At 34.2% G+C, this 57671-nt stretch carries 49 protein-coding genes, 1 other RNA gene and 1 pseudogene (2 of these 51 running past the window's edge); 25 read left to right on the top strand and 26 right to left on the bottom strand.

Features of this window, described 5'->3' with window-relative positions:
• From LNP23_RS19320 to tsaD, 7 genes are all read right to left on the bottom strand, one after another.
• Window positions 1-800, bottom strand: the 5' portion of a protein-coding gene (locus LNP23_RS19320; protein WP_230002468.1) for an AI-2E family transporter. It extends 292 nt beyond the left edge of the window; only the first 800 of its 1092 coding nucleotides appear in the window; its start codon is at window positions 798-800; its stop codon lies beyond the left edge, outside the window.
• Window positions 801-913: 113 nt separating this feature from the next.
• A complete protein-coding gene (locus LNP23_RS19315; RefSeq protein WP_230002467.1) occupies window positions 914-1876 on the bottom strand; it encodes a zinc metalloprotease in 963 nt (320 codons plus the stop codon).
• A gap of 411 nt (window positions 1877-2287) precedes the next feature.
• On the bottom strand, window positions 2288-3247 hold the full coding sequence (locus LNP23_RS19310; RefSeq protein ID WP_230002466.1) for a zinc metalloprotease: 960 nt from the start codon (window positions 3245-3247) through the stop codon (window positions 2288-2290).
• A gap of 159 nt (window positions 3248-3406) precedes the next feature.
• Window positions 3407-3901, bottom strand: a complete 495-nt coding sequence (locus LNP23_RS19305) for a TrmH family RNA methyltransferase (RefSeq protein WP_230002465.1) — start codon at window positions 3899-3901, stop codon at window positions 3407-3409.
• 10 nt (window positions 3902-3911) lie between these two features.
• Window positions 3912-4550, bottom strand: a complete 639-nt coding sequence (locus LNP23_RS19300) for a DUF4159 domain-containing protein (protein WP_047773394.1) — start codon at window positions 4548-4550, stop codon at window positions 3912-3914.
• 146 nt (window positions 4551-4696) lie between these two features.
• Window positions 4697-5407, bottom strand: coding sequence for a 16S rRNA (uracil(1498)-N(3))-methyltransferase (locus tag LNP23_RS19295; RefSeq protein WP_047773393.1), 711 nt, complete (start codon window positions 5405-5407; stop codon window positions 4697-4699).
• Window positions 5408-5409: 2 nt separating this feature from the next.
• Entirely contained in the window at window positions 5410-6432 is a 1023-nt protein-coding gene (tsaD, locus tag LNP23_RS19290) for a tRNA (adenosine(37)-N6)-threonylcarbamoyltransferase complex transferase subunit TsaD (RefSeq protein ID WP_230002464.1), read from the bottom strand.
• A gap of 204 nt (window positions 6433-6636) precedes the next feature.
• On the opposite strand from tsaD, the gene LNP23_RS19285 reads away from it, so the two are divergent.
• The 5 genes from LNP23_RS19285 (at window position 6637) to LNP23_RS19265 (ending at window position 15214) form a co-directional block, all read left to right on the top strand.
• On the top strand, window positions 6637-11124 hold the full coding sequence (locus LNP23_RS19285; RefSeq protein WP_230002463.1) for a translocation/assembly module TamB domain-containing protein: 4488 nt from the start codon (window positions 6637-6639) through the stop codon (window positions 11122-11124).
• Between the two features lie 650 nt (window positions 11125-11774).
• Window positions 11775-12761, top strand: coding sequence for a 6-phosphofructokinase (gene pfkA, locus LNP23_RS19280; RefSeq protein WP_047773389.1), 987 nt, complete (start codon window positions 11775-11777; stop codon window positions 12759-12761).
• Between the two features lie 83 nt (window positions 12762-12844).
• Window positions 12845-13849, top strand: coding sequence for a type I glyceraldehyde-3-phosphate dehydrogenase (gap, locus tag LNP23_RS19275; protein WP_047773388.1), 1005 nt, complete (start codon window positions 12845-12847; stop codon window positions 13847-13849).
• Between the two features lie 131 nt (window positions 13850-13980).
• Entirely contained in the window at window positions 13981-14832 is an 852-nt protein-coding gene (locus LNP23_RS19270; RefSeq protein ID WP_230002462.1) for an N-acetylglucosamine kinase, read from the top strand.
• A gap of 10 nt (window positions 14833-14842) precedes the next feature.
• Window positions 14843-15214 carry a methylglyoxal synthase gene (locus tag LNP23_RS19265; RefSeq protein ID WP_047773384.1) on the top strand — a complete coding sequence of 124 codons (372 nt, stop codon included), beginning with the start codon at window positions 14843-14845 and terminating at the stop codon, window positions 15212-15214.
• A 449-nt stretch (window positions 15215-15663) separates the two neighbouring features.
• Here the strand turns inward: LNP23_RS19265 and LNP23_RS19260 are convergent, their stop codons facing one another.
• Together LNP23_RS19260 and LNP23_RS19255 are read right to left on the bottom strand one after the other, a co-directional pair.
• The gene (locus tag LNP23_RS19260; RefSeq protein ID WP_047773382.1) at window positions 15664-16044 is read right to left on the bottom strand and encodes a RidA family protein; all 381 of its coding nucleotides are present in this window, start codon (window positions 16042-16044) and stop codon (window positions 15664-15666) included.
• Window positions 16045-16130: 86 nt separating this feature from the next.
• A complete protein-coding gene (locus tag LNP23_RS19255) occupies window positions 16131-18848 on the bottom strand; it encodes a putative LPS assembly protein LptD (protein ID WP_047773755.1) in 2718 nt (905 codons plus the stop codon).
• An 82-nt stretch (window positions 18849-18930) separates the two neighbouring features.
• On the opposite strand from LNP23_RS19255, the gene LNP23_RS19250 reads away from it, so the two are divergent.
• The 6 genes from LNP23_RS19250 to LNP23_RS19225 all read left to right on the top strand — a co-directional run bounded on the left by LNP23_RS19250 (window position 18931) and on the right by LNP23_RS19225 (window position 24678).
• A complete protein-coding gene (locus tag LNP23_RS19250) occupies window positions 18931-20058 on the top strand; it encodes an N-acetylmuramoyl-L-alanine amidase family protein (RefSeq protein ID WP_230002461.1) in 1128 nt (375 codons plus the stop codon).
• Between the two features lie 50 nt (window positions 20059-20108).
• Window positions 20109-21074, top strand: coding sequence for an MlaD family protein (locus LNP23_RS19245; protein ID WP_230002460.1), 966 nt, complete (start codon window positions 20109-20111; stop codon window positions 21072-21074).
• A 5-nt stretch (window positions 21075-21079) separates the two neighbouring features.
• Window positions 21080-22417 carry a 4Fe-4S dicluster domain-containing protein gene (locus tag LNP23_RS19240; protein WP_230002459.1) on the top strand — a complete coding sequence of 446 codons (1338 nt, stop codon included), beginning with the start codon at window positions 21080-21082 and terminating at the stop codon, window positions 22415-22417.
• Between the two features lie 98 nt (window positions 22418-22515).
• Complete coding sequence (locus LNP23_RS19235; RefSeq protein WP_230002458.1) at window positions 22516-23307, top strand: (Fe-S)-binding protein; 792 nt, start codon at window positions 22516-22518, stop codon at window positions 23305-23307.
• Between the two features lie 206 nt (window positions 23308-23513).
• Window positions 23514-23996 carry an ABC transporter ATPase gene (locus LNP23_RS19230; protein ID WP_230002457.1) on the top strand — a complete coding sequence of 161 codons (483 nt, stop codon included), beginning with the start codon at window positions 23514-23516 and terminating at the stop codon, window positions 23994-23996.
• Between the two features lie 235 nt (window positions 23997-24231).
• On the top strand, window positions 24232-24678 hold the full coding sequence (locus LNP23_RS19225; RefSeq protein ID WP_230002456.1) for a hypothetical protein: 447 nt from the start codon (window positions 24232-24234) through the stop codon (window positions 24676-24678).
• A gap of 71 nt (window positions 24679-24749) precedes the next feature.
• Here the strand turns inward: LNP23_RS19225 and LNP23_RS19220 are convergent, their stop codons facing one another.
• Entirely contained in the window at window positions 24750-27131 is a 2382-nt protein-coding gene (locus LNP23_RS19220) for a TonB-dependent siderophore receptor (RefSeq protein ID WP_230002455.1), read from the bottom strand.
• A gap of 97 nt (window positions 27132-27228) precedes the next feature.
• On the opposite strand from LNP23_RS19220, the gene LNP23_RS19215 reads away from it, so the two are divergent.
• The 3 genes from LNP23_RS19215 to LNP23_RS19205 all read left to right on the top strand — a co-directional run bounded on the left by LNP23_RS19215 (window position 27229) and on the right by LNP23_RS19205 (window position 29919).
• Window positions 27229-28254 (top strand): helix-turn-helix domain-containing protein, encoded by a 1026-nt coding sequence (locus tag LNP23_RS19215; protein ID WP_230002454.1) that lies wholly within the window; start codon window positions 27229-27231, stop codon window positions 28252-28254.
• A gap of 78 nt (window positions 28255-28332) precedes the next feature.
• On the top strand, window positions 28333-29469 hold the full coding sequence (gene bshA / locus LNP23_RS19210; RefSeq protein WP_230002453.1) for an N-acetyl-alpha-D-glucosaminyl L-malate synthase BshA: 1137 nt from the start codon (window positions 28333-28335) through the stop codon (window positions 29467-29469).
• A gap of 27 nt (window positions 29470-29496) precedes the next feature.
• A complete protein-coding gene (locus LNP23_RS19205; protein ID WP_047773369.1) occupies window positions 29497-29919 on the top strand; it encodes a protease complex subunit PrcB family protein in 423 nt (140 codons plus the stop codon).
• A gap of 259 nt (window positions 29920-30178) precedes the next feature.
• On the opposite strand, the gene LNP23_RS19200 is transcribed toward LNP23_RS19205, so the two are convergent.
• Window positions 30179-30676: a hypothetical protein gene (locus tag LNP23_RS19200; RefSeq protein ID WP_047773368.1), complete on the bottom strand. Its 498-nt coding sequence runs from the start codon at window positions 30674-30676 to the stop codon at window positions 30179-30181.
• Window positions 30677-31031: 355 nt separating this feature from the next.
• Complete coding sequence (locus tag LNP23_RS19195) at window positions 31032-31856, bottom strand: UDP-2,3-diacylglucosamine diphosphatase (RefSeq protein WP_047773365.1); 825 nt, start codon at window positions 31854-31856, stop codon at window positions 31032-31034.
• 188 nt (window positions 31857-32044) lie between these two features.
• Between LNP23_RS19195 and aroC the strand changes: the two genes are divergently transcribed.
• On the top strand, window positions 32045-33103 hold the full coding sequence (gene aroC / locus LNP23_RS19190) for a chorismate synthase (protein ID WP_230002452.1): 1059 nt from the start codon (window positions 32045-32047) through the stop codon (window positions 33101-33103).
• A gap of 55 nt (window positions 33104-33158) precedes the next feature.
• Entirely contained in the window at window positions 33159-34439 is a 1281-nt protein-coding gene (locus LNP23_RS19185; protein WP_047773362.1) for a dicarboxylate/amino acid:cation symporter, read from the top strand.
• 129 nt (window positions 34440-34568) lie between these two features.
• Here the strand turns inward: LNP23_RS19185 and LNP23_RS22855 are convergent, their stop codons facing one another.
• Window positions 34569-34691: a hypothetical protein gene (locus LNP23_RS22855; RefSeq protein ID WP_255663336.1), complete on the bottom strand. Its 123-nt coding sequence runs from the start codon at window positions 34689-34691 to the stop codon at window positions 34569-34571.
• Window positions 34692-35078: 387 nt separating this feature from the next.
• Between LNP23_RS22855 and LNP23_RS19180 the strand changes: the two genes are divergently transcribed.
• Entirely contained in the window at window positions 35079-37232 is a 2154-nt protein-coding gene (locus LNP23_RS19180) for a response regulator (RefSeq protein ID WP_230002451.1), read from the top strand.
• On the opposite strand, the gene LNP23_RS19175 is transcribed toward LNP23_RS19180, so the two are convergent.
• Both LNP23_RS19175 and LNP23_RS19170 read right to left on the bottom strand, forming a co-directional pair.
• On the bottom strand, window positions 37229-38479 hold the full coding sequence (locus tag LNP23_RS19175) for a DEAD/DEAH box helicase (RefSeq protein WP_047773358.1): 1251 nt from the start codon (window positions 38477-38479) through the stop codon (window positions 37229-37231). The two genes, LNP23_RS19180 and LNP23_RS19175, sit on opposite strands and share 4 nt — an antisense overlap.
• 133 nt (window positions 38480-38612) lie before the next feature.
• Window positions 38613-39650: a formimidoylglutamase gene (locus tag LNP23_RS19170; protein WP_047773355.1), complete on the bottom strand. Its 1038-nt coding sequence runs from the start codon at window positions 39648-39650 to the stop codon at window positions 38613-38615.
• A 96-nt stretch (window positions 39651-39746) separates the two neighbouring features.
• Here LNP23_RS19170 and LNP23_RS19165 point away from each other — a divergent pair, with 96 nt between their 5' ends.
• On the top strand, window positions 39747-40625 hold the full coding sequence (locus LNP23_RS19165) for a hypothetical protein (protein ID WP_230002450.1): 879 nt from the start codon (window positions 39747-39749) through the stop codon (window positions 40623-40625).
• Between the two features lie 72 nt (window positions 40626-40697).
• Here the strand turns inward: LNP23_RS19165 and hutI are convergent, their stop codons facing one another.
• Window positions 40698-41936: an imidazolonepropionase gene (hutI, locus tag LNP23_RS19160; protein ID WP_230002449.1), complete on the bottom strand. Its 1239-nt coding sequence runs from the start codon at window positions 41934-41936 to the stop codon at window positions 40698-40700.
• Window positions 41937-41942: 6 nt separating this feature from the next.
• Window positions 41943-42992 carry a glutaminyl-peptide cyclotransferase gene (locus LNP23_RS19155; protein ID WP_230002448.1) on the bottom strand — a complete coding sequence of 350 codons (1050 nt, stop codon included), beginning with the start codon at window positions 42990-42992 and terminating at the stop codon, window positions 41943-41945.
• Between the two features lie 88 nt (window positions 42993-43080).
• Here LNP23_RS19155 and ffs point away from each other — a divergent pair.
• Window positions 43081-43178: signal recognition particle sRNA small type (ffs, locus tag LNP23_RS19150), an RNA gene on the top strand.
• Between the two features lie 261 nt (window positions 43179-43439).
• Window positions 43440-44243 (top strand): SDR family oxidoreductase, encoded by an 804-nt coding sequence (locus tag LNP23_RS19145; protein ID WP_230002447.1) that lies wholly within the window; start codon window positions 43440-43442, stop codon window positions 44241-44243.
• A gap of 652 nt (window positions 44244-44895) precedes the next feature.
• Here LNP23_RS19145 and LNP23_RS19140 read toward each other — a convergent pair.
• The 3 genes from LNP23_RS19140 to LNP23_RS19130 form a co-directional block, all read right to left on the bottom strand.
• Window positions 44896-45327, bottom strand: coding sequence for a hypothetical protein (locus tag LNP23_RS19140; protein ID WP_230002446.1), 432 nt, complete (start codon window positions 45325-45327; stop codon window positions 44896-44898).
• Between the two features lie 15 nt (window positions 45328-45342).
• Window positions 45343-46302 (bottom strand): RHS repeat domain-containing protein, encoded by a 960-nt coding sequence (locus tag LNP23_RS19135; protein ID WP_255663879.1) that lies wholly within the window; start codon window positions 46300-46302, stop codon window positions 45343-45345.
• A 62-nt stretch (window positions 46303-46364) separates the two neighbouring features.
• Window positions 46365-46712 (bottom strand): hypothetical protein, encoded by a 348-nt coding sequence (locus LNP23_RS19130; protein WP_230002444.1) that lies wholly within the window; start codon window positions 46710-46712, stop codon window positions 46365-46367.
• Between the two features lie 176 nt (window positions 46713-46888).
• On the opposite strand from LNP23_RS19130, the pseudogene LNP23_RS19125 reads away from it, so the two are divergent.
• A pseudogene (locus LNP23_RS19125) lies at window positions 46889-46978 on the top strand (short-chain dehydrogenase/reductase); the annotation flags it as partial.
• Between the two features lie 142 nt (window positions 46979-47120).
• Here LNP23_RS19125 and LNP23_RS19120 read toward each other — a convergent pair.
• The 3 genes from LNP23_RS19120 to LNP23_RS19110 all read right to left on the bottom strand — a co-directional run bounded on the left by LNP23_RS19120 (window position 47121) and on the right by LNP23_RS19110 (window position 48423).
• Entirely contained in the window at window positions 47121-47558 is a 438-nt protein-coding gene (locus LNP23_RS19120) for a hypothetical protein (protein WP_230002443.1), read from the bottom strand.
• A 31-nt stretch (window positions 47559-47589) separates the two neighbouring features.
• Entirely contained in the window at window positions 47590-48102 is a 513-nt protein-coding gene (locus LNP23_RS19115; RefSeq protein ID WP_230002442.1) for a hypothetical protein, read from the bottom strand.
• Between the two features lie 114 nt (window positions 48103-48216).
• The gene (locus tag LNP23_RS19110) at window positions 48217-48423 is read right to left on the bottom strand and encodes a hypothetical protein (RefSeq protein ID WP_230002441.1); all 207 of its coding nucleotides are present in this window, start codon (window positions 48421-48423) and stop codon (window positions 48217-48219) included.
• A 27-nt stretch (window positions 48424-48450) separates the two neighbouring features.
• Here LNP23_RS19110 and fsa point away from each other — a divergent pair, with 27 nt between their 5' ends.
• Together fsa and LNP23_RS19100 are read left to right on the top strand one after the other, a co-directional pair.
• Complete coding sequence (gene fsa, locus LNP23_RS19105; protein WP_047773337.1) at window positions 48451-49107, top strand: fructose-6-phosphate aldolase; 657 nt, start codon at window positions 48451-48453, stop codon at window positions 49105-49107.
• Between the two features lie 89 nt (window positions 49108-49196).
• Entirely contained in the window at window positions 49197-49691 is a 495-nt protein-coding gene (locus tag LNP23_RS19100; RefSeq protein ID WP_047773335.1) for a hypothetical protein, read from the top strand.
• A 74-nt stretch (window positions 49692-49765) separates the two neighbouring features.
• Here the strand turns inward: LNP23_RS19100 and LNP23_RS19095 are convergent, their stop codons facing one another.
• From LNP23_RS19095 to LNP23_RS19085, 3 genes are all read right to left on the bottom strand, one after another.
• Window positions 49766-51241 carry an MFS transporter gene (locus tag LNP23_RS19095; protein WP_230002440.1) on the bottom strand — a complete coding sequence of 492 codons (1476 nt, stop codon included), beginning with the start codon at window positions 51239-51241 and terminating at the stop codon, window positions 49766-49768.
• Between the two features lie 180 nt (window positions 51242-51421).
• Window positions 51422-52123: a LytR/AlgR family response regulator transcription factor gene (locus LNP23_RS19090; protein WP_047773330.1), complete on the bottom strand. Its 702-nt coding sequence runs from the start codon at window positions 52121-52123 to the stop codon at window positions 51422-51424.
• Complete coding sequence (locus tag LNP23_RS19085; RefSeq protein ID WP_230002439.1) at window positions 52113-53165, bottom strand: sensor histidine kinase; 1053 nt, start codon at window positions 53163-53165, stop codon at window positions 52113-52115. Before LNP23_RS19085 ends, LNP23_RS19090 begins: the two co-directional genes overlap by 11 nt.
• Window positions 53166-54122: 957 nt before the next feature.
• Here LNP23_RS19085 and LNP23_RS19080 point away from each other — a divergent pair.
• Both LNP23_RS19080 and LNP23_RS19075 read left to right on the top strand, forming a co-directional pair.
• A complete protein-coding gene (locus tag LNP23_RS19080) occupies window positions 54123-57173 on the top strand; it encodes a SusC/RagA family TonB-linked outer membrane protein (RefSeq protein ID WP_230002438.1) in 3051 nt (1016 codons plus the stop codon).
• A gap of 10 nt (window positions 57174-57183) precedes the next feature.
• Window positions 57184-57671, top strand: partial view of a RagB/SusD family nutrient uptake outer membrane protein gene (locus LNP23_RS19075; RefSeq protein ID WP_230002437.1) — the beginning only. It continues 1084 nt past the right edge of the window; 488 of the gene's 1572 nt are visible here — the first part of the coding sequence; its start codon is at window positions 57184-57186; its stop codon lies beyond the right edge, outside the window.

The following is a 57671-nucleotide window of genomic DNA, read 5'->3' as shown; positions in this document are numbered from 1 at the left end:
ATCATCGTTAGAATTCCTGCTAAAGTGGTTCCTATAATGGGGCCCACATACGGAATCACGTTTAAAATGGCGCACAAAAATGCGATAACAAATGCATTTTTATTTCCGAAAATGATCAGAACAATTAAATAAAGGATAAATACTACGGTTAACTGTAATAGCAAACCAACAAAATATCGGGTAAGTAAATGGTTTATTTTAGTTATCGAATTTAGAATTTTATCCTCATTGGTATCCGGAAGAACCCTTCTGGCCTGATCTTTAAAAGTATCCTGATCTTTGATAAAAAAGAACGTAATAAAGAATACAGAAACCAGTCCCATTCCCATATCAGCCATGAATCCCATAATGGAGTTTATAAAACGGGTAAAATAGCTAAAATCGAACATGGAAGTTATTTTAGATTCTTTCAGTACTTTGTTTAAATCTACATGTTGAATGTTAAAATAGGTTTCGATACTTTTTTCGGTCTCTACAAATTGCTGCTGCAAATGATTGGTGTCTAATAAAGACAGATTGTTGGCCTGAGAAATGATTAAGGGAACAAAAAGCAGTATAAAGCCAACCATCATTAGGATAAAAAATAAGATCGTGGTTGATGCGGCTAACGAATTGCCGAATTTTAATTTATTTTTTAAAAACTGAACCAAAGGGTTTGCAATCAGGCACAATATCAGGGATATACAGAGGTATACGATTACGGTTTGTATTTCGTATAAAAAGTATAAGAGTGCTCCGGTAATTAATATGGTAGCTAGAGCTCTTAAAATTCCGTTAGATATTGTTTTTGATGTGATCATGTTGGGTCTTTAAAGTTCAAGTAAATATAAGAAAAGCTTTTTAATTTAATAGGAAACATAAAAAAAGCGGGATGAAACCATCCCGCTTTTAAGTATATTTTTCAATTTTTGGTTTAGATACCAAAAGCTGCTCTTGGTCCGCCAGTTACAAAAATAGCAGCCATTCTGTTTTTTTGTCCAGTAGAGAACATGTACATACCAGCATCGTCAGTATAGTCCATGTAGTTCATTGTCATTTCTACAGGAGTTCCAGAACAAGTGCTTAAGTGTGGGTAAGCAGGTACTCCGTAGTTTGCTGTATTGTGTGTTGGTGTATCAGATACTAAATCGCTTCCACAATTTGCATCTCCCCAGATGTGACGTAAATTCATCCAGTGACCTACTTCGTGAGTACCAGTTCTTCCTAAATTGTAAGGAGCACTTCCAGAACCGGATAATCCAAAATATTTTGTATCGATTACAACACCGTCTGTAGCAGAAGATCCTCCAGGAAATTGTGCATATCCAAGGATTCCACCACCAATTTTACAAGCCCATAAGTTAAGTTTTGTTGTTGGAGTTGTTGGATTTAAACCACCTTGAGCTGTTTTTTTCATAGCATCATTAGTTCCCCAAGAAGTTTTTGTTGTAGATTTTCTGTTAATTTTATCTAAAACAAACGAAATTCCTACATTCGCTTTCACACCTGCAAATAGCGCTGGTACACTATTGTAGTCTGAATTTAAAGCATTAAAATCTTTGTTTAAGACATCAATCTGAGATTGAATTTGTGCATCAGAAATGTTTTCTGCAGCAGTTTTGTATAAAACATTTACTACAACAGGAATTTGCACTTTACCGTTTACCAATTTGCCAACACGGCCACTTAGAAGTTGTTCTGTAGTAAAAGCTTCAATTTGATTCATTCTGATCGCTAAAGTTGGATCAGCTTTTAATTGAGCTGTTAATACGTCTTGCGATGCACATCCGCGAAGGGCAATCGCACTAGCTTCCGGGTTAGAAGCTTCAGTTGTTTGGTCATTTTGACATGAAAACAGCAAAAGTGCTGTAAATGCAGATAAAAAAACTTTTTTCATAATAAAAGGGGTTTTTGTTATATTATTGTTGATTAGTTAAACAATATGGCAATTTTATAACTAAATATTTATTGTAACAAAAATTTTACAATAAATATTTTGTGAGAAATTTACAATCCCTTGTATAGTCTAGTTCTTACTAAAAAAAACGTAATTTTTTTAAGGTGTTATTTCTTACAAATTGATATTTTTGATTTCTATAACGTTCATTATGCATTTGTTAGCGAGTCAATTTATAAGAATAATCGGATGGTAAATTTTAACATTTTGAGCTGAATTTTTATCCGTTTGACTTCTTTTGAAAGTGATTTTATTATTTTTAGAAAGTCCCGTGTTTTCATTACAACATACCCGATAAAAAAAAAGCGAGATGTCGTACATCTCGCTTTTTTTTTAAATTCTTTTGTTATTTTATAGGGCATACGCAGCTCTAACACCGCCAGTAGCAAATATAGCAAGCATTCTGCTTTTTTGTCCATTAGAGAACATATACATAGAGTAGTTATTAGTATAATCCATGTAGTTCATCGTCATTTCTACAGGAGTTCCTGCACAAGTGCTGTAGTGTGGATAGGCCGGTGCACCGCTATTTGAAGTATTGTGAGTAGGAGTGTCTGCTACTAAGTCGCTTCCGCAAGTTGTATCTCCCCAGATGTGACGTAAATTTGCCCAGTGACCTACTTCGTGAGTACCAATTCTTCCTAAGTTGTAAGGAGCATTTGCTGCACCCGATAATCCGAAGTTTTTTGGATCAAGCACTACGCCGTCAGTTGCAGCTGAACCTCCCGGAAATTGTGCATAACCAAGAATTCCACCACCAATTGGACAAGACCAGATATTAAGTTTTGTAGTAGGTGAAGTTGGGTTTAAACCACCTTGAGCTGTTTTTTTCATAGCGTCATTAGTCCCCCAAGAAGTTTTTGTAGTAGATTTTCTGATAACCTGATCCAATACAAACGTGATTCCTACATTTGCTGTTACGCCCGCAAAAAGAGCCGGAACACTACCTATGTCAGAGTTTAACGCATTAAAATCTTTGTTTAATACATCGATTTGCGATTGAATTTGCGCATTTGAGATGTTCTCTGCAGCGGTTCTGTATAGTACATTTACGACTACATGAATGGTAATAGGACCTGCCATTGCACGACCAGTTGGGTTTGAAAGCGCTTGCTTAGCCGTGAAGGCTTCGATTTCGTTCATTCTGATAGCCAATGTCGGATCAGCTTTTAGTTGTGCTTCTAATACTTCTTGTGTGGAACATGCCAGACGATCCTGGGCAGCAGTTTCTACTTTTGAAGACTCAGTTTGATCATTTTGACAAGAAAGCATCAAAAGAACTAATAATGATGATAATAATACTTTTTTCATAATAATAGGGGTTTTTTGTTATAATTATTGGTTTTAGTTAAACAATAATGCAACTTTATGACAAAAAAATATTGTAAAAAAATATTTACACCAAAAAAATATGTAAGAATTTTACAATCCCTTATATAGCGTAGTTCCTACAAAAATAAAACGAAATTATTAAGAAGTAAATTCATACAAAGCGATACTCGCCGCTTGTGCAACATTCATACTGCTGTTGTTCCCAAACATGTTGATGTGAACAATTTGATGTGCTATTTTTAATAATTCGTCTGAAATTCCATCAATTTCACTGCCTATTAAAAGAGCAATTTTTTTGTTTTCCGGAATTTGGACTTCTCTAAGAGGTTTACTATTGCTGGCAATTTCCAAAGCAATAATTTCGAAGTCGTTTTCGATTAAATAAGGAATTAAATCGTCTGTTTTTTCAATTATACTATGAGGTACATGAAGATGTGTACTTCTGGAGGTTTTGTTTATTTTTCGGGGTGTCAGGGGGATGTCCTTTCCTAAAAAGATAATGTTTTCCACTCCAAAAGCTTCTGAAATTCTAAAAAGAGAACCAATATTCTGCTGAAAATAGATATGATCGCACACTAAGGTTATCGGAAACGTTTTTCTTTCAAATTGATTTTCTTCGTGAGTTAGCTGCACTTCTTAAGGATTAGTTGGTAAAAATATAATTGATAATGTTTGCTCCCATTTTTAAAGCTTTGTCTCTAACGGCAGCAGGGTCGTTGTGTACTTCGGGGTCTTCCCATCCATCACCCAAATCACATTCATAGGTATATAACAGGACTAATTTGTTGTCGATAAAAATTCCAAAAGCCTGCGCACGTGTTCCGTCATGTTCATGAATTTTTGGAAGTCCATTGGGAAACGGAAAAGGCTTTTGAAAAATAGGATGATTAGCCGGAAGTTCAATCAGATTATTGTTGGGGAATATTTTTTTGATTTCTTTTCGAATGTATTGATCCATTCCAAAATTATCATCAATATGAAGAAAACCGCCACCGGTTAAATAATTTCTTAAATTGCTTACATCGCTGTCGCTGAAAACCACATTTCCGTGTCCCGTCATATGTACAAACGGGTAGGAGAGTAAATCAGGATTGCTCGGTTCAACCGTAGAGGGTTTTGCTTTTATTCGGGTGTTGATGTTTGCATTGCAAAACTGAATTAAATTGGGCAACGAAGTAGGGTTTGCATACCAATCGCCACCACCACTGTATTTTAATAAAGCAATTTCCTGAGAAAAAGAAGAAACAGAAACGAGTAATAATAAGTAGAGTATTTTTTTCATACAAGTATAAATTATTCAGGTATTTTCCCTTTAGCATGCATTACTCTTGTCGTTTCGATGAAGAAGAAATCGCACTGGCTAAACACACAGTTGGTGATAATTTGGATATGATTTCTTCTTCGTCGAAAGGACAGAACTAAATTTATTTATGATTTTTCATTAAAAAAAACAACACTATGGCAGGCAACAATTGCTGCTGTTTCAGTTCGCAAACGGGTATTGCCCAAAGTAACAGGTTTAAAATCGTTTTCTAAAGCCAACGCAATTTCTTTTTCTGAAAAATCTCCTTCAGGCCCGATCAGTAAAGTTACATTCTGGTTGGGTTGCAATACTTCTTTGAGTGATTTTTTATCCGTTTCTTCGCAATGAGCGATCAGTTGTAAACCTTCCTTTTTTTGTTTAATGAATTCCTTAAAAGAAATGGCAGGATTTAACTTTGGTAAAAAAGTTTCATTGGATTGTTTCATTGCCGAAAGAATGATTTTTTCAAATCGTTCCGGATTTATTGCTTTTCGCTCTGAACGATCGCAAAAAACAGGAGTGATTTCCTGAATTCCAATTTCGGTTGCTTTCTCTAAAAACCATTCGTAACGGTCATTCATTTTGGTCGGTGCTACAGCCAAATGCAAATGAAATTTAGGTTCATCCGCTTTTTTAACAGAAAGTACCTGAACCGTACATTTGTTGTCAGAAGCCAGGGTAATTTCTGTTTCAAACAAAAGACCGACACCGTTTGTAACATGTAAAATGTCCGAATCTTGTTTGCGCAAAACTTTTATAATGTGTCGGCTTTCTTCTTTGTCAAAAGAAAAGCTTTCTGTAGTTTCGTCTATATTCGGATTGTAAAATAATTGCATAATTAAAATTGAATTCGCGCTTTTGAAACGACAGCAGAAGTTTCAAAACGATTTGATAAATATTTTTGATAGCCTACAATCCCAATCATTGCGGCATTATCTGTGGTGTATTCAAATTTGGGTACAAAAGTTTTCCAGCCATATTTGCCTTCACTTTCTTTTAATCGGGTTCTGATACCTGAATTTGCCGAAACACCGCCACCAATTGCGATTTGTGTGATTCCGGTTTCTTTAACGGCTAATTTTAATTTGTCCATTAAAATTTCGATAATCGTATATTGTATAGAAGCACAAATGTCATTTAGATTTTCTTCAATGAAATTTGGATTTTCTAATTTTTTCTTCTGAATAAAGTATAGAATGGCCGTTTTTAATCCCGAGAAACTAAAATCCAGTCCCGGAACTTTTGGTTTTGTAAACGCAAAAGCTTTCGGGTTGCCTAATTGGGCATATTTATCGATAAGTGGTCCACCCGGATAAGGAAGGCCAAGGATTTTGGCGCTCTTGTCAAAAGCTTCTCCCACCGCGTCGTCTGTGGTTTCGCCAATGATTTCCATGTCAAAGAAACCGTTTACTTTTACAATTTGTGTATGTCCGCCACTAATCGTTAAAGCCAGGAAGGGAAAATCGGGTTTATCAAAACCTTCTTCGTCTATAAAATGCGCTAAAATATGAGCATGCATGTGATTTACAGCGATTAGCGGAATTTGTAAAGCAAGTGATAACGATTTGCTAAAAGAACTTCCCACCAAAAGAGACCCCATTAGACCAGGTCCCTGGGTAAATGCAATGGCGGTTAACTGTTCTTTTTGTACATTTGCCTTGCGAAGCGCAGCGTCAATTACTGGAACAATATTTTGTTGATGTGCTCTTGAGGCCAGCTCAGGAACAACACCACCATATTGATTGTGAATTAGCTGATTGGCAACAACATTGGAGAGTACTTTATCGTTATGTAAAACTGCAGCAGCAGTATCATCGCAGGAACTTTCGATGGCAAGAATAAAAACCTCTGAATTTTGCATATAAAGGCACGAATTTTGGATTATATTTGACAAATCAAATTTCTAAATTTCTTTGATTGCAGTAAACGCCAAAATTAAAGAAATTTTATCAAAACAGCCGTCCTTTGTCTGTTCAAAATAAAATTAAAAGAAAACTAAAATTATAGAGCTATCAGAAAAGTAAAGAAAATAATATCACGAACCCTAATTGGGTTAATTTTACTTTTGTTGGCTCTTGCTATAACACTGTCTTTGCCTGTCGTTCAGACAAAAATTGCAAAGTATATTACAGAATCGCTCAACGCCGATTTTAAAACTAAAATAAGTGTAGAAAAAGTAGCAATCAATATTTTTGGAGGCGTCAAACTTAAAAAAGTTCTTATTCTGGATCATCACAATAAGACTTTAATCTATTCGGATCTCATTAATACAGATATTGTAAGCATAAAAAGAGTACTCGACGGCGATCTGATTTTTGGCGATCTGCGTTTAACGGGATTAATTTTTAACCTGAAAACGTACAAAGGCGAAGACGAAAATAATATTAATAAGTTTGTTAAATTGTTTGAGACAGGCAAGCCTTCTACATCGACCAAACACTTTTTGTTGACCGCTAAAAATGCCTATATCTCCAGAGGTAATTTTTCTGTAATAGACGAGAATAAAAAAACACCCAAATTTCTTGATTTTAAAAAGCTTAACGCTTACATAAGTGATTTTAAACTGTATGGACCTGATGTAAATACAACGATTCACCGGTTTTCATTTTTGGATCATCGCGGTTTGTATGTTTCTAATTTTGCCGGAAAATTTAGTTACACCAAAAAGCAAATAAAGGTCGAGAATCTGGCTATAAAAACCAAAAGATCTTCTATTTACGGTCAGGCGATATTGAATTATAAGATAGAGGACTTTTTGCATTTTACAGATAAAGTAAAGTTTGATGTCGCACTGGATTCTGCTTCAATTGCGACCAATGATATTCGTTATTTTTATGATGGACTGGGTAAAAACCAACATTTTAAAATTAAAACTAAAATAAAGGGTACCTTAAATAATTTGAATCTAAGACGCTTAAGACTTAGCGATACCAACGGTTCAAGAATTGTTGGAACAATTAATTTCAGAAATCTTGTCGGAAGCGAAAATCAAAAGTTTTCTATGGATGGAAAATTTGATAAGCTGCTTTCGAGTTACAATGATCTGGTTGTTTTACTTCCGGGTGTTTTAGGGACCAAACTTCCGAAAGAAATTCAGAGGTTGGGCAGATTTAATATGGTGGGGAAAGCTAAAGTTTCGACTACGGCTTTGGAAACTGATTTTAAAATGACAACCGATTTAGGAAACGGTCAAATCGATTTGCATATGAATAATATGGATTTTATTGACAAAGCCTCTTATTCGGGAAATATTATACTTGATAATTTTGATGTTGGAACTTTATTACAGCGAAAAGATATTGGCAGAACTACATTAAATTTAGATGTTGACGGAGTTGGTTTTACCGAGAAGTACCTCAATACAATCGTAAAGGGAGATATTGCTAAATTAGATTATAATAAGTACACCTATAATAATATTGTTGTAAACGGTAATTTTAAATTGCCATATTATAAAGGACAGGTCTCTATTAATGATCCGAATGTAAGTCTGACATTTGACGGTTTGGTTGATTTAAGCAAACGAGAAAGCAAATATGATTTTCATATCAATGTTGAAAATGCCGATTTGCGAAAGTTGAAATTTGTAAAAGATTCCATTTCTCATTTTTCCGGTGATGCTATTGTCGAATTGACGGGAAATTCTATTGAGAATCTTCAGGGGAATGTTTATATCAAAGATGCGGTATATAAAAATCCAAAATCGACTTATGTTTTTGATGAAATAACGGTAAATTCTAATTTTGATAAAGACCGATTGCGAACTATTAACATCAACTCGTCGGATGTTGTTAATGGAGAAATCGTGGGTAAATTTCAGTTTAAAGAACTGGATAAACTGGTCATGAATTCTGTGGGAAGTCTTTATACCAATTACAAACCTTATAAAGTCAAAAAAGGACAGTTTTTGCGATTCAATTTGCATGTCTATAATAAGGTAGTCGAAATGTTGTATCCTGAAATTGAAATTGATTCCTCAACTGTTTTACGTGGGAAAATTGATTCCGATTTAAATGAATTCAAATTTAAATTCAATTCTCAAAAGATTACTGCGGCAAAAAATACATTTGATAATATCAGAATCAATGTCGATAACAAAAATCAGCTTTACAATGCCTATGTAGAGTTAGACAGTATTAAGACACCTTATTATAAAGTACGTGATTTTAGTTTGATTAATGTTACGGCAAATGATACGCTGTTTGTTCGTTCCGAGTTTAAAGGGGGAGATAAAGGGGAGGATTATTTTAATATGAATCTCTATCATACCATAGATAAAGACAAGAACAATGTTGTAGGGATTCATAAATCGGAGATGAAATTCAAAGACTATTTGTGGTATTTAAATGAAGATGCGGAAAAAGACAATCAGATTGTTTTTGACAAAGAATTTAAAAACTTTAAGATCGATAATATTGTTTTGTCTCACGAAGATCAGAAAATTGATTTAAATGGGGTTTTAAAAGGGAAAGATTATAAAGATATAGTGCTGAATTTTGAGGATGTTGATATTAATAAAATAACACCTTTCAATTCGAAGTTTGTGTTTAACGGTAACCTGAACGGAAGTGTTAATTACAAGCAGAATAAAGATGTCTATCAGCCCACAGCCTCTATTGTAATTGATCATCTTAATTTAAATAAAATTGATTTAGGAACTTTGAATTTTGATATCGCAGGAGATGAAAGTTTTAAAAAGTTTACGATAAATTCGTCCATACAAAATGGTTTTACAGAATCGTTTAAAGCAGACGGAAATTTTTCTGTAGAGAATAAGGAAACTTTTTTAGACATGAATCTAAAACTCGAAGGTTTTAATCTGGCTACTCTGGGAACAGTCGGCGGCGAAGTTCTGTCGAATGTGAGAGGAACGGTCTCGGGAAATGCAGCGGTTGTCGGAAATCTGAAGAAACCCGAAATCAATGGAAGGTTATATGTTGAAAAAGCCGGTATGACGATTCCGTATCTCAATACAGATTATGAGTTGGGTGATCGTACTGTTATTGATTTAACGGATGAGAAGTTTTTGTTTCGAAATAATCAGCTGACAGATACAAAATACAAAACCAAAGGACTGTTGAATGGTAGCATTGAGCATCATAATTTTGGTGATTGGAAATTAGATTTGAACATTTCGTCCAAGCGATTGCTGGCACTTGATACAAAAGATAGCGAGGATGCGGCCTATTTTGGTACGGCCTTTATTAATGGTACGGCAAGCATTAAAGGTCCGACAGAAAGTTTGTTTATAAAAGTCGCTGCCAAATCAGAAAAAGGAACACAGGTTAAGATTCCGATTAATAATGCGCAGAGTGTTGGCGAAAGCAGTTTTATTCACTTTGTGACCCCGCAAGAAAAATATAATCTGGAGAATGGGATAGCCGAAAAGACAAAAAATTACGGCGGTCTTGAATTAGAGTTTGACTTTGATATCACACCCGACGCCGAAGTCGAGGTAATCCTGGACAGAAATTCAGGGCATGGTATGAAAGGGAAAGGATACGGATCGCTATTGTTTAAGATTAATACATTAGGTAAATTTAATATGTGGGGAGATTTCCAGGCGTATGAAGGAACCTATAATTTTAAATATGGTGGTTTAATCGATAAAAAATTCGCCGTTAAAAAAGGAGGATCCATTATTTGGGAGGGTAACCCGCTAAAAGCCCAATTAAATTTGGAAGCCGTTTATAGAACGTCTGCCAATCCTGCCGTATTACTGGAAAATTCTTCTTTTAATAAAAAAGTACCGGTTGAAGTAGTCATTGGTTTAAGGGGAGATTTAACAAGTCCGGAGCCTAATTTTGATATACAATTCCCATCGGTAAGCAGTGTTTTAAAATCGGAGATACAATACAAATTAGATGATAAAGATGTACGTCAGACACAAGCATTGTATCTGTTGTCGACCGGTTCGTTTATGAGTGCGGATGGATTTAATCAAAGTGATTTGTCGGGAACATTTGCTGAAACTGCTGCCAGTTTGTTGGGTGGAATTATAAAATCAGATAATGATAAATTCAATATCGATTTGAATTTTATTTCTGCCGATAAGAGATTGGGGCAGGAGGCAGATGGTCAGTTTGTGGCTAATATCACGTCTCAGGTCAACGAAAGAATTACAATTAATGGTAAGGTTGGAGTTCCGGTTGGAGGTGTTAATGAATCGGCTATTGTTGGTGATATTGAAATTCTATACCGTGTTAATGAAGATGGAACGATGAACCTGCGATTGTTTAATAAAGAAAATGACATCAATTATATAGGACAAGGAATTGGTTATACCCAGGGAGTCGGTATTTCGTACGAAGTCGATTTTGATACTTTTAGTGAATTGGTCAATAAAATATTCAAAAGCCATAAATTAGAAAGAGCTTTAAAAAACAATACAGATGATTTACAGGATTCGTATTTAAATCCGGATTTCATGAAATTTTCAAACAAAAAAGATGCCGATAAGAATAAAAAGAAATCGGATAAAAAAGAAGAAGAAAAACCACAGCCAACAAATAATAACAATCAGGGACTAATACCTGATAATGATGATTTTTAAGTTTGTGTTAAAAATATCCTATAGAAAACCATTACGTCGCGTAATGGTTTTTTTTATGCTTAAATTTAGGGGTTAAGCAGTTTTTTTAGGATCAGTTTCAAAAGTTGGAAATTAAGTCTAGAAGTTGTGGAGTAATTTGTGTAAATCGCCTCTATTATCAGAATTAGCAGTTTTTGAGGTTTGTTTTATTGTTGATTTTTAAACGGTTATTTCTCGCAAAGACGCAAGGTCGCCAAGTTTCTATTCTGATTTTTTAACTTTGCGACTCTGCGTCTTTGCGAGATTTTTGTACGACTGTCACCCTGAGCGAAGTCGAAGGCTGGTTAAGTTAATAAGGGCTTCGACTTCGCTCAGCCTGACAAATGGAAAACCATCACGTCATTTAATGGTTTTTTTATGCTTAAAATTAGAGATAAAACCTTTTTTGAAGCTATTTCTTAAAATCGACAGTTTTGTAACAGTTCATTATTGTATTGTTAATTTTAGAGATTTAATTAAAAAAAGAGACTTTTATTATTTTTAATGAATTTTTTCATATCAAAAAACTTATTAACGAAAACGTTTGAATTTAACATATTTTATTAATTTATTACAATCATAACCCGAAAAGTGGTGAATGTTTGCTAATTTTACACTTTAATACTTAAATAATGCCAAAAACAATAAAAAAAGTAGGTGTTCTAACCTCAGGAGGTGACTCACCAGGAATGAATGCCGCAATACGATCAGTTGTTCGAACATGTGCTTATCATAATATAGAATGCATAGGAATTTATAGAGGGTATCAAGGAATGATCGAAGGAGATTTCAAAGAAATGGGCCCTCGAAGTGTAAATAATATTGTAAACAAGGGAGGAACGATCTTAAAGTCGGCTCGTTCTGTGGATTTTAGAACGCCGGAAGGCAGAAAAAAAGCACACGAAAATCTTGTAAAATCCGGAGTTGATGCTTTGGTTGTCATAGGTGGCGATGGAAGTTTTACCGGAGCATTACTTTTTAATACAGAATTTGGTTTTCCTGTAATGGGAATTCCGGGTACGATTGATAATGACATTTTTGGAACCAGTTTTACTTTAGGGTACGACACGGCTTTAAATACAGTTGTAGATTGTATTGATAAAATTAGAGATACTGCCAGTTCACATAACCGATTGTTTTTTGTAGAGGTTATGGGTAGAGATGCAGGTCATATTGCTCTTAATGCCGGAATTGGAGCCGGTGCAGAGGAAATTCTTATTCCTGAAGAAGATTTAGGTCTAGAGCGACTACTTGATTCTCTTCAAAAAAGTAAAGCTTCAGGAAAATCATCCAGTATAGTAGTTATTGCGGAAGGCGATAAAATTGGTAAAAACGTATTCGAATTAAAAGATTACGTTGAAGCTAATTTACCTGAATATGATGTAAGAGTATCCGTTTTAGGACATATGCAACGTGGTGGTTCTCCATCTTGTTTCGACAGGGTTTTAGCAAGCCGCTTGGGAGTAAAAGCGGTGGAGTCTTTAATCGAAGGAAAATCAAATTACATGGTTGGATTGCAACATGACAAGGTTACTTTGACGCCTCTGGAACAAGCAATTAAAGGGAAATCTGAAATTGATAGAGAGTTACTGAGAGTGTCTGATATCATGTCGACATAAAAAAATAAGTGAGAAAGAAATGAAGTTTATTGTGAGGAAATTAGACTTTAAATTAGCGTAATAAAAAACAAAAATTAAGTAAAATGTCAAAAGTAAAATTAGGAATAAACGGATTTGGACGTATTGGAAGAATCGTTTTCAGAGAATCTTTCAACAGAGATAATGTAGAAGTAGTTGCAATCAATGACTTATTAGATGTAGATCATTTAGCTTATTTATTGAAATATGATTCAGTTCACGGTCGTTTCAACGGAACTGTAGAAGTAAAAGAAGGAAAACTATACGTAAACGGAAGAAATATCCGTATTACTGCCGAAAGAGAACCAGCAAACCTGAAATGGAATGAGGTTGATGTAGATGTGGTGGCAGAATGTACTGGTTTCTTTACAACTCTTGAAACAGCAAATGCACATATTACAGGTGGTGCTAAAAAAGTAATCATTTCTGCTCCGTCTGCAGATGCTCCAATGTTTGTAATGGGAGTAAATCACGAAACGGCTAAAGCATCTGATACAGTTGTTTCGAATGCATCTTGTACAACGAACTGTTTAGCTCCCTTAGCTAAAGTTATTCACGATAATTTCGAAATTGTTGAAGGTTTAATGACTACGGTTCATGCAACAACTTCAACTCAAATGACTGCAGATGGTCCGTCAAGAAAAGACTGGAGAGGTGGACGTGCAGCTTCAATAAATATCATCCCTTCTTCTACCGGTGCAGCAAAAGCAGTAGGAAAAGTAATTCCTTCTTTGAACGGAAAATTAACTGGTATGTCTTTCCGTGTTCCAACGGCTGACGTTTCTGTAGTTGATTTAACGGTAAAAGTAGCTAAAGAAACTACTTACGAAGAAATTATGGCTGTTTTGAAAAAAGCATCTGAAACTACTATGAAAGGTATTTTAGGTTATACAGAAGATGCAGTTGTGTCTCAGGATTTTATTTCTGATTCAAGAACATCTATCGTTGATGCTACTGCCGGAATTGGTTTGAATTCAAGCTTCTTCAAATTGGTATCTTGGTACGATAATGAGTACGGATATTCTAGTAAATTAATTGATTTATCTGTGCATATTGCAGGTTTAAAATAATAAATCCTATTTTTGCAAAATCCCGTTATGTCAAAGTAACGGGATTTTGTTATATTGTTATTTCTTTAATTAATGTAGAAAGCACACTTTTTTAATTGTTTGAAGAAAAACTAATCCAAAAACTAAATAAAATGAAATTAATAGTTGATAGTGGATCTACTAAAGCCGATTGGATTGCAATTGATGATAATGGAAAAGTATTATTCACAACACAAACCCTGGGGTTAAACCCTGAAATTCTTGACGGTCCGGAAGTTATTGCCAGAATAAGCGATCGTTTTGATATTTTGCAAAACAAAAAAAATGCTACACATTTGTTCTTCTATGGAGCAGGTTGTGGAACGGAAAGAATGCAATCAGAATTATCGCGAATTTTTCGTGAGTTTTTTGAAAATGCAATTGTTGAAGTTCACGAAGATACCTATGCAGCGGTTTATGCAACTACTCCAAAAGGAGAATCTGCTATTGTAAGTATTCTGGGAACAGGTTCTAACTGCAGCTATTTTGATGGAAAAGTATTGCATCAGAAAGTACAATCTCTAGGGTATATTGCTATGGATGATTGTAGTGGAAATGTTTTCGGAAAAGAACTGATCAGGAAATATTATTTTAATAAAATGCCTAAAGATTTGGCGATTGAATTTGAAAAAGAATATAATTTGGAACCTGATTTTATCAAAAATAAATTATACAAAGAACCTAATCCAAACGCGTATTTAGCGACTTTTGCTAAGTTCTTAATCAAACATAAAGACACTGAGTTTTGCAGAAAAATCATTTTTAAAGGAATGAAATCGTTTGTTAAAAACTATATTAAACAATTCGATAACTGTAAAGAAGTGCCGGTACACTTTGTTGGTTCAATAGCTTTTTACTTAAAAGACGAATTGCAGGAAACATTTAATAAATATGAACTTCAGCTAGGTAACGTATTAAGAAGACCAATCGACGGATTGATTGCGTATCACGTTGCTAACCAATAGTTCTGTATTTATGGAGATCGCAATAATTGCACACGATGGAAAAAAAGCAGACATGGTTCAGTTTTTAAATAAAAATAAGAATCTTTTGCTTCGGGAAAATATAAAACTAATTGCAACCGGAACAACGGGAGGCAAAGCAGAAAAGGCTGGATTTAAAGTCCGAAAAATGCTTTCAGGTCCAATGGGAGGTGATGCCCAGATTGCAGCGAGAGTTGCCGAGGGTAAAACGCAGCTGGTTTTCTTTTTTAAAGACCCGTTAGCAAGTCATGCACATGAAGTGGATATTAATATGTTGATTCGGGTTTGTGATGTACATAACGTGCCATTGGCTACAAATGAAGCTACAGCGCAATTGTTGTTAAATGCGGTTACATTGCTATAGTTTCTCTAACATAAAAGAATAGTGCAAAATTTATTTGCCATAGGAACCGTTTCATTTGTGAGGCGGTTTTTTTATGCTTTGACTTGTAATGAATCAAGTCCAAAAGATGCGGGGATGTAAATTTCGCAGAGTCGCAAAATCGCAAATTTTTAAGGAAAAAGCAGCAAAAAAGGCTTTGATACTGCGTTCCATTTAGAGTAACCCAAAGTAATAAAGCAGAAAAGACAAGGATAAAGCTTAAAAGTAACAAGAAAAAACTTTGCGGCTTGGCGTCTTTGCGAGATTATCAAAGCGAGAAGTTAGGAAATAGGAACTTAAAAAGCCGTGATAAAAAAGTATAAGACCTGTTACTTCTGAAAAAAAAGAATAGAAAAAATAACTATTTCTGGTTGGAGTATACAATGTGCCGCTGGTTATAAATAAAGCAACGGCACAATTGTTATTGATTGTTATTGCACAGCAATTATAGAAATTTCTACATTAACATTTTTTGGCAAACAAGCTACCTGAACTGTTTCACGAGCCGGAGCGGTTTTTTCGTTGAAATAAGAACCGTAAACCGTATTTATTGCAGCAAAATTATTCATGTCCATAATAAAGATAGTGGCTTTCACTACGTTCTCGAAAGTCATGTCAGCTGCTTCTAAAATAGCGGCAATGTTTTGCATAACCTGCTCAGTCTCGTCATTGATATTCGCAGTAATCAGTTCTCCTGAAGCAGGATTGATTGCGATCTGACCAGAAGCATAAAGAGTGTTTCCTGATAATACGGCCTGATTGTAAGGACCGATTGGAGCTGGTGCTTTTTCAGTAAAAATTATTTTTTTCATAATAGTTGATTTTAAATGCTGAAAAGAGATTTTTTGAGCAACCTATTCCTGAGTAATAGTATTGCTGCATCTCTTTAAATATGATTTTATCGGGTCGAAACGCTTCGTTTGTTCCATTTGATATCACTAAGAACACCTGATTTAATTCCGATGAAGAAATTCCAGTTTGCATTATCTCCAAGTGGGTTCCAGTTGAATGCCATTCTCCAGCTTAATAAATCTCTTTCAAAACGGAATTGAGTAAACGTAACTCCTTTTTGTACAAAATCGTAACCCGTAGAAACTCCACCCTTCCATTTAGGGGTAATGTCCATATTGGCAGAAATCATGATAGAATTTCCACTAATTTTGTTTTCACGATTGGCATTTGTATAGGTTAAGGAGTACGCTAATGTCATGTCCCACGGAATTTTAGATTTGAAAAATTCGGTAATTACATTTTCTCCATCATCTTTTTCGTTTGCAAATTGGCTATTTCTACTATCATTTAGATCCGTATTGGTACCAAATAAATCATCTTTACGACCACCATTCCGTTCACTTTGCTGGTTTTCTTCTTTTCCACCCTTGTTACTGAACGAATAATTCATCGTTACATTTGCACTGGTCATTCTGAATAAGCTTCCGCCATTGTCAATGTTAAAAGTGTTTATTTTGGTTCCTGAATTATCTATAGCGTATGGGTCAAGAGTCGCTCCAAAATTGACATTCATTTTATTATCAAAAAATTGCGTTCCACCACTTACAAGTACCGGTTGCCAGGCTAAAACCTGTTTCCCGTCGGCATTAAAGTTGTAACTGGTGCTAAAGTTTAAGTTGTTTAACAGCATGATTTTTTTAGCCTCTGTTTTCGTACTGTCTTTGTCCCTTACTTTGGCTTCAAAAGTATTGCTTAAAGAGAATCCTACTATATTAGAATTGTCTTTAGATGGCGCACCGTAAACACCGTTGTCAAATCGGCTGTATTGAGTGGTAATAAGACCGGAAGCGTCAACAGCATAACTGTCATAGTATTTTTCGAAACTTGGGGTGTAAGCGTAAGTTATCGAAGGACGCATGACGTGACGTATCGATTGAATTTTTTTATCTGCACCAAAGTTAAATGTTCCGTAAATGGTTGTTCCTAAGTTTGTACTGAAATTATAAGTTCTGAATGAATCAAAACCATTAACGGTTTTATCTACAACTTTACTTTGGCTTGTATCGTAACTTTTATCAATTGTTTTGGTCACCCAGGTTTCCTGATAATTGGTAGAGGCACCGGCACTAAAATATTTAAATAACTTAAAGTTAGTGCTTAAAGGGATGCTATGTTGCATACCGATCTTGGCATCTCTGAACATTTGCGGTTTAAAAAACAGAGAATCCGTTGTTACGATTTCATTTTTACCACTTAAGTTGTATTGTAAATTGATGTTTTTAATGAATCCTTTTTTCACGCCATCTTTTCCAACAAAAGGATATACACGATCCACACTTGCCTGTAAAGTAGGTAATGTCATGTTGATTTGTTCCGTTTGAGTGTTCTGAGAGTGTGTGGCTGTTAACGAAAGACGAGCTTGCGGAATCGTATTAAAGGTTTTGTTGTAAGAGATCGATGAACTTAAGGTATTGTTCAGATTCGACCCAACGTTGGCCTGATTTATCGATTGTTTAAAGTATTTACTACTTCCCATATTTACAGAAGCAGAAAATGTTGAATTTGGGTTTGATTTAGTATCTTTTGAATGGGACCACTGAATGTTGTAAATGTTTTGTTTCGAATAATCAGGGTAACCTCTTTCGCTGTTTATTAAATTTTCAAAACGTACATTTATATTTCCTCTGTACTTGTATCTTGTGGCATATGCCGATTCGAAACGCATGGCATAACTCCCGTTGGTGTAATAATCTCCTAAAACCGTTAAGTCGTAATTATCGCTTAAAGCAAAATAATACCCCATGTTTTGCAGTGAAAATCCACGAGTATTGGAGTCATTGTAACTTGGTATAATAATCCCCGAAACACTTTTTTCCTGACTCATCGGGAAATAAGCAAAAGGTAAGGCCAATGGAGTAGGTACGTCAGCAATAACCATATTGGTTAATCCTGTAATTACTTTTTTTCCCGGAATAAACTTTACTTTACTGGTTTGGAAATAATACTCTGGGTTATCTATATCTTTAGAAGTTGTAAAACGAGCTTTTTTCAAGAAATAAACAGAATCATTTTCTTTTTTGGTAATCGCCGCTTTTACTTTAAATTCCCCTTGTTCTGTTCTGGAATTGAAGATTAAAGCCTTTTTAGTTTTAAAATTAAATCGGATAGAATCGGGCTGTACTTCACTTGCGCCTTGTTTGAAGTTCGGATATTGCGTCAAAACTCCCGCAGAATCTTTTATTCTTCCGGCGTATACTTCATCTTTATCGTAATTCAGTACAATTATACCGGCTTTCAATTCAACATCTTTGTAGTATAATTCGGCTTCGTTAAAAAGTGTGATAGTTTTCTTTTTCTGGTCAATCTTGGCATAATCCTTAGCAACATACCTTACTTTGCCATCTAAAAAAGCCTTTTTAGGTTTTACAGTATCTAATTTAATAGTGTCTGTAACGACTGCATTAGGTTTCTCTGTTTTTTTCTCGGTTTTAGTTGCTTGTTTTACAGCTGGTAACGAGTTTTTTTTTGATTTTATCTCTTGGGAATATAGATTACCACATCCTAATGTTAGGAAAAATGATATTAAAACGATATTAAATAAGTTTGTATGCAAAGGTTTAAATGCTATTTTTGTAAAAGTATGGCTTGTTTTTTGACGTGTCAAACTTACATATAATTTTTTGTCAAAAATAATCAATTATAAAAATTATAGCAGTTGCATTTTATTAAAATTAACTTTTAGATTTATGAATATATTTAACAAAACTAGACTAATATTTAGTTTTTTTCTAACGATAATTACTTTTTGTTCTTACAGTCAGTCGAATGTGTTTAAAGTAACACTGGATGCCGGACATGGAGATCACGATTTTGGGGCGGTTTATAGCGGGAGAATAGAAAAAAATATTGCTTTGGCGATTGTGTTAAAAGTTGGAAAAATATTAGAACTTAATCCAAATGTTAATGTTATCTACACCCGTAAAACCGATGTTTTCATAGATCTTGTCGAAAGAGCCAATATCGCGAACCGTGCAAATTCCAATATTTTTGTTTCTATACATTGTAATGCAAACAAAAATACGGCAGCAGACGGAACAGAAACGTATGTAATGGGTTTGAGTAAAGTAGCATCAAATCTGGAAGCGGCGAAGAAAGAGAACTCGGTAATTACGTTGGAGAAAGATTATAAACGTAAATACGAAGGTTTTGATCCGAATTCTCCGGAATCAATGATCGGAATGACATTAATGCAGGAAGAATACTTGGACAACAGTATCTCATTGGCCAGTAAAATTGAAGATAATTTTGATAAACTTGGAAAAAAACTGCGTCAGGGAGGTGTAAAACAAGCGCCTTTTATGGTACTTCATAAAGCATATATGCCAAGAGTATTAGTAGAAACCGGTTTCGTGTCTAATCCGACAGAGGGTAATATTTTAAATTCGGAGGAAGGACAAAATGATATCGCCAGAGCTATTGCTGAAGCTATTTTAAGTTATAAAAGAGAATATTTTGGTTCAGGAGTACCTGAAATGTCAGATGTAAGACCTGCAAAAGATACGTCCAGCGCGACAAAACAAAAGGCAGTTGAAACTCCGGTTGCGAAAAAAAATGCACCTAAAGGGACTTTCTTTAAGGTACAACTTATAGCAAGTATCAAAAATACACCGTTGGAGCCTAAAAACTTTAAAGGACTGAAAAATGTAACAATGTTATTTGAAAACAATATATATAAGTACTACTATCAAGAGACTTTAAGTTATGACGCAGCGCAAAAATATCTGCAAGAAGCTAAAGATAAAGGATATGGAGCTGCTTTTTTGATTGCATATAAGGACGGAGAAAAAATCAGTATCCAGGACGCAATTAAATAATAGTCGCAAGTTCGAATATTTATATTAATTTTGTACAAACACTTAGAATTTTGAAACTAACAAGAGAAATTAAAACGGCTATTTTAGTCATCGCGTCAATTTTATTATTTATTTGGGGCTACAGTTTTTTAAAAGGTAAAGATCTTTTTACGAATTATAAAACACTATACGCAGAATACGATAATGTTGAAGATTTATCAGCTTCGGCACCTGTTACTTTAAACGGGCTTGTAATTGGTAAAGTAAGTAAGATTACAATTAATGAAACCACAGGTAAATTATTAGTTGAACTTCAGTTAAAAACAGATTTTCCTATTTCTAAAACCAGTAAGATATTTTTATATTCTCCAAGTTTAATTGGAGGAAAACAGATTAAAATTGTACCCAATTTTGCTGATAAAGAACTTGCTGAAGACGGTCAGACCTTATCTTCATCTGTTGAATTAGGATTAACAGATTCTTTAGGAGGTAAAATAGAACCAATTCAGCAAAAGCTGGAAAAAATGTTGGTCAATATTGATGTTTTAGTTTCAGGACTAAACAATGTATTGGACAAAAAAGGTCAGGAAGACATCAAGAAAACGCTGGCAGAATTAAGCCAAACTATGGAGCAGTTTCATAAAGCGGCCGGAAGTATGAATTCTATTTTAGATACTAATAAAGGACAGATTAACGGAGTTGTAACTAACTTTAATAAAATGTCAAGCAACTTTGTTAAGATATCAGATTCTTTAAATAAAGCAGATTTAGGAAAAACGGTTAAAAATCTGAACCAGACTTTAGCTAAAGTTGATGGTTTAATGAGTAATCTGAATTCCGGTAAAGGGACAGCAGGTAAATTATTAAATGACGATGCGTTGTACAATAATCTGGCTAAAACTTCAAAGGAATTAGAACTATTACTTCAGGATGTACGTCTTTATCCAACTCGTTATGTAAATGTTTCTCTTTTTGGAAAGAAAAACAAACCCTATGTAGCGCCTACAGAGGAGACTAATTCAACCACTAAAAAATAATTAGAATGAGTTATTTAGATAATATTTTATTCGCCATACTTCTTATAGTTGGTTTCGGTTTTTTTGCAAGGAGTGTAAAAAAGATCATCCGAAATATTAATTTGGGAGTAGATGTAGATCGAAAAGATAATTCTAAAGCACGCTGGAAAAACATGGCTATGATTGCTCTTGGGCAATCAAAAATGGTGAGACGCCCTGTTGCCGGAATACTTCATATTTTTGTATATGTAGGTTTTATAATTATTAATATCGAGTTACTCGAAATCATTATAGACGGATTATTTGGAACACATCGAATTTTTGCTCCTTATTTAGGAGTGGTTTATGATGTTTTGATTGCCTCTTTTGAAATACTGGCACTTTTGGTTTTAGTAGCCGTAATTGTATTCTGGATCAGAAGAAATATAGTAAGACTGAAACGTTTTATTAATCCGGATTTAAAAGGATTTCCTAAAAGTGATGCCAATTACATCTTGTATTTTGAGATGGTATTAATGACCTTATTTTTATTGATGAATGCGACTGATTTGCATTTGCAAAATGTTCCGGGAGGATTTTCGCACTTTCATAAAGCAGGAAGTTTTCCGGTAAGTCAGTTTATCGCGCCGATTTTCAACGGTATGTCGAATGAATTGGTGATGCTATTGTGTGAAGCTTTTTGGTGGTTGCACATTGTAGGGATTTTGATTTTTATGAACTATTTGTATTTCTCAAAACACTTACACATTCTTTTAGCATTCCCAAATACGTATTTTGCGAACCTGAACCCTGAAGGGCAATTTGATAATTTAGAGTCGGTTACCAAAGAAGTAAAGTTAATGATGGATCCTAATGCAGATCCGTTTGCTGCTGCTCCTGTTGATGAAAATGCTGCTCCGGCTAAGTTTGGTGCAAGTGATGTTCAGGACTTAAACTGGGTACAATTGTTAAACGCCTACACTTGTACAGAATGTGGTCGTTGTACTTCTTCATGTCCGGCAAATCAAACCGGTAAAAAATTGTCTCCTCGTAAAATTATGATGGATACAAGAGACCGTTTGCAGGAAGTAGGAAACAATATTGATGCGAATAAAGGTGTTTTTGTACCGGATAATAAAACATTATTAAACGATTATATTACAGCAGAGGAATTATGGGCCTGTACTTCTTGTAATGCCTGTGTAGAAGAATGTCCTGTAAATATTAGTCCGTTATCTATTATTATGGACATGCGTCGTTATTTGGTGATGGAACAAAGTGCTGCTCCAATGTCGTTAAACGCGATGATGACCAATATTGAAAATAACGGAGCACCTTGGCAATACAGCCAACAAGACAGATTGAATTGGAAAAATGAGAATTAATTTAGGAAACTAAAAAGACTCAGGAATAAATTAAGAATTCAGATTTCAGAGTAATAAATGAAACTTTGAACTTTAAACTTTAAACAAAAGAGAGAGAAATGTCAGAAAGTTTAGTAGTGCCAACAATGGCAGAAATGCTAGCCGAAGGAAAACAGCCGGAAGTGTTGTTTTGGGTAGGTTGTGCAGGAAGTTTTGATGATAGAGCAAAGAAAATAACAAAAGCATTTGTACGTATTTTAAACCGTACCAATGTGTCTTTTGCAGTACTGGGTACAGAAGAGAGTTGTACCGGAGATCCTGCGAAGCGTGCCGGTAATGAATTTTTGTTTCAGATGCAGGCCATGATGAATATTGAGGTTTTAAATGCCTATGAAGCTAAGAAAATAGTTACCGCTTGTCCGCATTGTTTTAATACATTGAAAAATGAATATCCTGAATTGGGTGGTCAATACGATGTAATTCATCATACGGAATTCTTAAAAGGGTTAATTGACGATGGAAGATTGACCGTTGAAGGAGGGCAATTTAAAGGAAAACGTATTACTTTTCACGATCCTTGTTATTTAGGAAGAGCCAATAAAGTATACGAAGCGCCAAGAGACTTAATTCAGAAGTTAGACGTTGAATTGGTCGAAATGAAACGTTCTAAAGCCAATGGATTATGTTGTGGAGCAGGTGGAGCACAAATGTTTAAAGATGCCGAACCGGGAGACAAAGAAATCAACGTAGAAAGAACAGAAGATGCTTTGGAAGTTAAGCCTGATATCATTGCAGCCGGTTGTCCGTTTTGTAATACGATGTTGACTGACGGTATTAAACATCAGGAAAAAGAAGCTTCTGTAAAAGTAATGGATATTGCAGAGTTAATCGCTAATGCACAGGATCTGTAGACTAAGAGGCTAAGTTTCTGAGGTACTGAGGGGCTAAGTTTTTTGAACTTGGAACCTTTTTTCTTAAGGAACAAAGGTTTAAAGTTACAGAGGTTCAAAGGTTTTGGAAACGGGGATTGAAAGTTGAAATTTTAGAAAATCTAAAATCAGCAATCTAAAATCAGCAATCTAAAATCTACAGTCTAAAATCTAAAATAATAATAAAAATGTATATCCCTTTTGAAAATTTACCTGGTGAGTCCAGAATTTGGATTTATCAATCAAACAGAAAATTTTCTGATGAGGAATTTTCTGAAATAGAGTCTGATCTGAAAACGTTTGTTGAAGGTTGGGCCGCACACGGAACAAGCTTGGAAGCTTCGTATGAGATGAAATACAACCGATTTTTAATCTTGGCTGTAAATCAGGACGTGCAAGCGGCAACTGGATGTTCTATTGATAGCTCAGTTGAGTTTATCCAAAGTTTAGAAAAAAAGTACAATGTTGATTTGTTAGATAAAATGAACGTTACTTTTAAATTGGGTGAGCATATTGCGCACAAACCATTAATTGATTTTAAGAAGATGGTTAAAGATAAATCGGTATCAGAGAATACGATTGTGTTTAATAATCTTGTAAATAATATAGAAGAATACAACGAGTCCTGGGAGGTTCCGGCAGCAGACAGCTGGCACAGTCGTTTTTTCTAAAAAAGTATTTTTAAATTATAAAAAGGCATAAAATGTATATTTTGTGCCTTTTTTTGTGGTAATAAATAAAAGTGTTAGCTTAGATTTGAGTTTAAAGGGATCAAGTTCAGAAGTTGTGGAGAAACAAAAATTTAGCGGAACTAAGAAGAAAAAACAGTGTGAAAACAGGGTCTTTAAAAGAATTAGTTAGTGAGATTTTTTTGTTTCTCTTAATTTTAAATAAATGATATTATAAATGAAAAACGATCTTGAAGGCTTCCGTTGGATGAAATATAAGAATGGAAAATCTTATTTTGCTATTGTTAATTTGGATATTAAAAAGAACGGCATTAAAAACGAAATAGTAGAGAATTATTCAGGAACAGGCTTTAGCAATCAAGGAATAGATGTGGGGGCTGAAGGAATGGGTACCTGGAAAAAAGGATTACGAAATGGTTTGGAATTTATTGTCTCGAAAAGTTCATGTTTTTGGACAATTACCATAAACGGATTGTATGGAAAACCTGTTACGGACACAAATCCTGCAATTATTGGATATACAGGTATTTTGGCCTTTTTAGAAGAAGCAAAAGTTGTAATCGATGAAGTAGATCTGGAAGAATTAGAGCGTTTTGTATATCATAGTTGGGATAACGGGAATGCAGAGAAGATTCCAAATTTTGAAGAGAAGCTTTTTTTATAATTTTAAATAAAAAACAAACCTGACAGGTTTTTAAAACCTGTCGGGTTTATTTTTTTTAAATGATTTAATTCTTATAAATTGTAAACAAGATTCAATCTAAACCCTTGAGGATTTACAACTCTCCATCCATAATGTTTGTACCCCCAAGCTCCTGGGTAGTAACCAACATAATTGTATCTGTTTGTCACGTTGTTTACCAATAAAGATATTTGGTATTTACTTCTCTTATAAGATATTCCGGAGTCTAGTGAAAACAAATTATCCGGTAAGTACTTTTCTTTGGTTACCGGCCACGCAGCTCTCTTGGCTTGGTATTCGTACCCTAAAGTAAAACCTAAACCTTCTAACGATCCTTTTGTAATCGTGTATTTAATCCAAGCATTGCTGATGTGTTTAGCTGTACCGTACAACATCATTCCTACTTTACTACGATCATTGTCTTCAGTTACTTTTGCATCAGTAAAAGCATAGTTAAACATCACGTTCCAGTTGTTTCCGATTGTTCCATTCAAATCAAACTCAATACCTTTAGATAAACTCTCACCTGTTTGTTCAGACATTCCCGGATTTTCAGGACCGGCAGAAGTCAACATATTGGTTTTTGTTAAATGATAGAATGTTAACCCTGTCATTAATTTGCTGTTGAACCATGTTTTTTTGGTTCCGATTTCAGTGTTTTTTCCATAAGAAGGATCAGCGCTTCCACCACCTACTAGCATTCCGGTTTGTTCCTGAAAACTTTCGTCGTATAAGGCATAAGCTGTCCAGCTCGGAGATAGTACCCCTGTTACACTGAAACGAGGTGTAATCGCATCATTTTTTACGCGTTTACCATTGTCAGCGCCACTTGTTTTGACCGTATTGGTGTATCTTAAACCACCCGCAATTCGTAATTTATCATCCAGAAAACGTGCTTCGTCCTGAATGTGAAGTGACGTATAGCTGTAATTGGTAAGGTAGTTTGCGCCACGCTCACGTAACGATCTTGATCGGTCATAAGAAGGCAAGTCAGATTTTCTTAGTTTGCCATAAACAGGATTATAAATATTAAATACCGGACCAACGGGTTGATTTATAACAGTCCAATCGGCAACGTAGAATTTCTCTCCCATATCCAATCCTCCTAAAACAGCATGATTGACACTTCCGGTAGTGAATTTACCTCTGGTAAAAACCTGTCCTACTGTTGAAGTATTTAAGGCATCGTTTATACTGATTCCTCTTTGTACATCCCCTTTTTTCTTGTTGTTGGCAAGATCATCCACCAAAACAATGTTATTGTACATTCCGTACAAAGATTCCCCTTCCATTTCCGATTTTACATAACCAAATTGTCCAACAAGTAACCAATCTTCGTTGAAGTTATGGTTGATTGTTCCGAAAATATTCGTTTCTGCAGACTTTGTAGGATCCACAATAGGATCAGCAAAGTTAAATTCTTTTGGAACATCTTTAAATCCGTCTATTCCGTAAGAATATTTAGCAAACCCACCAACAAATGAATTTTGTGATAAAATATACTCTAAAGTAACATTTGTGTTTTCAGAGAGATCGTATTTTAAACTAGGATTAAAAACATATTGTTCATGCTCAACATATTGTTGAAAAGATTGTTTTTTGGTTCCCATTACGTTTAGCCTTCCGGTTAATTTCCCGTCTTTGCTTAGTATCTCATCAATATCTGCCGAAGCTCTGTACAAATTGTAACTTCCTAAAGTCATTTGGAATACTTTTTTCTGAGTACCCATTGGTTTTTTTGTGACAATATTGTAAAAACCTCCGGGTTGTGTATTTCCCATCATGAATCCCGCAGGGCCTTTTACAAACTCGATGCGTTCAACAAAAGAAATGTCTTCGCGGAGTGGTCCGAAGCTTCCGCTTACGTCCATTCCGTTTCTTAAATTCGATGCTGCAAATCCGCGAACAGCAAGTCCAACGCTACCTTCTTCCTGGTGTGTAATGGTTCTTACACCACTAATATTCCGGCTAATACCGTCGGCTGTGGTTAGAATTTGTTGGTCGCTTAAAACTTGTCGGTCAATTACCTGAATGTTTTGCGGTGTAAGCAATAAATTTTCACCGATTCGCAAAGTAGAGGATGGAATGGTCCTGCGATTTGCCGACACATTCACAGTTTCTAATTCATATAAATAGGAGGACTGTGATAGGTTATAGACTAAATGTTGGTCGGTTTCTATAGTAACCGTATATGTTTTTACAAAAACCGGATTTTCTACTTGTATTTCGTATTTCCCCTTTGGTAAATTGTCAAAAATGTAGATTCCTTGTGGGTTAGTGTATGTGGTTTGTTGGCCCTGATTCAGAATTACTTTTAAGGCGTCTAGTGGTTTTTCGTCAAAATCTGTGATTTTACCTTTTATTTGTCCGGAATTTTGTGCCCAAGTCATCATTGGAAAGATGATTAGGCTAAATAAAAATATTTTAACACGCATGTTTTCTTATTTAGAATTAGTATAATTAAATTTGTTCGGCAAAAGTAGCCTTTGACTTCATTAATTAATTTTGCAATTGGCACAAAAACTATTGAATTTGGGAGTAAATAAAACAGTAGAAGTATTAGAAAAAGAAATAGTAGCTTTCTTTAAAAAAGAATCTGATGTCACCAAAAAAGACTTTTTAGAGAATGCTTTGGGGCGTTTCAAAATCAATAATATTTATGATAGCAAGGAATTTATTATCAAGGAATATTCCTGTACTTATTTTAGAGACTACGATTTAAAATTCAAAACAGAAGCGTCTAATTTTATCCAGATTGCATTTTTTCTCAATGACAAAGTGTTGAAAGACAGGATTAATAATCAGGTTAATGAATATTTGCCGTATCATAACTATATCTATTATACGGAGGAGGATGCAGATGTGGACATTTATTTTAAAAAAGATGTAGAATATCGCAACCTTGATATCTATGTAGCCGAAGATTATTTTCATCACCTCGTTAATACTTCAAACGAGTTTGTTAAAAAGTTTATTCTTTTAATCAATCAGAAAAAATCCAGTAGTTTATTTGAAAATGGTATTCCGGTAAATTCGCAAATGATGAGTGCTTTAGCAGAAATAAAAAGATATCCCAAAAAAGGTATTGCAAAAGATTATTATGTAAAAAGCCGTATCATGACACTTTTGCAACTAATTTTTGAGGAAGAAGAAAACAGAAAAAGCATTATTGGAGACAAAAAACACCATACAGTAAAGGAGCAGGAAATTGAAAAAATACATGATATCAAGGATTTTATAAATAAAAATCTGCATGAGTTTTATACCATTGAAAACCTGTCAGCTCTTTTTGAAATTAACGATTTTAAGATTAAAAAGGGATTTAAAGAACTTTTTAATATGGGCGTTTTTGAGTACAGTACTAAAATGAGGATGAAGTATGCTCAGAATATATTAAAGACCACTAAGTTGTCTATTAAAGAAATAGCTTATAAAATTGGGTACGGATCTCCTTCTTCGTTTTCGGTAGCCTTTAAAAAAGAGTGCTTTGTAAGTCCAAATGTTTATCGGGAAAAAAGGAAGTTAGCTTCTACAGACATAGTGAGTGCGCCAGTTTAAGTTTAGTTGCTTTTTAACTTAATTTTCACTTCTACTAAAGGCTATTTTTGAGTACTTTCGTAATACTAAATTTAATACATGAAAATAGCTATAGTTTGTTATCCGACCTTTGGCGGTAGTGGTGTAGTAGCCACTGAGTTAGGTCTTGAATTAGCCAGACGCGGACACGAAATACATTTTATCACTTATAGTCAGCCCGTTAGACTGGCACTTTTGAACCCAAATGTACATTATCACGAAGTGAACGTTCCGGAGTATCCTCTTTTTCACTATCAGCCTTATGAATTGGCTTTATCAAGCAAATTGGTTGATATGGTGAAATTATACAAGATTGAAGTGCTGCACGTGCATTACGCCATCCCACATGCTTATGCGGGCTATATGGCGAAGCAAATGCTGAAAAACGAAGGGATTAATTTGCCTATGATTACGACACTTCACGGTACCGATATTACCTTAGTTGGAAATCATCCGTTTTATAAGCCGGCGGTGACTTTTAGTATCGATAAATCCGATTATGTGACTTCGGTTTCTCAAAGCTTGAAAGACGATACCTTAAAATTATTCAAAATCAAGAATAAAATAAAGGTGATTCCGAATTTTATTGAGTTGGATAAAATGGTAAAAGATCCGCAAGCGCCTTGTCATCGTTATGTTATGGCTAAGGAAGACGAACGAATCATTACCCATATCAGTAACTTCAGAAAGGTAAAACGTATTCCGGATATCATTAAGATTTTCTATAACATTCAGAAAGAAATCCCTGCGAAACTAATGATGGTTGGCGATGGACCGGAAAAAGAAAAAGCCGAGATTTTGTGTCAGGAATTAGGGATTTTGGACAAAGTAATCTTCTTTGGAAACAGTAATGAAATTGATAAGATTTTGTGCATGACCGATTTGTTTTTGCTTCCATCTGAAACAGAAAGTTTCGGTTTGGCAGCGCTAGAAGCAATGTCTTGCGGAGTTCCTGTAATTTCAAGTAATTCAGGAGGTTTGCCGGAGGTGAATTTTGATGGCGTTTCGGGTTATTTGAGCAATGTAGGTAATGTAGAAGAAATGGCTGCCAATGCGCTGAAAATTCTAAAAGATGATGCAACTTTGAATCAGTTTAAAGCAAATGCTTTAGAGGTGGCGAAAAAGTTTGATATCAAAAATATATTACCAGTATATGAAGCGTTGTATCAAAAAGCGATAAACGATTATAAAAATTAGAGACACTAATCTTAAAAGTAACCTTAGATGAAAAAAGTAATTTCAATTGTAACCGTTTTTGTTCTGATTTCGTGCGGAACAACAAAAACAACAGATTCGAAAGCGCTATTTGAAATTTTGACAGCGCAATCTGACGGTGGTGGAAATATTAAATTCTTTGAAATTTTGACGGAGCCCAACGAAATCAAAATGCTTGAAAATGATCCACTTTTGAAAGATAAAATGAAACAGGATGATATTAATACTTCTAATTATATTATTCTGAATATGGGTGAAAAAAATACAGGAGGTTACTCTATTGGAGTTGAAAAAGTAGAAGAAACCGATAAAAACATTATTATAACCGTAAAGGAAAATAGCCCGGCTCCCGATGCTATGACTGCGCAGGTTATTACATATCCATATACAGTGGTTAAAATTCATTCGAAGAAAGAAATTATCATCAAATAAATTTCTTTTTTGATTGCCATAAAAAAACCTGTCCTTTTGAAGAGACAGGTTTTGTTTTTTACAATTTTTTTTAGGGGCTCAAATAAAAGTTTGAGCGATGTTTTTAGGGGATTTTGTTATAGCCTCTAAAAATATTTTTGCCACAGATTAAAGGATTAAAAGGATTGGATAATCTGTGAAAATCAATTTAATCTGTGGCGTTTTTTTTTTTTTAAATTTCGGCCTTACAGCCCTTTTAGGCTATAAAAATTTCGTTTTATCAGAACTTAAATTTAACAGCTAAACCTACGTCAAAACCAAAGTTATCATCGTCATAGTATCCTGAACCAATTTCCGGTCTTACATCTAAAGACAGTAAAATAGGCACTTTATCAAAACCATATTCTATACCAACATCTCCGGCTGCAAAAACATAAGTACCACTATCGTTGTATCTTGAATTGTAATAACGGTAATCATATTCCCAGGCAGCTAAACCACCACCAACACCAGCGTACCAGTTAAAACCACCCTCAATGTTCCAAACCCATTGATAAAGAGCTACGGCCTTAACAGCATCTACGTTGTCGCTGTTTCTCCAACCTAAATCAAATTCTAATCTGTTGTTTTTAAATAAACCGCGTTGGTAGGATACTTCTCCTCCAAATCCGTTGTTATCTCCTAAACGAACACCAATTGCATTTTTGGCGATTTCCTGAGATTGAGCCGTAAATGCTAAGCCTAATAGCATAATGGCTGATAAAATAATTTTTTTCATAAAAAGGTTATTAATTTTTTCAAACTTACAAGTATTGTTTAGGCTAAGAAGTATAAGATTATTGCGAATTGTTATATAATTCACATTTGGACTTTTTTTTTGAGGTTCAGAGGTTCAGGGGGGTAGAGAGGCAAAGGTTTGAGAAGCTTGAAAAAAAGTTTTGCAACTTTTTTCTAGTTAAATAGGACTTTGGCAAGTGTTCGTGCTGTCTTTATAGATTTTCTATTTTGTACTATTGTCATCCTGAGCGAAGTCGAAGGCTAGTTGGGTAAAAAAGGGCTTCGACTTCGCTCAGCCTGACATTATGGTGGGGCTTTGCACCTTATAGTAGGAAAAAATATTTCCGGAGGGCTGTTTATTTGGTTTTTAGAATTGAAGTAATCAAATGATTACTTAAGTTATCTTCCATTTCAAAAAGGTTTTCCTCTTCTGCAAAATTGCTTTCGGAGTAGGAGAATAATTTCCAGCGTTTTTTATGGTATTCTAAAGCCGTTAAATTTTCGACCCAGTCCCCGGAATTCAGGTATAAAGTAGAGCCGTGTTTGTTTTCTTTTTCAATTATTTTAGGTTCGTGAATATGCCCGCAGATGACATAATCGTATTTTTTTTCGATGGCCAAATCGGTGGCTGTTGTTTCGAAATCCGAAATAAATTTTACTGCTTTTTTGACACTGGCTTTTATTTTTTTAGAAAAAGAATAAGGTTCTTTTCCGAGTTTAGATAAAAACCAATTGACAAAACGGTTCATGAGAATGAGATAATCATATCCTAAACCACCTAGTTTTGCGATCCATTTAGAGTGTTGTACGGAAGCATCAAAAACGTCTCCATGGAAAATCCAGGCCTTTTTACCGTCAAGTTCTAAAATTAATTTATCGACCAAGGCAAAATTCCCCATGTTCATGTCGCTGAATTTTCTGAGAATTTCATCGTGGTTTCCGGTAATGTAATACACCTTAGTACCTTTAGAAGCCATTCCGATTATTCTTTGGATAACCCTTAAATGATTTTTTGGAAAATAAGATTTTCTAAATTGCCAGGCGTCTATAATGTCACCATTTAAGACTAATATTTTGGGCTTTATGCTTGATAAATAGTTGTTTAGTTCTTTGGCGTGGCTACCGTATGTTCCTAAGTGGACATCTGAAATAATGACCAATTCAACATTTCTTTTTTTCAATTTTTCTTGATTTGAAGTTTTACAAATGAAGCAAACTCAAACCGATTTTGTTTTATGGAAAGGTTATCAATTCGACCTCAATTTTAACAAATTGTGATTTTTAAACAACTTAGTCTTTATTTAATATTACCAATTTTAAATTTTTTAATTTAATTCTTAAAACTTACATTTGCTCAAAACTAATTACAATGGCAGGAAATAGCTACGGCACCTTATATAAAGTTACCACTTTTGGGGAATCCCATGGTGAAGCTTTAGGTGGAATTATCGACGGTTGCCCATCTGGAATAGAACTTGATCTGGAAGCAATTGAAGTTGAAATGTCCCGCAGAAAACCAGGACAGTCCGCAATCGTAACACAAAGAAAAGAACCGGATAGCGTTCAGTTTTTATCCGGAATATTTGAAGGTAAAACAACCGGTACTCCGATTGGTTTTATTATTCCGAACACCAACCAAAAATCAGACGATTACTCTCATATAAAAGACAACTACAGACCGAGCCATGCTGATTACGTATACGATCAGAAGTATGGTTTTCGCGATTATCGCGGAGGAGGAAGAAGTTCAGCTCGTGAGACAGCTAGCAGGGTAGTAGCCGGAGCAATTGCAAAACAAATGTTGCCGGAAATTAAAATTAATGCTTACGTTTCTTCTGTAGGGCCAATTCACTTAGATACTCCTTATCAGGAATTGGATTTTTCGAAAACAGAAAGCAATCCCGTACGTTGTCCTGATGAAAAAGCAGCGGCAATTATGGAAGAATACATTCGTGATATTCGCAAGCAAGGAGATACCGTAGGAGGTATTGTTTCCTGCGTAATTCAGAATGTACCAGTTGGTCTGGGAGAACCTGTTTTTGATAAACTACATGCAGAATTAGGAAAAGCAATGCTTTCTATCAATGCAGTAAAAGGTTTTGAATACGGAAGTGGTTTTTCAGGATCAGAAATGAAAGGTAGTGCGCATAACGATTTATACAATCCCGACGGAACTACCCAGACAAATCGTTCAGGTGGTATTCAAGGTGGAATCAGTAACGGAATGGATATTTACTTCAGAGTAGCTTTCAAACCTGTTGCGACTATCATGCAGACTCAGGACTCATTAGATAATAAAGGAAACATTACACCAATGACCGGAAAAGGACGTCATGATCCGTGTGTAGTACCTCGCGCAGTGCCAATTGTGGAAGCAATGGCGGCGATTGTTTTGGCTGATTTTTATTTAATCAACAAAACATATTAATAAATTGTAAGGCAGTGAGGGCCTTATGTTTTAATTATAAACAAAAAATAAATTAATGCAAAGTACAGAAACCAAAAAAAAATCATTTCTTTCAGGATTAACAGGGCAGATTTTAATTGCAATGATTCTTGGAGCAGTTTTAGGGATTATTTTACACAATTATATTTCGCCTGAGGCCGCGAAATCATTTAGTGTGAAAATAAATATGCTTGCAACCATTTTTATCCGTTTGGTGCAAATGATTATTTCTCCTTTAGTTTTTACAACACTTGTGGTTGGAATTGCTAAATTGGGTGATATAAAGGCAGTTGGAAGAATTGGAGGAAAAGCTTTAGGCTGGTTTTTTACAGCTTCTTTTATTTCTCTGTTAATTGGATTGTTTTATGTGAATCTTTTAGAGCCTGGATTGGGTTTGAATTTGGGACATGTTGATTTAGCAACTGCTCACGAAGTAACAGATAAAACGCAATCGATTACTTTTGAGAATTTTATCGTACATATCGTTCCTAAAAGTGTTGTGGAAGCAATGGCAACCAATGAAATTTTACAGATTGTAATCTTTTCTATTTTCTTCGGTTTGGCTGCTGCATCATTAGGAGATACGGTAAAGCCGGTTGTAAACGCTTTGGATAAGATTTCTCATATTGTTTTAAAAATGGTTAACTATGTAATGAACTTTGCACCAATAGGAGTTTTTGGAGCTATTGCAGGAGTTTTTGCTGTGAAAGATTTTCAGGAATTAGCCGTTTTCTATTTTAAATTCTTCGGATCATTTCTAATTGGAATCAGCACCTTATGGGTTGTATTGATTGTTGTGGGTTATATTTTCTTAAAAGGAAGAATGAACGAGTTGTTAAAACGTATTATTGGCCCGCTAGTAATCGCTTTTGGAACAACTAGTAGTGAAGCAGTTTTTCCTAAATTAACAGAAGAATTAGAGAATTTTGGAGTAAAAGATAAAGTAGTATCGTTTATGTTGCCACTTGGTTATTCATTCAACCTTGACGGAAGTATGATGTATATGACATTTGCGAGTATTTTTATCGCACAAGCTTATGGTATACCTTTAGATTTAGGGACTCAGATGGTAATGCTTTTGGTTTTAATGTTAACCAGTAAAGGTATTGCAGGTGTTCCAAGAGCAAGTTTGGTTGTTGTGGCAGCTACTTGTGGAATGTTTGATATTCCTGCTGCAGGGATCGCTTTAATATTGCCAATTGATCACTTCTGTGATATGTTTAGAAGTGCGACTAATGTTTTAGGGAATGCTTTGGCAACATCAGTGGTTGGAAAATGGGAAAATGATAAAGAAGCTGAAACTCCGTTAGAGAATTAAAAAATAAACGAAAATAGTTATAATTTAAAAAGCCGTAATAATCACTTATTACGGCTTTTTTGTATGTTTTAGTTTTCTCCGGTTTTCTTTGAAGTTGGTATATCGTAAAGTAAACCTTAGAAGAACTTATTATGCAGCAACTTTTCCTTTTCTGCCTTCTTCGGGATCTGGGACATCTCCGCCTAGAATTGTTTTTTGTTCTGCTTTACTTAGTTTTTCAATCTCGCTCAATTTTAAAAAATTTTCTATCATGTTTTTTTGGTTTTAAATGCCCCAATCTTATAAAAACACTTGGGGCTTGTGTTTATAAGGTTTGTTAAAGATAAAATTATTTTTCATTAATTATCTTAAATTACTGATTATTTTTTAATGAAATGTGTTTTTGTTAGGTTAAATATCGTAAAGCCTTGGTTTTGTTCGTGTGACCTTTATTTGTTTTTGATTTTACAAAGATGGAAAAAAAAGAGGCCTTAAACTGAAAAAGACTAGTGTGGATAGTTTAAAAAGTGGAAGAAATAAGATCATTCCGGATCAAATTAATGTTGTAAAAATCAAGATATTATTTTCTGTTTTAATAATGTATATTTGAATAAATATTTTCAAATTATGTTTCGATTTCGAATCTTTTTATCATGTTTTTTGGTATTTAATTTTTTTTCATTCAATGCATTGGGACAAAGTGATTTGTCATCAGTTCAGATCGATAAACTTATACTGGAAGCACTGTCTGATTTAAGAGAATCTAATTTTGAAAAATCATTAATTCATTCAAGAGTTGCGCTGGATCATTCCACGAAAACCAAAAACGATTATTTTATTGCCCGTTCTTATAATATTATAGCGGCCAATTACAATGAATTGGGAGAACTCGATAAAGCGATTTTCTTTTATAAAAAAAGCCTGTTATATGCGTACAAAGCTAAAAATGATAGCTTTAAGAATATGTTGTATAATAACCTGGGTAATATCTATTGTTTTGAAAAGAAAGAATATAGCCGTGGTGTTGAATTTTACAAAAAATCAATTGAACTAAGTTTAAAAATTAAGGATTCAACGCAGATTTATTTTACTTATGTGAATATTGCGTGGTCATATTTTGATGTGGGTCAGTTTAAGAATGGATATCCTTATTTGCAGTTTATCAATGCGAATCAGAAGAAGTTTCAGTTTGATGATACCATTGTTATTACAAATATGTTAAACGGAATGTACTGCAGTCATCAGGGAGACATTCAAAAAGCAGATGACTATTTTAATAATGCGATACGGTTAGGAAGAAATTATATAGAAAAAACAGATTTGTCAAATGCACATCTGGAATACTCGAAATTTTTGAGTGCAAACGGCAGGTATAAAGAAGCCTATGTTAATTTAGATGCATACAATAAAATAACAGAACAGATTTACAATGATGAAAAGATTAAAAGCGCTTCTATAGCAGGTTTTAACTTGGAATTAGACGAGTATAAGAGGCAAATAGATAAAATTGAGATTGAAAAAGATTCCCAATATCAAAGTCTAAAAAAATCAAGAATTATTGTGGTTTTGTTTGTGATGACTTCCTTTGTTCTTTTGTTGTTAATCATTACACTGGTTAAAAATATCAGATTTAAAAAGAAACACAATTTAGAGCTCTTAGAAGCAAAAGAAATAGCCGAGGAGGCCTCGCTACTTAAGACGCAATTTATTTCGACTATAAGCCACGAATTGCGTACTCCGCTCTATGGTGTTGTGGGGATAACCAATATGTTACTTGAGGAACATAAAGAATTGTCAAATAGTCAGCATTTGAGTTCATTAAAATTTTCTGCCAGATATCTGTTGTCATTGGTAAATGATATTCTTCAGATTAATAAAATTGAAGAAAATAAAGTGGTATTGGAAAGTTTAACATTCAATATCTCTGATGAAATTGCGATGATCAAAAATTCGCTTTCTTTTTTATCACAAAAGAACAACAATAAAATTTCTACAATTATTGATGATGCTATTCCGGAATATTTGATTGGTGATAAATTAAGGCTGGCACAAATCCTGATGAATCTGGTGAGTAACGCATTGAAGTTTACCAAAGAAGGGGAGGTTGAAATTATAATCAATCTGGTAAAAGTAGAAGGGAAGATGCACTTCTTAGAATTCCGAATAAAGGATAACGGAGTAGGAATTGCAGCAATAGATCAGACGAAAATTTTCGAAAAGTTTGTTCAGGTCGGAAGAAAGGATGAAGATTATCAAGGCACTGGACTTGGTTTGAGTATTGTGAAAAGACTGTTAGGGCTCTTTAATACTACGATCGATTTGAAAAGCAAGATAGGCGAAGGGACCTTATTTACCTTTACAATCCCTTTTGAATACGATCCCGAGAAAACGAAACGTATTATAGATGAAATCCAGGTTGACCTGACCTCTAATGAAGTTTTTAAAATTTTAGTTGTCGAGGATAATGCGATAAATCAACTTGTCACAAAGAAAATTATTGAGAAGAATAATTACATCTGTAAAGTAGTTGATGATGGTTTTGGGGCTCTTCAAATACTGGACAACGAATATTTTGACCTTATTTTGATGGATATTAACATGCCGTTAATGAACGGTTTTGAAACCACGAAAAGAATTCGTCAGTTGGGGATCAAAACACCTATTGTGGCGCTGACTGCTTTTGATAAAGACGAAATAACAGACGAAGCAATTTCTTCGGGAATGAATGATATTATTATTAAGCCGTTTGAACCCGTTAAATTGTTCAAAATAATCAATTACTTAGTAAGTGAAACAAAAAGCGTTGGTTGTTAATACCAACGCTTTTTATTTTGTTTAGAAGCATTTGACTTTCTTGATTTATGAGCACCACCGCTTCGGTTTGAATTTTTAGGTTTCTCTGCCGTTGCGTCCGGAGTTCCTGAATGCCAAGGGTAAGGATGATCGGTAACAATGTTTACATCTACTTTTATCAGTTTTTTGATGTCTTTCCAATAAGGCTCTTCATCTTTACTGCAAAAAGAGATGGCAATACCGCCGTTTCCTGCACGTCCTGTACGCCCAATTCGGTGTACGTAGGTTTCCGGAATGTTTGGTAAATCAAAGTTAATTACGAATGGTAATTGATCAATGTCAATTCCTCTTGCGGCAATATCAGTAGCAACAAGAACACCTACTTCTTTGTTTTTAAAAGCATCCAAAACACGTTGTCTGGCATTCTGCGATTTATCTCCATGAATGGCTTCTGCAGGGATTTCTTTTTTGCGTAATGCTTTTACGACATTATCAGCACCGTGTTTGGTTCTTGAAAAAACCAATACGTTTGATAAATTTTCGTTTTTTATTAAATGATAAAGTAAATTTCTTTTCTCTGTTTTCTCCACAAAATAAATACGTTGTTCTACATTTTCAGCAGTAGATGAAACTGGTGAAACTTCAACCTTTGCAGGATCTTGTAAAAACATTTCGGCCAATTCGCGAATGGCAATCGGCATCGTGGCAGAAAACAATAAGGTTTGACGGTTTTTAGGCGTAAGTTTTACGATCTTTTTTACATCGTTAATAAAACCCATATCCAACATCTGATCCGCTTCATCCAAAACCAAAGTGTGCAAATGGTCTAAGTCAAGAAAACCTTGTTTTTGTAAATCCAATAATCTTCCCGGAGTAGCAACCAATATATCGATTCCTTTTTTTAAGGCATCCACTTGTGGATTTTGTGAAACTCCACCAAAAATCGTTAATTGTGTCAGATTGGTATATTTTGCATAAGTGTCAAAACTTTGTCCAATCTGAACCGCAAGTTCACGTGTAGGAGTAACTATAAGTGCACGGATTTGTTTGGCTTTTTTAGAAGAACCAACAATTCGGTGTAACTGATGTATGATAGGAATAGCAAATGCAGCTGTTTTTCCGGTACCGGTTTGGGCACAACCAATCAAATCTCTTCCGGCCAAAACAATCGGAATAGATTGTTCCTGGATAGGAGTAGGATTTAGGTAGCCTTCTTCAAATACGGCTTTTTGTATACTTTTTGAAAGTGATAAATCTTCGAATAACATATCTTAGGTATTAAGATTTTAGTTTTAAGTACTAAAATTCTGTGCAAAGATAGCTTTATTCAGTCAATCGTTTATTTGAATCGGGTTTTATTTGGTAAATGGTTTAATTTTCAGCTGCTCGGGTCTTTTTAAATTAAATATTCTCGTTGTTGGCTTTGATGAAATCGGTGATCAGGTACCCGATTAATTTTCCAATTAAATGATTGTTTGGAGATTGATCTAAGTCCGGTGCTCCTTCGCATATATGCAAATAAGTAGCGTTTTTATGTTCTCCGAAAAAGGAAATAAACTGACGCAATTCTTCTATCGAAAATCCGCTGATAGTCATAGCGCTGCTGGCAATGTTAGGGATGGCGTCGAGATCAATTTCAATTCCAAAAGGATCCGATTTGACAAAATCCAAAGCGTAAATCATCTCTTTGTAGAACTCTTTTTCTTTTCGGATGTTAACACTGTCATAGGTGTTATAACGCACACGGTCTTCTATCTTTTTGATAATATCCAAGACACTTTTGGAAGTGTAATTCTCGTGTAATCCAAAAATAAAATACTTTTTCAGGAAACCTTCTTCATAAGCATAAGAGAATCCGTTTCCGCTGTGACGCCCTTCCAGGATTCTAAAATCTGAGTGCGCATCAAAATTAATCGCGTTTACCGGTTTTCCTTTGGCTAGAGCAGAACCCTTTATATTTCCGTAGGCATTATTGTGGCCTCCGCCAATGATAATAGGGATTTTTCCGGCTTTAACAATATTAAAGATGATGTGAGAAACTTCTTTGTCAATTTTTTCTACCAACTGGCTTAATTTCGAACGATCGTCAATATCATTAAAATCCAGATGTTCTACGTCACGCATTTCCTCCGTAACATTGATTTGGCCCAAAACAATAATCTGACTGCCTTTTGCGAAACGATTGTGCTGAATGTTGGCGATGCTTTTTATCGCACTTTCCCAAGCCGATGCTGCACCGGGTCTGCCATAATTAGCACGGATGCCGATATCTTCGGGGATTCCCAGAAGGACATACTTAGCCTCGCTCTCTTTTAGGAAATTAATTTTATCAGCTCCCTTAGGAATGATAATCATTTTTTCTCCAAATTTGATTTCGCCACTTCTATGATTGGTGACTTTAGCTAAATCGTTTATTGTAAATGGTATTAATTTCTCCATAAAAAAAAATATTGTTCAAAAATAATATAATTGTATTAACTTACGTTATTACGATATATTAATTCTTAAATTTGTTTTTAAAGAAAATTATTAAATATGGAAAACCCAAAGAACAACAACTCAAGTCTAAAGGCGGTAATCGCAGTTTTAGCAGTCCTACTGATAGGTAGCTTAGTGTATATTTTTAAATTATCTTCTGATACAGAGGTGGTTAAAACGGAGCTTACAAGCACTTTAACAGAGAAAGAATCTGTTATGAAAGATTTACAGGAATTGAAAGCAACCTATGATGCTGCAATTGCAGAAAATACTTCAATGTCTGATGAATTAATTCAGGAAAGAGATAAAGTAGTAGCTTTGATGGATGATTTAAATAAATCTAAAGGGGATGTATCTAAATACAGAAATCAAGTACAGGGGATGCAGACTAAAATGAAGACTTTAGTTGCTGAAAACGACGAATTGAAAAAACAAAATGGTGTTTTGACAGTTCAGAGAGACAGTACTATTGTAGTTTTAGGTGAATCAAAAAAATTCAATGAAGTATTAGTTGGTCAGAACGAAGAACTGTCTAAAACAGTTGAAAAAGGTTCTAAATTATCAGTTCTGAATACAAAAACGGCAGCTTACAAATTGAGAAGCTCAGGTAAACAAATTGAAACTGATAAAGCAAGTCGTGCAGATGTTTTGAAAGTAAGTTTTACTATTGCTGAGAATCAAATTGCTAAATCTGGAGATAAAACGTATTATGTACAGGTTATTGACAGTAAAAACAATGTTTTAGGAGATAAAAAAACAGAAAGTTTTGGTGATAAATCATTGACTTACAGTTTTAAAACAACAGTTCAATACGAAAACAAATCGGTAAATGTTGTTGAAGATTTGCCAGGTAAGAATTTTGAAAAAGGAACTTACTTTATCAATGTTTTTGATAATGACGAATTGGTTTCTAAAACAAGTTTTAGCTTGAGATAAGACAATTCAGTTTATTGAATAAAAAAAAGGTCTGTGAAATTTCACAGACCTTTTTTTATGGATAAGATTTTTTTAAACTAAAATTTTACCATCCAAAAATACACTTTCGATCAAATTGCTTCCAAAAGCATAAGGAATCTGGTAGTAAGATGAAATAGGTTTTGTGAGGATTAAATTGGCTTTCTTGCCTTTTGTGATACTTCCGTGGCTTTCTGAAAGTCCCATCGCATAAGCACCGTTTATTGTAGCAGCATTGATGGCTTCTTCAGGAGTCATTTTCATTTTGATGCAGGCTGTGGCTACAACAAAATTCATGTTTCCGGATGGAGTAGAGCCCGGGTTGAAGTCGGTAGCTAAAGCTAACGGTAAACCTGCTTTTATCATTTCACGTGCCGGCGTGTAGGGGATGCTAAGGAAATAAGAACACGATGGCAAAGCTACAGGCATTGTTTCGGTGTCTTTTAAAGCTTCAATGTCTTCCGGGTTCATAATTTCAAGATGATCAACTGAAAGGGCTTTAAATTTGATTCCGGCCTGAATTCCGCCTATCGAATTAAATTGATTCACATGGATCTTCGGAATTAAACCATGTTGTATTCCTGCTTCCATGATTTTTTCGGTTTCTTCAACAGAAAAATATCCCGTTTCGCAAAAAACATCGACATAATCGGCCAGTTTGTTTTGTGCAATTTGGGGTAGCATCTTTGTTATGATCTCCTCAATGTAGCCCGCTTTGTTTTCTTTGTAATGTAATGGAAATGCATGAGCACCTAAAAAAGTCGATTTTATCGTGATAGGATAATTTTCTGCCAGTTTTTTAATAACGCGAAGCGTTTTTAATTCGCCTTCAATAGTTAGCCCGTAACCCGATTTGATTTCTATGGCTCCGGTTCCCAAATGCATTACTTCTTCTAAGCGAACTTTAGATTGATTGTAGATCTCGTCTTCAGAAGTTTCGTTGAGTTTTTTAGCTGAATTTAAAATTCCGCCACCACGATTTGCGATTTCTTCGTAAGAAAACCCATTGATACGATCTACGAACTCTTGTTCGCGGTTACCTGCATATACAATATGGGTGTGACTGTCGCACCAGGAAGGTAAAACGATGCGTCCCGTTGCGTCAATAATTTTGTCAGCTTTGATTTTAGGAAGTAATTCCATTTCTCCAAAATCGGTGATTAAACCGTATTCTAAAATCAAAAAGGCATTTTTGATTGTGGGAAGTACGGCCATCTCCGCTCCGGATACTTTAGTAATTGAAGTTTCACGAACCTGAAGCAGCTCTTTTATGTTGGTAATTAATGTTATCATCTGTTTTTATTCAGTAACGGTTATTTCGAACATTTTGTTCCAATTTTTACCCGTTACAAAAATAGTTTTTGTTGCAGGGTTGTAGGCAATACCGTTTAAAACATCATCTGTTTTAACGTTCACTAATTTACGAAGACCAGACATGTTCAGGATTCCTTCAACTGCACCAGTTGCGGGGTCTACAACAGCAATAGCATCTTTTAGGAAGATATTTGCATATAATTTCCCATTGATTAATTCCAATTCATTAATAGCTTTGATTTTTGAAGTCCCGGAGTATACATTAATATAGTCGATCATTTTTTGAGTAGTAGGATCCATCTTCCAGATTTTCTCCGTTCCATCCGATTGATAAATGTATTTTCCGTCATTTGTCATTCCCCAGCCTTCAATTTCTTTGTCGAATTCAAAAGTTTTCTCCAGTTTTAAAGTTTTAGCATCATAAATGAAACCGGTTTTTTCCTGCCAGGTCAATTGAAACAATTTCCCGTTAATGAAAGTAATTCCTTCTCCAAAATACTCACTAGGAAGAGTAATTTGTTTGATTACTTTTCCGGTTTTATAATCCAGCGCTCTAAAATAAGAGTCTCCTTTTTGTCCGGTGCTTTCGTATAAAGTACCATCATGAAACTCTAGGCCTTCAGTAAAGGCAGCAGTATCGTGCGGATAGGTGTTTATGATTTTATAGTTTAGTGCTTTTGGTTCAACATTAGAAACTATTTCAATTCTTTTAGTAGCATCTGAAGAATCTCCGCCAAAATAAATGGTAGCTTTTAAGTATTGGTACCCTAATTTTTGATCTTTTAATTCAAATTTGAATTTTTCAGCACTTTTAGTGTTGCCCACTTTTTTGTCGTTTACAAAGTAAACAATGCTATCGATTTTTTTTAAATTTGGGTTTAAAATAGCAATCGAAACCGCTTCTTTTGAGGTAAAATGGGCTGGAAAAGCAGCATCATCAATAGTAAATAAAGAATTTTCATCTTTTTTTATGCCGTTACATCCAATTAATGTGATTCCTAATAAAATGACAGCTAGGAAGTTATGTTTTTTCATAGTTTAAAATTTGAATAAGCCAATATACGACGATAATTTTATAGCAACAAAGCTCTTGCAAAAATATAAAAAGATTGTATATTTGCACCGGCAAGTCCTACACGACCAGCTCCTGCAGACTCCCCCAGGATGGGAACATAGCAAGGGTACGTGGTTGAGCGGTGCGATGTAGGTCGCTTGCCATTTTTTATTTTATCGCATTTCTTTTTTTAGAATTAATACAAAAGTAGTCTTCCTTATGGAGGATTTTTTTATTTTTGGACCTTAAGGAAATGTGATAAGTGAAATGTGCTCACAAGATGCAGAAGTATTAATGAATATCATTTGACTTAGAAAGCCTACAATATTTTACGATTAACATATTACAATTAAGATTTTACATCTCGCAGTTAACATTTCACAACCAACATCTCACATTTTACAAATAAACATTTCACAAAAAAAGCAATGAGTAAAGTCGTTTTAATTACCGGAGGATCATCAGGAATTGGAAAATCTATTGGTGAATTTTTACACCACAAAGGTTTTATAGTGTACGGTACAAGCCGAAATCCTGAAAAAGTAGTAAATTCTGTTTTTCCACTTGTAGCTTTAGATGTTCGGGATGTGATGTCGATAAAGAATGCGGTAAGCAGTATTATTGCAACAACCGGCCGTTTGGATGTGGTGATTAATAATGCAGGAGTTGGAATTACGGGACCTTTAGAAGAAATTCCGATGGAAGAAATTAAGAACAATTTCGAAACTAATTTTTTTGGACCCATTGAGGTCATGAAAACTGTTTTACCCCAAATGAGGGAACAGAAGTCAGGTTTGATAATTAATATTACTTCGATTGCCGGTTATATGGGTTTGCCTTACAGAAGCGTTTATTCGGCCTCAAAAGGGGCGTTGGAGCTTATCACGGAGGCCTTGCGTATGGAAGTGAAATCGTTTGGTATCAACATCACGAATGTGGCACCGGGTGATTTTGCCACTAATATTGCTGCCGGTCGTTATCATGCACCTGTAATTAAGGGATCAGCATATGAAAAAGTCTATGGTGAAACGCTTTCAACGATGAATGAACATGTTGATGCAGGAAGTAATCCTAACGAAATGGCGGAAGCTATTTACAAAATCATACTGACCAAAAAGCCTAATGTTCACTACAAAGTGGGGGTTTTTATGCAGAAATTTTCAATTGTACTAAAACGAATTCTTCCTGATACGGTTTATGAGAAGATGTTGATGAATCATTATAAGTTGTAGGGATGTAAAAATCTCGTGAATTAAAGCTGACAGGGTTTTAAAACCTGTCAGCTTTGGTTTTTTAAGGTATTTAATTCTTGCAGGTGCCTTAGTTTTTGGATTTAATATTTTAAGTATCAGCCTGGTATTCTTTTGATCTTCATAGATAGTAATCTTGTTGTTTTTGCCTTCGAAGACTTTTAGTATACTTTAAGGAGTGGGGGCTTATTTTATTATAAGATAAGAAAGCCCAAGTAGATCTATTTGGGCTTTCTTGTTTTTATTTCTGTGGGTGCGAAGTCAGGAGACATTACGCAACATCCCGATTTTAATAACATTTGTTTCTTAAAGAAGACTTCGCAGAGCAGAGTTAAAGGGTGCAAATTGCGCCCTTATTTTATCACTACTTTTTATTTACAGATTTATTCCACCAATATATCTGTAAAACGAGGTCTCAATTAAATTTATTTTTTTCTATTTATAACTAAATATTAAAAACGATCCGAAGGTTATTTTTTAATTGACTAGGATAATACTATAAATCATTGATTATCTATAAATGTATTTTAGAATAATTGTGCATCAACGTATCATATGCATTGTCACTTTGTCTCCATTTTTGTTAGAACATCAAAGCTTCGAAACAATACTCACTACCGATAATGATTTAAATTCACCTTTTTGTTTTCCACTCCCTAAGAACACCTTCAAAAAAGTCTCTAATTTCTTTCTTATCACCATCAACACTAACTTTAAAAGTATTTCCATTAGTTTTAGTTACAAGAATGTACGGAGTATAACCTGCTCCTGCATTAAATACAGTATCTATTCTCTTTATTTCTTTGTAATAGGCATAATTTATCTCGTTTTTTTTTGAATTTCTCCTGTCTATCCAATATGTAGCAATTCTTCGGTCAGTATAAAAATTACCTGCTACATCTTTTTTATACTCACTGTAAAATTTATAGACATTCTCGCCGTCTGTTAAAAGATTTAAATTTTTAATATATTCTATATCTTTTTTATCAAGAGTTTGATTAGTTTCGATTTTGTTGCAAGAAATCAATAAAAATATCGTAAAAACGACAATCAAATATTTTTTCATAATTTTAAAATTAAATTAATTTTTATTTTCAATCTGCCAGTTTCCATTTATTTGCATTTCGTTATTTCCTCCTACTACATCATGATACAAAAAACCAGCCGTATTACTAATATTATTATAAGCTTCTGACCTACCCTTTTGACCACTTAAGTCAAAGGTATCTTTAAGTTGAAAATCTACAACAATAGTTCCGTCTGACTTCACTGTAGCGCTATAGCTCATAGAAGCATGCCTTGTAACCCATGTTAATTGGTTACTCCCAACTGCCCACGTTTCTCCATGAAATACGGGATTATTATTATTTAATGCACCCCAATCTTCATTACTACTACTCCATCTTTTACCTCCAAATTCAACAACACCCTTTCCTTTCATAATAAATTGTAGCTTTTTAAATCTTGGATCTGTTTTTAATGCTTTAATAATATCGTTCTGAAACTTTATCATACCTTCATCTTCTTTAATCTTATTCAATAGTGGTCCACCTAAATTCACTTGTTTTGCTTGAAGTTGAGATTGTAAGCCAAGTTCAAAAATGTTATTTGCTCGATTACCTATACCTATTTGATTCGCAAGAGATCTTCTTAAGCCATGTCCCCAACCAGAACCTGTATAGCCGACATTTGTACCTGTGAACCAACTATATGCGTTACTAACTTGCTTTTTTGTATAAACTACTATCTCACGTAATTTTGTCGTATCGGCGCCTGTTAAATCACTGTATAAAATAGGATTATTCATGACAAAAGAATATGGCGTTATATTATTTGACTTATCAGCTAAAGGATCAATCCCATTAAATCTAGCTATTGCTGGATCATATGTTCTAAACTTAGTGGGATGTAATAGGTTTAGTTCTAGATCTTTAGATTCTTCTATCCCATTGAACTTATATTTATTATCTATCCCATTTATGATACCGTTGTACCCTTTTTGGGTCAATCCAAAAGCATAATAATTATTCTCCTGAACAATTTCGGCAGTATTTACAGCGCCGTTGTTGTCTTTGTCCTGATGCTTAATTAGCCTATTTAAAATTATTTATAAATTTTGCCATTACAATCGAAATTAAAGTTTAAAATACTATCTTTTTTGTGGATACTAAAAATAAGTTCTCCTTTTCTTTTGATAATAGTGTCACCTATTTCTATGTATTCTTTATATTTAACCCACCATCTATCACTTCTAGAGGAATTGCAATTACACTCATTTTTTGTAATTGGATGAATTCCTTTATAATTGAATCTACTATCTGTATTGCTTGGTATTTTGTGGACAATTAAAAGACATTCATCTCTCTTTAAATCTTCTGCTGAAGCATCACAATCATAAGTAGGGCCGCATGAAAACAAACACATACACAGGATAATAATTTTATATTTCATAATTATAATTTCAAATAGTCTTTTTGTTTTGGTGACTCTATAATTTACCCCAATACCGGGTTTTATATTATAGTTCAGGCTATGTGTTATGTCTCTTGGTGAAGGTGTATATGTTGATTACTCCCTTTGCCAAATATAACACTTTACGAATGTGAAAGTCCCTAGTTTTTAAAAGTAGTTTTATGCAGAAATTTTAAATTGTATTAAAACGAATTCTTCCCGATACGGTTTATGAGAAGATGTTGATGAATCATTATAAGTTGTAGGGATGTAAAAATCTCGTGAATTAAAGCTGACAGGTTTTAAAAACCTGTCAGCTTTGGTTTTTAGAGTATTTAATTCTTGCTTAAAATTAGATTTAATGGAAGATAAACTGGAATATAAAAAACTACAGAGTAATAAACTAAACTATATTTTTAATCCCAGCCACCATTTAAGTGTTTGTAATTTATCCTCTTCTATTGTTGATAGTTTCTGATTTTCGATTGCTATGATTGTTCTTTTTAAAGTCTCATTACCATAATTTTCTCTAAGCCAAAACGGGAGTTCTTCAACACTTTTATTCCAGTTCTCAAGAACTCTGTGCAGTATTGATTCTGTACTCATTTTAGTTTTTGGATTTAATGTTTTAAGTATCAACCCAGCATTCTTTTGATCTTCGTAAATGGTAGTTCTGTTGTTTTTGCCTTCAAAGACTTTTAGTATTCCCTCAATGATTATCTCATCGTTTGTATCTGATATGACTTTGATTAGTTGTCTAACTCTTAAATTACCAATTTGATGTAGGATATCAACGGAAATATAAATTTCGTTTTCAATATCTTCAGGAGTTTTCGGTTTGTGCATTTATTTGTTTTGGTGGCTAGATATTCAGTTACTATTTATTCACTTTGAAAATCATACGATCATTGGGCTCCCAGATATAATCTTCTGAACAAATGTATCCCCTTAGCCAAAGTGTGCCATTGGTGTTTTTTATATAAAAACCTTTTGGAAAATCGTCCTCTTCACTTAATGGTTTTGAGAAAAAAGTGATTGATCCGGGTGGGGTTTTGTTGGATTTTTTTTCGTCAGATTCTAATTGATCCTTGAATTTTAGTCTAACATAAATGGCTATTTCTAAGGGGCAATGCGATAAGTTGAGTGCTTTTAGGTGTTTTTTTATGTCTTCAAAATTCCCTCCGTTTTTAAGACCGATCTCAGACATTGATAATTCTATTAAATTGACTTCAGAACTCAAAAGTGATGGCTGGAATAAGTCACTATTAAATAACGTATGGGCATATTCATTAAGTCCGATTTGGGCTTCTTTTAATTTTTGAAGTAATTGCGCTTTGTTTAGCCCTTCATTTTGAATAAGAGAGATGTCTTTTTTTTCAGTTCTGTCCATATGCTGTTTCTTCCGGAAGTAGTTTTTAGTTGTAAAGATAGAATTATTAAGATTAGTTGTATTCTGTTGTCTTGTGAAGTCTTTACAAAGCTGCTTTTATTTTGAATTAAAAATTTAAACCTTTACTTTTACCAAGCAATTATCAGAATTATCAAACGTTGTCTTCTGATGGGTATAATCTGCAATTTTATGTTGTAGTTTTTTGATATTTTGTATGAAGGAAGATTCTGTTGCAAGTAGGATCAGATTGGCTGATTCGATTTCTATAAGTTGCCAATTGAGGATTTCCGGAATATATTTTTTAATGGGACTATCCCGCATAACGAACACAATTAAATTTAAATAAATATGAAATTTTTTATCGATACAGCTAATTTAGCTCAGATTAAAGAAGCACAAGCTTTAGGAGTTTTAGATGGTGTAACTACAAATCCGTCATTGATGGCGAAAGAAGGTATTACCGGAAAAAACAATATTTTGAAACATTACGTTGACATCTGTAACCTTGTTGAAGGGGATGTAAGTGCTGAAGTAAATGCACTTGATTTTGACGGAATGGTTAAAGAAGGTGAGGAGTTGGCTGAATTACACGATCAGATCGTGGTAAAATTGCCAATGACAAAAGAAGGTGTTATGGCTGCTAAATATTTCTCTGATAAAGGAATTAAAACAAATGTTACTTTAGTGTTTTCTGCTGGTCAGGCTTTATTGGCTGCAAAAGCGGGAGCAACTTATGTATCTCCGTTTATTGGTCGTTTAGATGATGTTTCTACAGATGGTTTGAATCTTATTGAAGAGATTAGAGAAATCTATGATAACTACGGGTATGAGACTCAGATTTTAGCGGCTTCGGTACGTCACACAATGCATATTGTAAACTGTGCTAAAATCGGTGCAGACGTTATGACAGGACCACTTTCTGCAATTTACGGTTTATTAAAACACCCATTAACTGACATTGGATTGGCACAGTTTGTTGCTGATTTTGAGAAAGGTAATAAATAGTTTTTTACTAAATAATAGTTATAAATCGCTGTTTTTCATTAGAAAGACAGCGATTTTTTTTATATTTAGCTACCTTAAAATATCTATTTATGAAAAAATTAATGGCAGTTTTAGTGTTTTTAATAGCAAGTTCGCAAATAAATGCGCAGGCTAAAGTATTGACAAGTGTAAACGATGCGGGTGATGTAGCAACGTTTGAACTGGATTGTTCTGAAAAGTTTCAGATGCTGGCAAAAGGGTTGCGCTACAACATTACACGCCACGAATTTAAAGGCCCGGAAATGAAAAACTCCTATCGCCTGATGTTGGTGATGGATGGCTTTTATTCGAAAACATTAAATAAAGAAATGACTATTTCTGCAGTATTAAGTGATGGAACTGTAATGCAGGCAAAAAAAGTGATCGAAGATGATGGTTTTTTTGATGGTGCTTGCACGCTTAAGATAAAAGATCCTAAAGGGCTTTTAGCGCTTGATATTGTCAAAGTTATTGTTCATGCGGACAAAGATGTGGTTTATACTTTGTCGGATAAAAGCAAGGCAGTTTTTAAAAAGAATCTGAGTAATATTATAGCAGCGAAATAATGTAGCTGTTTCATAAAAAAGCCCCGTTTTACATTTTGTAAAACGGGGCTTTTTTATGTGATTTTCAGAAGATTTTAATGACCTCCTCCTTCACTTGCCACATGACTAACACCTTGTCTTTTTAGTATTTTAGGGCAATAGAAACCATAAAATGCTAAGTAAGCAAAACCAAGTAGTGGTACGATATAAGAGAAGTGTGTGTATGTAATTCCGAATATTCCATTTGGATTTGTTAAGTCTAAATCACAGATGCTTCCTTGTATCAATGGAATTACCCCACCACCCAAAATCATCATGATTAAGAAAGAAGATGCTTTTCCTGTGTTTTTTCCTAAACCTGCAATCGCTAAATCGAAAATAGACGGCCACATGATAGATAAGAACAATCCACCCGAAATAAAGAAAAATTTAGCAATATCAGTATCCGGACAAACTAATCCGGCAAACATCATTGCGATACCTGACAGTCCAAAAAGCATTAATGTTTTACCTGCGTTTTTGCCACCTACAAAACTTACGGCGATGAATAGTAAAATCCAAAGAGGGTAGATATAGAAAGAAGAAACATCATGTGCAGCAAATACATTCGCTCCGATAATTACGCCAAAAGCCAAAGCCGGAACGATAAATTTAAGAGCGGTGTTTATAAGATTTGAGGTGTTGAAAACATTAACTCCACCATTCCAACGACCAATCATTAAACTTCCCCAATAAAGTGCGATAAAAGGAGAAATGGCATCTTCCAGAATGTTACCAAATTCATGGGTGTGTAAAAGTGCCGGAAGATTACTAATGATCGTAACTTCAGTTCCAACGTAAATAAAGATACCCAACATTCCTAAATACAATTGAGGGTAGTCTAAAATGCTGAATGAAGCATGTTTATGTTCAATTTTAGCTTCTTCTTCATTTGCTTTTGCAGGATCTTCGATTTTAGAAAAATACATGAAAATAGCAACTATAATAAAAGCAAGTCCCAATATGATAAAAGGTAGTTTGATGTCTTCTAGAGAAAGGTTTGTTTTTTTGTTATCTCCCATTCCAAAAAGAGCAATTCCTAATAGAATCGCGCCAATAGTGGTTCCGAAAGAGTTTACACCTCCAGCCAGAGTCAAACGGTGTGCTCCGGTTGTCGGGCTTCCCATTTTAATAGCCAATGGGTTTGCTACAATTTGTTGAATAGAAAATCCTAAACCTACCGTAAACAAAGCAGTCAAGAAGAAAGGGAAACTTTCCATTGTAGCCGCCGGAACGAATAAAAAAGAACCCACTGCTGAAAGAATTAATCCTGCAGAAAGTGTTTTTTTATAGCCTAATTTTTGTAAAACGTCTGATTTTAAAGAGATTAAAAAGAAAATCATCGACCCTACAAAATAGGCAGCATAAAATGCCCAAGCCACTAATTGTGATTGAACTTGTGATAAGGTAAATACTTTTTTGAATACTGGGATGAGGATGTCATTTGCTGATCCGACAAAACCCCAAAAAAAGAAGACGATTATCAGAGAGATAAATTGCCCCCATTTGGTTTGTACATTTTCTGAACTCATAATAGTAGTAAAGGTTAATTTTTTTTATTTATGTTTTTTGAAGACCGTAAATATATTTGTTAAGTAAATCAAAAAAAAATAAAATGACACAAATAATGTTAAATTTAAACCAACAACACTATTTTTTCAACAAAGTGTTAATTTTTATGTTTTTGAAAAATGACCTTTCTAAGACTGATTTTACTCTAAAATCTTGTTTTTAACCTCTTTACTGTAGTTTCGGCCAATTGGAATTGTATAAGATTGGATCTGAATGCGATTGCCTTCAATAGATTTTACTTTGTTTAAAGCAATAACGTATGATTTATGGATGCGTAGAAAGCGATCCGAAGGTAATTCCTCAGATAAAGAAGTCAAAGATTTATGTGTGATATAGGTTTTGTCGGGAGTGACTACCTTGATGTATTCTTTCATGCCTTCAACAAACAGAATTTCCTCAATATTAATTTTCATCATTTTTTTATCGACTTTAATAAAAATATGAGAGTCCCCTTTGGTGGTTTCTACTTTAATATTGTTTTTTAAATTGTATTCGGTTGTGATTTTGTTAATGCATTTTATGAACCGGGGTAATGGAATTGGTTTTACTAAATAATCTAATACATCAAGATCATAACTTTCGGCAGCAAATTCTCTAAAGGCAGTTGTAATAATGACCTTGGTTTTATTTTCAAGCAGGCTGATTAATTCAAAACCGGTCATCATTGGCATGTTGATATCCAAAAAGATAGCGTCAACAGAAGTACTGTTTATAAAATCCAGTGCTTCTAAAGAGTTAGTGAATGTACCGATAACTTCAAAGTCTGTAAAATTAGCGAAATAATTTTGCAGCACTTTGATTGCTAATGGTTCATCATCAATCAACACGCATTTAATTTTCATTATGAATAGGTATTTGCAAACGGATTATATAGTAATTCAGTTTAGTTGCATGTGTTAGACTAAAATCGTTTTTATAAATTAATTTTAATCTCTTTTTGGTATTAGTTAATCCAATTCCACCTTTTGAATTTAGATTTTGTGAAATTACAAAATTATTTAAGATTTCAAAATCTAACTTTTTGCCATCAATAACTTTGCAGTTGATCTTTATTTTTAAGTTGCGATTGTTTAAACCACCATGTTTAAAGGCGTTTTCTACCAACGAAATAAATATTAACGGCGGAACTATAATATCTTCTATGTTAGATTCCAGATTTATGGTGACTTCTACATTCTCAAAACGTAGCTTTTCGATTTCAATATAATTTTGAATATAGTCTATTTCCTTTATTAGTGGAACAGATTTGGTTCCTTTTACATCATACAATACATATTCCATCAAATGAGACAATTTGATAATCACATCCGGAACTTTGTCGGAGGATTCTAAGGATAAGGCGTATAAATTATTTAAGGTGTTAAAGAAAAAGTGAGGCTGGATCTGGTTTTCAAGGTATTTTAACTTGATTTTGAATTGATTTTCTCTTAACGATCGGTTTCTTTCCCGCTCTCGCAACCAGGTCAAAGTAAGATAGACAGAAGAGGCCATGGCCACGACATACAATTCGCCAATACAAACTGCCAGAATGTGATTGATGTCAAAAGGATGGTACTCGCGGTTGGCTTCCGGCCAGATATTTTCAGATATAATATAATAGGTAAGGGCGGTTTTTATTAAATAAATTCCGAGGAGACTCACTATTAAGGATAAGGTGAATTGAATGTATTTCTGTTTTAATACCAATTTTGGCACTAAAACAAACAGATTAAAATAAACCAGTGGAATGTGTAAGGAGAACTCAATAAGATTCGATTTGAATGAATAAGGATAATCATTGAAATAAGCACCCCATCTTAAAAAATTAAGAGTAAAATAGCTTCCCCAAAACCAAACGTGATTTTGAAGTTTAATATCGAATTTTAATTTTCGGATTTCGTTCAACTTTATTTTTAAAAGGTTAATGGTATTTATCCTTTTGAATAAATATTCTGCAACTTTAAACAATTAGTTGTTAAAACACAATTCTTTTAAATAAAATTTTCAAAAAAAAGAAAAGTAGCGCTTTGTTTTTGATGAAGAACGTTTTCGTAAAACAAAATGTGTAATATTTTTTAATGTTTGTTTTTGAGTGAAAGTATAGGAGTGAGGTATTAAAAGTAAAATGATATTAGTGAAATGTTAAGAGTGAGATTTTAAAAGTAAAATGTAAAAAATCAAGAATCAACAATAAAATCTTTTTCATGTAAACTAAATCATTTTACAACTGTCATCCTGAACGAGGTCGAAGGGGCATCCTGAGCGAAGTCGAAGGCTTATGAAACTAATAAGGAGTATAAGCTTCTTTAATATATAATCTAAGAGAATGGAATATTTTGTACGAGAGGTTTTGGGAGAAAAATTGAATACGTATTTCTTAATACCGAAGGTATAATGATCTGAGAGTTGGTAATGGATTCTTTTGATGTTACATTAATATAGGTATAATGGATTGAAAGAAGGTATATAGTTTTAAAAGTTGCAACTACAGGATTATTTAGCAATTAAAATTCTTGTGAATGAGTTGCACAATTGTTTAGATAAATTTATGATAGCTATGGTTGTCTTGTTTTATTGAATTTGAGTTGAATTCAATGTAAGATACTTATTATGAGTGTGTTGAATCGTTTTATTGGGTTTTGTTTGAAATATTATTATGTGTAATAAATAAGCTAAATAATTAGGTATTATATAATTTTATCTTAAAATTGATATACTATAGTGATAGGAAAACGTTTTCGAGAAGCACATTATTGAATGTTTAATGTCGTTTGTTTAAAATTTTGTACCGTTTGTATAATTTATTTTTTTTAACAATACGTTAAGAATAAATTTACATCATAACTAACAAAATAAATAAACATGAAAAAAATTTTCTTAATCTTTATGATGGCTTTTACCGCGCAAGTTTCCCTTGCTCAGGTAAAAAGTGTCAAAGGTGTGATTACAGATTCTGACGGATTGCCGTTACCAGGGGCATCTGTTACTGTACAAGGAAGTCAGAAAGGTGCTACGACTGATTTTGATGGCTTGTATGCAATTGAAGTACAAAAAGGGCAAACATTACTTTTTACATATGTAGGTTTGGAAACACAAGCAATAGTTGTAGGCGATGCTTCTACAGTTAATGTAAAAATGCAACAGGCAGCATCAAATGCTCTTACTGAAGTTGTTGTAACTTCATTAGGTATTAAGAAAAGTAAAAAATCTTTGACATATTCGGCTCAGGAATTAAAAGGTGAGGAATTAGTTCGTGTAAAAGATGCAAACGTTATTAATACAATTGCTGGTAAAATTGCCGGTGTTGTCGTAACTAAAAGTGCAAATGGAGTTGGTGGTTCGACTAAAGTATTAATTAGAGGTAACTCTTCTATTACAAATGGTCAACCTCTTTATGTTGTTGATGGTGTTCCTTTATTTAATGAAGGTTCAGGACAACCTAACGATTCTTTTGGTAATGATCAGACAGGGAATAGAGATGGAGGTGATGTTGTTTCTCTTTTGAACCCTGATGATTATGAAAATTTAACAGTGCTTAAAGGGGCGGCATCTGCAGCTTTGTATGGTAGTCAAGGAGCTAATGGTGTTATTATGCTAACATCAAAAAAAGCTAAAGCAGGAAAGACTACAATAACAGGTTCATCAGTTTCTACTTTTGATACTGCAGCATATCTACCTAAGTTTCAAACGGAATATGTAGCTCTTCCTAAAGGTAATGATACTTGGGGGGCAAAAGGATCTTCTCCTGATCATGTAAAAGATTTTTTTCAGACAGGTAGCACTCAGATTACTTCATTTGGCTTATCTACTGGAACGGAAACTTCTACGACAAGTTTTTCTTATGCAAATACTACGGCTGAGGGAGTTATTGATGGCAATTCTTTAAGTAAAAACAATTTCGGGGTTAGACAAACTCAGAGTTTTTTTAACAACAAATTAACCCTTTTTGCTAATGCAAATTATGTTTCTCAAAAAATTGATAATAAACCGGTAAATGGGCTCTATTTTAATCCGCTTACAGGGCTTTACTTAATGCCAAGAGGAAATGATTTCAATTATTATAAGCAAAATTACGAAGTATTTGATCCAGTTAGGAATATGATGGTTCAAAATTGGACAAACAATCAGGTTACAGATGTTAATCAAAATCCTTATTGGTTAATTAACAGAAATAAATCAGTAGATGAGAATAGATTTTTCACTGGTAAAGTGGGATTGGATTATAAATTTTCAAATTGGTTAAACGTTGCGGCAAGATATAGTTATGATCGCCTTGAAAATGGTTTTGATAAAAAAATATATGCTACCTCTGCTGCTGCATTATCTCATGAAAATGGAAGATATTATGTTGCAAATAATGTTAGTACTCAAACTTATGGTGATTTAATTGCTACAATTAAAACAGAGATTAATCCTGATTTTAATTTCAATGCTATTGTAGGAGCCAGTTTTTCTAAAAAAGTGACGGGAGTTGGTACTATTTTAGATTCAGGTAGAGGTTCAGGACCGGGGAATGGTCTCGTTTACGCAAACTGGTTTACACTAGGGAATTTTGGTAATAATGGTTTGAATGTTCAGACTTATGCATCAAATAAAGAAACGCAATCTGTTTTTGCAACTGCGAGTTTAGGTTATAAAAATTATTTGTTCTTAGACGTTACAGGAAGAAATGATTGGTCATCTGCATTGGTAAACACCGATAACTCTTCTTTCTTTTATCCATCAGTAGGTTTGACAGGTATTTTAAGCGAGATGATAGAAATGCCAAGTTGGATTAATTTTGGTAAAGTACGTGGAGCATATGCTCAGGTAGGTAATGACTTTGCAGCTTTTACAACTAATCCGAGCACAGGAATAATAGGTGGTATTATTCAACCACCAACTGTTGCCCCTGCTCCAGGAACTTCATTAAAACCGGAGCAGAAATCAGAGTTTGAGTTTGGTACAGAATGGAGAATGTTTGATAACAGACTTGGTTTTGAGATTTCATATTACAATTCGTCAACTAAGAATCAATATATTTTAGTAGCTGCACCATCTTCTGATCCAAATGGATATACACAATATGGTATTAATGGAGGTACAATTGAAAATAAAGGTATCGAGATTATTTTAAGTGCTGCAATTCTTAGAGGAGATAAATTTACTTGGGATGCTGCGGTAAATTTTTCCCAAAACAAAAACAAAGTTAAAGACTTAGGTGGTGCAGGAACTAATGGAAGGCTAATTATTACTCCTCCGGGATCTAATGGATATCAATACTCGTTAATTGAAGGTCAGCCATTTGGAGTCATTGAAGCAAATAATATTCAAAAAGATGCCCAAGGTAGAACATTGTTAGATGTAAATGGTAAAACTATTTTGAAAACCGGATTTCAAAATGTCGGAAATGCGAATCCTGATTACTTGCTAGGCTTCTCTAATAGTTTTAAGTATGGATCTTTCTTTGCTAACATTTTAATTGACGCAAGAGTTGGTGGAGATGTATTGAGTATGACTCAAGCGATTAATGACGCTTCTGGTGTATCTCAAGCTTCTGCTGATGCAAGAAATGCTGGTGGAGTAGCAATTAATGGTGTTACAACTACGGGAACTGCTGTGCCAACAATGGGAGCTAAAGAGTATTACCAACAAGTTGGTGGTAGAGCTGGTATTTTAGGTGAATATGTTTATGATGCGACTAACGTTAATGTTAGAGAGGTATCTATAGGGTATACCTTTAAGCCTAAAAATATACCATTCTTGCAATCTGCAAGCTTGTCATTAATAGCTAGAAATTTATTCTTTATCTATAAAGATGCACCTTTCGATCCAAACGTAGTTTTAAGTACAGGTCAAGGTTTACAGGGTGTTGACATTTATGGAATGCCATCTACAAGAAGCATCGGTCTTAATTTAAATGTAACTTTCTAATACTACAATCATGAAATTGAATACTATAAAAAAAACAGGGATATGTTTATCTATGTTGGCTACGACAATAAGTTGTACAAGTGATTTTGAGAAAATTAATACTAACCCTAATAACGTAACGCAAGTAGAATTGCAACAAGATTTTAATAATATTAAATCTTTGTTTGTTCCAATCTATAATAATATTTTTATTCTTACAGCTTGGCCGTATCAAATACAACAAAACTTACAGGGGGATATTTGGTCTGGTTATTTGGCAACACCAACAATCTTTGAAGGAGGGTCTAATAATACAACTTACAATTTTATTGATAGTTGGAATTTGCAAGCTTGGGACACTGCATACTTGACAGTAATGTCTGCTGTTGGTAAAATTGAAAAGGAAACGAAAGGAAAATACAATCAATTCTATGCTATATCTTTAATCATGAAGGTAGAGGCAATGCATAGAGTTACAGATATTTATGGTCCTATTGTGTATTCTAACTACGGAAAAGT

Origin of the sequence: Flavobacterium cupriresistens, from assembly GCF_020911925.1 — a bacterium.
GTDB classification, from domain to species: domain Bacteria; phylum Bacteroidota; class Bacteroidia; order Flavobacteriales; family Flavobacteriaceae; genus Flavobacterium; species Flavobacterium cupriresistens.
This window is presented reverse-complemented; position numbering and strand designations above follow the sequence as displayed.

What these genes read in the sequence shown, in the direction of transcription:
- LNP23_RS19130 (WP_230002444.1), bottom strand. Translation starts at nt 46,712, where the DNA reads ATGAAATATAAAATTATTATCCTGTGTATGTGTTTGTTTTCATGCGGC.
- LNP23_RS19225 (WP_230002456.1), top strand. Translation starts at nt 24,232, where the DNA reads ATGAAAAACGATCTTGAAGGCTTCCGTTGGATGAAATATAAGAATGGA.
- LNP23_RS19110 (WP_230002441.1), bottom strand. Translation starts at nt 48,423, where the DNA reads ATGCGGGATAGTCCCATTAAAAAATATATTCCGGAAATCCTCAATTGG.
- LNP23_RS19315 (WP_230002467.1), bottom strand. Translation starts at nt 1,876, where the DNA reads ATGAAAAAAGTTTTTTTATCTGCATTTACAGCACTTTTGCTGTTTTCA.
- LNP23_RS19235 (WP_230002458.1), top strand. Translation starts at nt 22,516, where the DNA reads ATGTCAGAAAGTTTAGTAGTGCCAACAATGGCAGAAATGCTAGCCGAA.
- LNP23_RS19175 (WP_047773358.1), bottom strand. Translation starts at nt 38,479, where the DNA reads ATGTTATTCGAAGATTTATCACTTTCAAAAAGTATACAAAAAGCCGTA.
- LNP23_RS19115 (WP_230002442.1), bottom strand. Translation starts at nt 48,102, where the DNA reads ATGGACAGAACTGAAAAAAAAGACATCTCTCTTATTCAAAATGAAGGG.
- LNP23_RS19270 (WP_230002462.1), top strand. Translation starts at nt 13,981, where the DNA reads ATGAAATTAATAGTTGATAGTGGATCTACTAAAGCCGATTGGATTGCA.
- LNP23_RS19100 (WP_047773335.1), top strand. Translation starts at nt 49,197, where the DNA reads ATGAAAAAATTAATGGCAGTTTTAGTGTTTTTAATAGCAAGTTCGCAA.
- LNP23_RS19120 (WP_230002443.1), bottom strand. Translation starts at nt 47,558, where the DNA reads ATGCACAAACCGAAAACTCCTGAAGATATTGAAAACGAAATTTATATT.
- tsaD (WP_230002464.1), bottom strand. Translation starts at nt 6,432, where the DNA reads ATGCAAAATTCAGAGGTTTTTATTCTTGCCATCGAAAGTTCCTGCGAT.
- LNP23_RS19095 (WP_230002440.1), bottom strand. Translation starts at nt 51,241, where the DNA reads ATGAGTTCAGAAAATGTACAAACCAAATGGGGGCAATTTATCTCTCTG.
- LNP23_RS19220 (WP_230002455.1), bottom strand. Translation starts at nt 27,131, where the DNA reads ATGCGTGTTAAAATATTTTTATTTAGCCTAATCATCTTTCCAATGATG.
- hutI (WP_230002449.1), bottom strand. Translation starts at nt 41,936, where the DNA reads ATGATAACATTAATTACCAACATAAAAGAGCTGCTTCAGGTTCGTGAA.
- LNP23_RS19265 (WP_047773384.1), top strand. Translation starts at nt 14,843, where the DNA reads ATGGAGATCGCAATAATTGCACACGATGGAAAAAAAGCAGACATGGTT.
- LNP23_RS19145 (WP_230002447.1), top strand. Translation starts at nt 43,440, where the DNA reads ATGAGTAAAGTCGTTTTAATTACCGGAGGATCATCAGGAATTGGAAAA.
- LNP23_RS19090 (WP_047773330.1), bottom strand. Translation starts at nt 52,123, where the DNA reads ATGAAAATTAAATGCGTGTTGATTGATGATGAACCATTAGCAATCAAA.
- LNP23_RS19165 (WP_230002450.1), top strand. Translation starts at nt 39,747, where the DNA reads ATGGAAAACCCAAAGAACAACAACTCAAGTCTAAAGGCGGTAATCGCA.
- pfkA (WP_047773389.1), top strand. Translation starts at nt 11,775, where the DNA reads ATGCCAAAAACAATAAAAAAAGTAGGTGTTCTAACCTCAGGAGGTGAC.
- LNP23_RS19185 (WP_047773362.1), top strand. Translation starts at nt 33,159, where the DNA reads ATGCAAAGTACAGAAACCAAAAAAAAATCATTTCTTTCAGGATTAACA.
- bshA (WP_230002453.1), top strand. Translation starts at nt 28,333, where the DNA reads ATGAAAATAGCTATAGTTTGTTATCCGACCTTTGGCGGTAGTGGTGTA.
- LNP23_RS19080 (WP_230002438.1), top strand. Translation starts at nt 54,123, where the DNA reads ATGAAAAAAATTTTCTTAATCTTTATGATGGCTTTTACCGCGCAAGTT.
- LNP23_RS19310 (WP_230002466.1), bottom strand. Translation starts at nt 3,247, where the DNA reads ATGAAAAAAGTATTATTATCATCATTATTAGTTCTTTTGATGCTTTCT.
- LNP23_RS19230 (WP_230002457.1), top strand. Translation starts at nt 23,514, where the DNA reads ATGTATATCCCTTTTGAAAATTTACCTGGTGAGTCCAGAATTTGGATT.
- LNP23_RS19300 (WP_047773394.1), bottom strand. Translation starts at nt 4,550, where the DNA reads ATGAAAAAAATACTCTACTTATTATTACTCGTTTCTGTTTCTTCTTTT.
- aroC (WP_230002452.1), top strand. Translation starts at nt 32,045, where the DNA reads ATGGCAGGAAATAGCTACGGCACCTTATATAAAGTTACCACTTTTGGG.
- LNP23_RS19140 (WP_230002446.1), bottom strand. Translation starts at nt 45,327, where the DNA reads ATGAAAAAATATTTGATTGTCGTTTTTACGATATTTTTATTGATTTCT.
- LNP23_RS19240 (WP_230002459.1), top strand. Translation starts at nt 21,080, where the DNA reads ATGAGTTATTTAGATAATATTTTATTCGCCATACTTCTTATAGTTGGT.
- LNP23_RS19250 (WP_230002461.1), top strand. Translation starts at nt 18,931, where the DNA reads ATGAATATATTTAACAAAACTAGACTAATATTTAGTTTTTTTCTAACG.
- gap (WP_047773388.1), top strand. Translation starts at nt 12,845, where the DNA reads ATGTCAAAAGTAAAATTAGGAATAAACGGATTTGGACGTATTGGAAGA.
- LNP23_RS19260 (WP_047773382.1), bottom strand. Translation starts at nt 16,044, where the DNA reads ATGAAAAAAATAATTTTTACTGAAAAAGCACCAGCTCCAATCGGTCCT.
- LNP23_RS19200 (WP_047773368.1), bottom strand. Translation starts at nt 30,676, where the DNA reads ATGAAAAAAATTATTTTATCAGCCATTATGCTATTAGGCTTAGCATTT.
- LNP23_RS19295 (WP_047773393.1), bottom strand. Translation starts at nt 5,407, where the DNA reads ATGCAATTATTTTACAATCCGAATATAGACGAAACTACAGAAAGCTTT.
- LNP23_RS19170 (WP_047773355.1), bottom strand. Translation starts at nt 39,650, where the DNA reads ATGGAGAAATTAATACCATTTACAATAAACGATTTAGCTAAAGTCACC.
- LNP23_RS19205 (WP_047773369.1), top strand. Translation starts at nt 29,497, where the DNA reads ATGAAAAAAGTAATTTCAATTGTAACCGTTTTTGTTCTGATTTCGTGC.
- fsa (WP_047773337.1), top strand. Translation starts at nt 48,451, where the DNA reads ATGAAATTTTTTATCGATACAGCTAATTTAGCTCAGATTAAAGAAGCA.
- LNP23_RS19155 (WP_230002448.1), bottom strand. Translation starts at nt 42,992, where the DNA reads ATGAAAAAACATAACTTCCTAGCTGTCATTTTATTAGGAATCACATTA.
- LNP23_RS22855 (WP_255663336.1), bottom strand. Translation starts at nt 34,691, where the DNA reads ATGATAGAAAATTTTTTAAAATTGAGCGAGATTGAAAAACTAAGTAAA.